This is a genomic window from Salibacter sp. (genome assembly GCF_031581065.1).
Taxonomy (GTDB): domain Bacteria; phylum Bacteroidota; class Bacteroidia; order Flavobacteriales_G; family Salibacteraceae; genus Salibacter.
The window spans coordinates 1-57,671 of the sequence record NZ_JAVLBN010000001.1; the positions used below are offsets into that span (position 1 = coordinate 1).

Sequence of the window (57,671 nt, forward strand, 5' to 3'; positions counted from 1 at the left end):
ACAATGGTGTGGGAATAGATAAAGCTCATCAAAAACAAATCTTTGATAAATTTTATCGCGTTCCGCAAGGCAACCTTCACGATGTCAAAGGGTTTGGCATAGGGTTAAACTATGTTAAAGTGATGGTAGAAAAACACTCCGGTAAATTATCTTTGAAAAGTGAACCCGGTAAAGGAAGTACGTTTACCATTAAAATTCCGTGTTTAAAATCATGAAGAAGTTAATATAACTCCCTTAATTACACGGATCCATCTGACCATTGAAAAAATAAACTAAACTGATGAAAAAAGCGCATTTATTATTAGTTGAAGACGATGAAAACCTGGGGTTTGTCACAAAAGACAATCTCGAGGAAAAAGGCTATACCGTAGAATGGGCAAAAGACGGGCAAGAAGGCTACGAACGCTTTTATGCCGATAAATACGACCTGTGCATCTTTGATGTGATGTTGCCCAAAAAGGATGGTTTCACACTGGCACGCGAGATAAAGGACACCAATCCTGAAATGCCTTTTTTCTTTCTCACAGCCAAAACGTTACAAGACGATAAAATCGAAGGACTTACCATAGGCGCTGATGATTACATCACAAAACCATTTGACATGGAGGAGCTGGTGCTGCGAATCGACAACATGCTCACTCGGCTTCACGGATCTGACCACGATACTGATAAAAAGATATTTCACCTGGGCAGCGTAGAGTTTGACACTCAGAACCACACGCTCACAAGAGATGAAGAAACCGAAACGCTCACGAAGAAAGAAAGTGAGTTGCTGCGCTTGCTGTGTATCAATCAGAACCGGGTTTTGGAACGCAATACGGCTCTCCGCATTATTTGGGGTGATGACGATTACTTCCTGGGTCGCAGTATGGATGTGTTCATAACCAAGTTGCGCAAACGCTTAAAAGGCGAAGAGTCAATCACTATCGAAAACGTTCACGGCATTGGGTTTAAGCTAGTTGTTCCCGAGAATTAAAAAACTGACAATAGTTGTTTTTTGGCTTTCGCTAAATCGAGATCTTTGCACAAAATAATACGATATGGCGAAAGATTTTGATCCGGCAACGGAACTTCAAAACATTCAGAATTTTGGTGAATTTGGTGGTGTTAACCCATCGATCACTGATAGTTCTACTTATACTTTCCTCGAAGCAGATCGCATGGAGGAAGTGTTTGAACACGAAATTGAAGGCTGCTACCTCTATTCGAGACACTGGAACCCCACAAACCGCTACCTCGCTGATGCGCTGGCAAAGATGGAAGGAACTGAAGCCGCCCAGGTGATGGGAAGCGGAATGGGCGCAATCACCTCTACCCTTTTGCAATTGTGTGATGCAGGTGACGAGATTATCGCCAGCAGAACGATTTACGGAGGAACTTACGCATTTCTCAAAAACTATCTTCCAAAATTCAATATCAGCGTAAAGTTTGTCGATGTAACCGATCTCAAAAAAGTTGAAGAAGCCTTGACAGACAAGACGAAGATCATCTACTGCGAGGCCTTAAGTAATCCATTGCTCGAAGTAGCAGATATTCCGGCTCTTTCTAAAATCTCAAAAAAAGCGGGGACAACTTTCATCGTAGATAACACTTTTACTCCGATGATCATATCTCCGGCCAAGCTGGGAGCTGATATTGTTGTTCACTCACTCACAAAATTCATCAACGGTACAAGTGATGCTGTAGCAGGAGCTGTTTGTGCATCAAAAGAGTTCATCGACAGCATTATGGACGTCAACAGCGGATCGGCAATGTTGCTGGGACCAACACTCGACAGCTTGCGTTCTGCCAGCATTCTGAAAAACATTCGCAGCTTGCACCTCCGCATGATGCAACACAGCCGCAACGCCATGTATCTCGCAAAAGGTTTCCAGGAACTGGGTCTGAAAGTGCGCTACCCCGGACTTGAAGATCATCCGCAACACGAGTTGCTCAAGCAACAGTATAATGAAGTTTACGGATTTGGTGGTATGCTCTTCATCGATGCCGGTTCAAAAGAAAAAGCCTACAGCTGATGGAATACATGCAAAACCAGAATGTTGGCTACCTCGCAGTAAGCCTCGGTTTTTACAAAACACTGTTCAGCGCTCCGGGAAGTTCCACTTCATCTGAATTATCTGAAGATGAACAAAAAGAAATGGGTTTGAGTGACGGTATTGTTAGGATGTCTGTCGGATTAGACATGGACATCGAAAGTACTTTCGATAAAATGACGATCGCACTGAAGGAAGCCAAGTTAATTTAAAAAATCATTAATGGTCAGAACCGAAAGCCGCCTTGTGGAAGCAGGGCGGTTTTTTAGTTTTCAAACTTAATATCAAACAACTCTATGAGATTTGAGTCGAGCTCCTTCAATTGATCAGTATTTATACTGCCAAGTTTGCCAATAATAAGGTTAAGATCAATAGAAGCTATTTTTCGGGTTCTTACTAATGACTCCTTTTTCAATCCATTTTCAGAAACAGGACTTAATACCAAATCTATATTTTCTCTCCAGTAAAGTCTTGTAGAAATAAAGCAAACAGTGACATCAAGTTTACTACAAGCTAGTATCAAAGCAGGTCTTTTTTTACTACCGCTTAAGTTTGTAAAAGGAAAGGGAACAAGAACTATATCTCCTTTTTCCATCAATACTTTTCTTTGAGATCATCTTCATCATAAAGATCTTCCTCATCATTCAAAAAGTAGAAACTATCAGATTCACTAACCATTTTTTCTATTCCCTTTTGAATAACCTCTTCATCATTCTTCTTGAGAATGAACTCAGCAAAATCAGAAACTTCCTTGATTCTACTTTCAGGTAGCTTCTTCAATGTTTTTAAAGTCTGCTTAATGAGTAACTCTTTAGTCATTACGATAAAATATCAGTGATTTATACTATCGCCACTTTTTCGAAAATACATCAATTTAACTCAAATTACAATTAATAAAATTAAACGATTCTCATTTGTTACTCAATTTTAAAAGACAAAAAAAGCTGTCCCAGTTATAAGACAGCTTCCAAAATATAATGATAATGTCTAAAGCTTACTTAAGCGCTTCAGCCATTGTTTTTCCAATTTCTGCCGGAGAATCAACAACGTGAATTCCACATTCTTTCAAGATGCGTTTTTTCGCTTGTGCAGATTCTTCTTCACCTGAAACAATTGCACCGGCATGCCCCATTGTTCTACCTTTAGGAGCTGTTTCACCAGCGATGAACCCAACCACAGGCTTTGTGCCGTTTTCTTTTACCCAGCGAGCGGCTTCAACTTCTAATTGACCACCAATCTCACCGATCATGATAATTCCTTTTGTTTCATCATCAGCCATTAGAAGCTTGATTGCTTCAAGCGTTGTAGTACCGATAATCGGGTCACCACCAATACCGATAGCTGTTGTTTGTCCCAAACCGGCTTTTGTCGTTTGATCAACAGCTTCGTAAGTAAGCGTACCTGATTTAGAAACGATTCCAACAGTACCTTTCTTAAAGATGAAACCAGGCATGATACCAACTTTTGCCTCTTCAGCTGTGATGATACCCGGACAGTTAGGTCCGATTAGTGTACAACCTTTATCGCTGATATATTCTTTTACTTTCACCATGTCGTTCACCGGAATACCTTCAGTAATCGTCACAATTACCTTGATACCTCCTTCAGCTGCTTCCATGATCGCATCAGCGGCAAATGCCGGTGGAACAAAAATGATTGAAACGTCTGCTCCGGTCTCCTTAACTGCATCAGATACAGTATTGAAAACTGGCTTATCGAGGTGCTTTTGACCACCCTTACCCGGTGTTACACCACCTACTACATTCGTTCCGTATTCGATCATTTGTTCAGCGTGAAAAGTACCTTCACTCCCAGTGAAACCCTGAACTATAACTTTTGAATCTTTATTGACTAAAACGCTCATTCTTTGATAGATTGTTTGAATTTTAAAAGCTAAAATGGACGGTCAAAAATAGGCTTTTCAATGGCTACTGCAAACAAATTTGAGCGTTTCCCTCGGTTAAATTTTCAGTTTTCGGTCAGAGCCGGTTAAAATCCCAATTTGCGTGCGATGTAGCGCAACACACCTTCTCCCCGCCTGTCGTCAGCTTCCTGAGAGTCGTCACGCAAGAGGTGAAGCTGGCTCTGACTGCGAGCTTTGAGCACTTCTTTCACCTGTTCTTCAAATGATTGTGGAACTTTCACGATCACTCCGCCAACGGCATTTGACAAAAACGGGTGAACGCTCAATGTGTACTCGTTTTCAACATGATAAGGAATCTCCTCACTATCGAGCAATCCGCACAAACCATACGATTCGTGGACGTAGTGAAAACGAGCAACTTCGAGCATCTTCATAATAATTGTGCCTTTAGGTGAATGGAAAATACTAAAATTGTTGGAATTTCGCATTCTTCGATAATTAAAACAATTTGTTCTGGGTGAAGTTTTTGAAAAAAATATTCAACGGCTTTCAGATCTTCTTAATAGCCATTTACACGGTAATCAGTGCAACGCTGGGAGTTGTGTTTTTGCTTTTCGGGAAAGAGAAAGCAGTAAAATGGGCCTCGTTTATTTGGTCTAACCTTATTTTTAAAACACTGGGCATAAAACTCGTGATTCGCGATCCGCACCCCAAATCTTTTTACTGGGAAACGACTCGTATTTATGTCTCCAATCACGAATCGAACCTCGATATTCCGGCACTTTTTCTAAGCACTCCAAGAGCACTCTTTTTCCTCGCCAAGCGCGAACTGAAAAATGTCCCGTTCATGGGCTGGTACATGCAGTTAGTGGGAATGATCTTCATCAATCGGGGCGATCGAAATCAGGCTCAGCAAAGTTTAAAACGAGCCGGGGACGAAATCAAAAAAGGAAAAAATATTTTGTCGTTTCCCGAAGGTACTCGCACGCGAACCGGAGAAATGGGCGTTTTCAAACGCGGCACTTTCAGACTCGCACTCCAAAATAAAATTCCGATTATTCCCATCGCGATAAAAGGAGCTCGTGAATGCATTCCGGCTAAGAAATTTGAAATCAACCCGGGAACGATCTACGTCAACATTGGGGAACCAGTTTACCCTAACGACTGGGAAGTAAGTGAGGTTGATAAATTTGCTTTTCACGTTCGCGAAGAAGTGAAAAAGTTACGTGCTGAGTTGTAAGGGTTGAGGTCGAGTCCCGAAGCAAGTTCGGGATCTAAGTTCATCTAAGTCTTGACTTGCGTCAAGGACTAAGATTCAATAAGAGTCAAGGCCGAGGTCGAAAATGTTCAAATGTTGATCAGGGTGTATTTAATTTTTAAGTTTTTAAGGGTCCCGTTCCTTGCGTCACGAGGATCTAAGAGCTTCTAAATTCTGACTATTGGTCAGAATAAGAATCTCTAAGATTGGGAGGTTTGGAGTTGGGAGGTTTTGTGAGTGATGAATGCTGAGTGATGAGTTTTGAGTGTTGAATTTGGCTTAATAGTTTAACGTTTAAAAGTGGGTCACGGAGGTCGCAAAGCAAACACAAAGCTCGCAATGTCTAAAATACATTGTGCCCTCGTGCCTTAGTGGCTATATAAAAACAGATTAAAGTTAAAACTAACAACCTTATTCACTCTTCACAAAAGTTTTGGTCCACTTTGTTCCTTTAGGATGAAAGATGAAAACACCACCCGGTAAATCTGAAACATCGACTCTTCCAGAGTTGAGCACAACAGCTTTAACGAGTTTCCCACTCATCGTGTAAATGTTAGCTCGCTTCACCTGATTCGAATACGTTCCATTTACTTTGATATAGTCCTGAACCGGATTAGGGAAAATCTCGAAATCCTCTGAAGTAAATTCTGCTAAGCCCGTAGCAGTTGACGGTTGCAATTCAAAAGAATCGTAATAAACTTCATCGGCATTGTTTGCTGTTCCGTTTCCATCAGCAGCGTTAGTAGAAGCGTAAAACGTTATTGTTCCCACATCCTGGCCGGGTGCTGTCCAATCGAACTCCCACTGTCCTGATGAAGAAGGTGAGCTGTGCTCGATATAGCTTTTACCTCCAATCGGTTGGAGCTTAGAGCCTGTACCGGAAGAAAAACTACCGGCCTGAGCGTTACTGCCATCTAAACCAATGAGCTGAAAGCCGTTTGTTGAAGTTGGATTATCAATGCTCAAAGTTAAAGTATACGTTTCTCCGGCTTCGTAACCGTTGCCGGGTAAACCATCAAGAGTAACACCTGAGTTATTAGCTAGTCCACTGTGACAATTACTGCAGTTTCCCGAACTTCCAGGAGCACCTGTATAATCTTGTGTTGGCCCAGATGAATTGGACATTATTGTAACAGCAGATAAAATGCTCACGAAATAAATACCAACGAATAGAAATAGTATTCTATAATTCATAGTGTTCTTCTTTGTATTAAAGTTCGGCTAATTTAGGGAATAAAGAAAATACGATGCTAATTTTTCTTCACACTTTTAATCAACATCAATCCGATAAATGTTAATAAACCATTGATAATGACAACCTCAAAACCAACTTCATAACCATCAAACCAGTTTTTAGCATTAGCTTTTATCACATAGCTCAAGATTGGTGCTGCGATCAATACAGGCCACACCCAGCGATCTTTAATGCGCCATTTTGAGAACAATCCAAAAGCGTAAAGCCCCAGGAGCGGACCGTAAGTAAAGCCTGCAGCGGTAAAAAGCTCGCTGATCACACTTTCGTTATTGATGGCTCTAAACGCGACAATAACAATAACAAGTACAACAGACACACCTATGTGAACCTGCTTGCGAATATTATTTCGCCTGGGTTTAGCGTATTTTTCAATATCCAATATATCTACACAAAATGAAGTCGTTAAAGCGGTCAGAGCCGAATCAGCACTGGAGTAAGCCGCGGCTATGAGTCCCAAAATAAAGAACAACGCAACCGCGTAACCGAGGTAGCCATCCATCGCGATCATCGGGAATAATTCATCAGCCTGTTGAGGAATCGTAATCCCTTTGTCTCCGGCATACATAAAGAGCAATGCTCCGAGTGATAAAAACAAAAGGTTTACAAAAACCAGTGTAACACTGAACCACAGCATGTTCTTTTTTGCTTCGCCAATGTTTTTACAACTCAGGTTTTTCTGCATCATATCCTGATCCAGACCAGTCATCACAATGGTAATGAAGGCTCCGGCTAAAAAGTTTTTGAAGAAATTACGGCTGTCGTTGAGTTCAAAGAAGAAAACCTGCGAGTAGTCACTCTCCACAATCCTGTTGGTCAGATCCCCAAACCCGTCACCAAAATAGCGTGCGATCATCACGATACTCACAATTACCGCCAGCAACATGAAAGTCGTTTGCAGTGTATCAGTCCAAATAATGGTTTTAATTCCGCCTTTACGCGTGTAGAGCCAAATGAGCAAAATCGTAATAATCACCGGAACTACAAACGGTACGTCAAACCCCATTTTCTCAAAAACAGCGTACTGCAGCACAATTGCCACCAGATAGAGACGGAATGAAGCGCCAATTACCCGGGACAACAAGAAGAACGAAGCTCCGGCTTTGTAAGCGTTCTGACCAAAACGATCACGCAAATACGTGTAAATGGAAGTGAGATTGAGCCGGTAATAGAGCGGCATCAATACCAGCGCCACAACCAAATAGCCCGGTAAATAACCGAGTACCATTTGCATGTAAGAAAACTGGCTATCCCCTACCCAGCCGGGAACAGAGATAAAAGTCACGCCCGACAAACTGGCTCCGATCATGCCAAAAGCCACCACGTACCAGGGCGAACTGCGCTTCCCGATGAAAAACGCATCATTGGAATCCTCTCCCGTGAAGTGAGAAATGAGCAACAGAACACCAAAATATCCTGCCAGTAATGCAATGACTACGTACGGTGACATGGCGGCAAAAGAAATGCATTTTAAGGAAACAGTTGTCATGTATAGAATCAGTTCTATTTTTGACGCATGGAATTACCTTCAAAATATTTGATGGAGGCGGTTGAACAATTCAACACGTTACCCGGCATCGGGAAGAAGACAGCTCTCAGGCTGGCTGTTCACATGCTGGGGAGAGAAAAGGAAGAAGTAGAGGCTTTCAGCAGGGCGTTTAGTAAATTGAAGGAAAATGTGACTTTTTGCAAGGAGTGTGGAAATATCAGCGACAGAGAAGTATGCGATATCTGCTCCAGCTCGCGCAGAAACCGATCTGTTATTTGTGTGGTTGAAGATCTCCGCGATGTGCTGGCAATTGAAAATACTCAGCAATACGATGGACTCTACCACGTACTGGGCGGACACATCTCCCCGATGGACGGAATTGGTCCGGGTGATCTGAACATCGAGAATTTACTCACGAGAGCACAAAACGGTGAAACCGAAGAAATCGTGCTGGCTTTGAGCACCACGATGGAAGGTGATTCAACCAATTTTTACCTGTACAAGAAACTGCAGCCTTTTAGCGTTAATGTATCCACAATTGCACGTGGTGTGGCCATAGGTGACGAGCTCGAGTACACTGATGAAGTGACACTGGGCCGCTCTATTGTAAACCGAATGCCATACGAATCCTCAATCTCCCGAAAAGAATAGCCTGTGAAGCTGAGCGTCATCATTGTCAACTACAACGTCAAGTATTTTTTGGAGCAGTGCCTCATTTCGGTACTTCAGGCTTCAAAAGATATCGAGACAGAGATTTTTGTCGTTGACAACAATTCGGTTGACGGATCAGTGGAAATGGTGAAAGAGCGATTTCCCGAAATAAAGCTTATCGCCAATAAAGATAACGTAGGGTTTTCAAAAGCTAATAACCAGGCTATCCGCGAGAGCAAAGGCGAATATGTTCTCCTGTTGAATCCCGATACGCTCGTTGAAGAAGACACGTTCACAAAGACGGTGCAGTTCATGGATGAACATCCTAACGCAGGCGGACTGGGCGTTAAAATGGTAGATGGAAAAGGTCTCTTTTTACCGGAATCAAAACGCGGATTACCAACTCCGCAAGTCGCTTTTTACAAAATGTTTGGATTGTCATCGCTCTTTCCAAAGTCAAAGAAATTTGGTCGGTATCATCTTGGATTTTTGGATAAAGATGAGATCCATAAAATTGATGTATTGGCCGGAGCCTTCATGTTGATGAGGAGAAAAACACTCGATGAAGTGGGGCTTTTAGACGAGACCTTTTTCATGTACGGTGAGGACATCGACCTCTCATGGCGCATCAAGTTGGGCGGATACGAAAATTACTACTACCCCAAAACACGCATTATCCATTACAAAGGTGAAAGCACAAAAAAAGGGAGCCTGAATTACGTTTTCGTGTTTTACAAGGCGATGATCATTTTCGCCAAAAAGCATTTCTCATCTTCGCTTGCCGGAGTTTACAGCTTTTTCATCAACATCGCGATTTACCTGCGTGCGGCACTTTCACTGTTGCGCAGATTCCTGACCAGCATTACCGTTCCGTTTATTGACGGCATTTTGATTTTCCTCAGTCTGCACATCATTACTCAGTTTTACGAAGATATAAAGGGTTTTCAATATCCTGATGATCTCGTGCTGCCAACCACCATCGCCTTTAGCATCATCATGATGGTGAGCAACTATTTTTCGGGGGGTTACGACAAACCCGTAAAACTCAAAAACAATGCAAAGGGAGTCGCCACGGGAGCTATCATCGTGCTCATCGCTTACTCCCTTTTGGGAGAATCGTACCGTTTTTCACGCGCCATCATTTTGATGGGGGGACTCGCTTCGCTGGGAATTGTTCTGTTGGTCAGATCGCTGTATCACCTCCTCCAAATTCCGGGTTACAGCCTCAGCCAAACAACTGCTAAGCGTATTGCAGTAGTGGGCAAGCCTGATGAAATAGAGCGCGTTACCAAAATGCTTCACAACATCAATCTCAACACTGCAGTAATCGCTGAGATCAACCCCAATTCACAGTCAGAACCGAACGACCATTTCGTGGGTAAACTCCACCAACTACCAGAGATTATAGAAGGATTCAAGCTCAACGAAGTCATCTTTTGCAGCAGAGATATTGAGCCTGAAGCCATCATTAACCAAATGAGCAGATTGAGCAGTTACGATTTGGAATACAAAATCGCTCCGCCCGAATCAGTTTTTATCATCGGGAGCAATTCCGTCAATTCAACCGGAGAACTCTACTCACTGGTCGATTTAAACAGTATCGACTCACCGTCAAGTAAACGGAATAAACGATTGCTCGATATTCTCATCTCGTTGATCGCTGTAGTCCTTTCACCTGTTTTGGCCATTTTCAACAAACCTTTGAGAAGAGTATTTCCACAGCTTTTCTCCGTCCTTTTTGGAAGCAAAACGTTCGTAGGATACAGCAACACTATTCGGCAAAAAATAATTTTACCTAAAATTAAAACACCGGTCATTTACCTGGATAACCAAATAAATAACCAAAATATAATTCTGAGTTATACCGATAAAGCCATTTTAAATTACTCCAACAATTACCATTGGCAAAAAGACCTTCGAATAATTTGGAATTTCCTTTTTGGCTCTAAAAAGAGCGTGTAGTCTCTCAACAATTACAACCTTTGTACATTAATTGTAATACTGAATATTTCAGTTATTTTTGCAATTCCTAAAAATTACAATTCTCGTATGGCACAGGTTGAAGTGACATTACCTAAAATGGGTGAAAGTGTAGCCGAAGCGACCATTACAACATGGTTGAAGAGCGAAGGCGACACAGTTGAAGCAGAAGAATCGATAGTTGAAATAGCAACCGATAAAGTGGACAGCGAGGTCCCTGCACCCGCTGATGGCGTTATCAAAGAAATCAAGGTCAACGAAGGTGACGTTGCACAAGTTGGCGATGTCATTGCAGTGATCGAGGCGGAAGGCGAAGGCGCTGAAGAAGCTTCCGGTTCTGACCAACAACAAGAATCGACACAGGAAGAAACAGCAGCTCCCGCTCCGGCAGCAGCATCTTCAAACAACGGCTCAACAACAGCTCCGGCTGCTCAGGGTCACGATTTCTCAAAATCTGATAGATTCTACTCTCCACTCGTTAAAAATATCGCGAAAGAAGAAGGAATTTCAGTTGAACAGCTCGACCAAATAGATGGCTCCGGCCAAAACGGTCGTGTGACAAAAGCTGATATCCTCGGATTTATAGAAAATGGCGGTGCTCAAAAAGCAGCTCCCCAACAGAAGAGCGCTCCGGCATCAGCTCCACAACCAAAAGCTGCTCCTCAACCAGAACAGGTTAAACCTGCTAAATCTTACGGAGACGATGTTGAAGTGATCGAGATGGAGCGCATGCGCAAGATCATCGCGAAAAACATGCGTGAGTCTAAACAGATCTCTGCTCACGTCACCTCTTTTGTAGAGGCCGATGTAACCAACATTGTGAACTGGAGAAATAAGGTGAAAAACGAATTCCAAAAACGCGAAGGAGAAAAAATCACCTTCACTCCTATCTTCATCGAAGCAATTGTAAAAGCCATTAAAGATTTCCCACTCATCAACGTATCAGTGGATGGCGACAAAATCATAAGAAAGAAACGCATCAACATCGGTATGGCGGCAGCCACACCATCAGGTAACCTCATTGTTCCTGTGATACACGATGCTGATCAATACAACCTTGTAGGGTTGAGTAAGAAAGTGAACGATCTCGCAAACAGAGCGAGAAACAATAAACTCAAACCTGAAGAAATTGACGGTGGAACGTACAGCATTTCAAATGTTGGTTCATTCGGAAACGTGATGGGAACGCCTATCATTCCGCAACCGCAAGTTGCGATCATGGCAGTTGGTTCCATCCAAAAGAAACCGGCCGTCATCGAAACTGAAGCAGGTGATACACTGGGCGTTCGTCACATGATGTATCTATCGCACAGTTACGACCACCGCGTAGTTGACGGTGCACTTGGCGGAATGTTCGTGAGAAGAGTTGCCGATTACCTCGAAGAATTTGATGTATCACGCGACATCTAAAATCACGTTATTAACAAAAGACCTCAAAACCCTTGTTCAAAATTCATTCGAGCAAGGGTTTTTTTATCAGTTAAAATCCTATCTTTGAACGCATAACAACACACCAAACCGTATAATTAACAGATTTATGAACCTCAGAGAAATCCTAATTACTACAACACTGATTGTTTCTTCAATTAGCCCTTCTCTCGGTCAGAGCCAAGACCAAATCAACGTAAAAGAGCTCGAGAGTAAAGGTGAAGAACAGATCGACAACGGCCAATGGATTGATGCTCGCGAAACTTATAAAGAACTCGTGAAAGCCTATCCAGAAAACAACGAGTACAATTTCTTACTCGGACTATCAATTTTTAAATCGGGAATTGAACGTGAAAAATCGGTTGACTATCTCAAAAAAGTCAACCACAAAATTATTGAAGAAAGCGGCTATTTTTATGGTCAGGCTCTTCTCTATGACGGACAATTCGACCAGGCAATTTCAACTTTCAAAGAATTTAAGCCGCTCATTGGTGACAATAAAGACGGTGTAAAACTGAGAGCTGAAGTCAACAACATGATTCGCCAGGCGCAAGATGGAAAAACCATCAGCAAAAATGTAAACGAACAATTGCGTGTCGATAACCTGGGTGAAGGAATCAACACAGAAAAAACGGAATACGCCCCTGTTGTTTACCAGGATCAAAAGTTTCTCGTTTTTTCTGCAACGAAATCGAGTTCTGACTTCGAAGGAGAGTTTGATGCAGAAAAAGAAGCAGATGACGACATTTACACATCAGGATATGAACTCCTCGATGATAACTGGAAACAGCGCACAAGACCTGAGGGACTCCACATTCCAAAAAGTGTGAATACTCCGCAAAGTGAATCAGGCATCAACTTTAGCGCTGATAAAAGAACTTTTTACTTCTACCGCAACACTGATCTGTACGCTTCAGAAAACGGTGGCTCACCAGTAGCACAAAAGGTTGAAGTTGGGGATCTGACCGATGCTGACATGACTGCGATTTACACGAACAAAGAAGCCAACACTCGTTTCATGGTCGCTAACCTTCCGGAATCAGGAAATGGCGGACTCGATATTTACATCTCGAAAAATGAAGGCGGTTCGTGGAGTAACTGGAAACCGATGGACGGTATCAACACTCCTTACGATGAAGATTCGCCATACCTCGCTGAGGACGGCACACTCTACTTCTCGTCAAAAGGCCATAACTCAATGGGAGGTCATGATCTATTCAAAGCAACTGAAGAAAGCGGTTCATGGAAAGTTGAAAACTTAGGTGTCCCAATCAACAGTACCGGAAATGATATTCACCTCGTTCCGGCTGACGATAAAGGTCAAATCTTCTACATCGCCTCTGACCGTAAAGGCGGTTACGGAAACATGGATATTTATCGCCTATGGACTTGCAAGCCAGTCGAAGAATCTACAATAAACGGAAAACTCCTCGCAGATGGCAAGCCACTTTCAGCTAACCTGACACTCGCGAATGTTGACGGTGAAAAAATCGAGACGATAGAAGTGGACAACAAAAGTGGTGATTACAGCATTAATGTTGAGCCGGGTAAAACTTACTCGCTCGTAACAACTGCTGAGAACTACCTCAACGATACAATCGCATTCTCAATTCCTGAGCAATGTACTGAGTACGATCTCTACCAAAAGATCGAGCTCTCACTACAAAAAGATCAGGATGGAAATGTTATCGCTCAGAACACAACTGTGACAAACGCGCTTTATGACATCGAAAAGTATCGTGACGATCAGAGCCCTGAAGAATTCTTTGCTTCTTTGCCTGACGGCCACAGATTACAGCCCGATGTCAAAACATCAAGCATCGAGCTTGACGAACCAATTTTACTCGCTGCAGCTCAGTTTAAAGACGTGAGATTCGGATTTGACAGTGACGAGATCAACGGTACAGCTAAAGCGATTGTTGAAAAAGTAGGTAATTACCTCAATGATCACAATGATGTTACTGTGAAACTCACAGGTCACACTGATACTAAAGGTCCGGCATGGTACAACAAAAGGCTATCGAAAAGACGTGCTAAGTCTGTATCGAGCGCGCTTGAAGAAATGGGCATCGGTGGTGACCGCATCACGATCGACTTCAAAGGTGAAGAACAACCAATCGTAGAAGATTACGATGAGGAAGGTAACTACATCGAAGAAGCCGCTGCTAAAAACAGACGTGTTGACATTGAAGTGATTATCCCAGAGATTAAAGAGGATAAAACAGAAAAGTCAAACGCCACAAAAAAGAAATAAACAAACGATATATCACATCAAAAGCCGGTATTGCAAAGTCAATCACCGGCTTTTCTTTTAAGAATTAAACACATTTATATGAATTTGTCCTTAGATCGTCCGCTCGCCTTTTTTGATTTGGAAACAACAGGTGTCAATGTCGGCTCTGACCGAATAGTAGAAATCGCAATACTCAAATTGTGGCCAAACGGTAAAAAAGAAGAAAAGCGACACCTCGTAAACCCTCAAATGCCCATTCCTGAAGAAACGAGCAATATTCACGGAATTTGGGATAAAGACGTGGAAAACGAACCCACTTTTGAGGACCTGGCTCCTGCCCTGTTCCTGTTTTTCAAGGATTGCGACCTGGGCGGATTCAACTCCAACAAATTTGATGTTCCGCTCCTTGTGGAGGAGTTTTACCGGGCCGGTTTGGATTTTGATTTGACTGACCGCAGGTTGATCGATGTACAAAACATCTTTCACAAAATGGAACAGCGTACGCTGGCTGCAGCTTACAAATTCTATTGCGACAAATCACTCGATGATGCCCACAGTGCCGATGCTGATACGATGGCAACCTACGAAGTGTTTTTGGCTCAGCTCGATCGCTACGACACGCTCAAAAACGATATGGAATTCCTGCACGAATTCTCAAAACGCGGCAACTTTGCCGATCTCATGGGTCGACTCGCCTACAACAAGAAAAAGGAAATTGTTTTCAATTTTGGGAAGCACCGCAACAAGCTCGTAAAAGATGTGTTTCGGTCAGAACCATCTTACTACAACTGGATGATGAAAGGCGATTTTCCACAGAGCACGAAAACCATTTTGAAGAAAATTAAACTCGAACTCGACAAAGAAAACAAATAGGGTAGCGATGAAAATCATTTGTATAGGTCGCAACTACCGCGATCACGCCAAAGAACTCAACAACCCGGTACCCAAAGAACCGGTCGTTTTTTGCAAACCCGATTCTGCTATCCTGCAATCGGGAAAGCCGTTTTTTATTCCGGAATTCACCAGTGACGTTCACCACGAAGTTGAACTCGTTGTACGCATCAACAAAGTGGGCAAACACATCGATAAAGAATTTGCTCACAAGTATTACGATGAAATCGGGATCGGGATAGACTTCACAGCCAGAGATATCCAAAAAGAATGCAAGGAAAAAGGATTACCGTGGGAAAAGGCCAAAGGATTTGACGGCTCTGCCCCACTCGGTAAATTCGTGAAAAAGGAAACTCTGGATCTGAACGACATTCACTTCCGACTCGAAAAAAACGGGGAAACTGTACAGCAAGGCACTTCAAAAGACATGATGTTCTCGATAGATAGCATCATCAGCCACGTTTCTAAATATTTCACACTCAAGATTGGCGACCTCATCTACACGGGCACACCAAAAGGCGTTGGAAAAGTAGAAATTGGCGACACACTAGAAGCATACCTGGGCGATGAAAAAATGCTGACTACGAGGGTGAAGTGAGGTTGAGATAAGTTGGGAGGTTTAAGGTCAAGGCCAAGGCCGTGAGAAGTTCTAATTATTTTGGGTTTATTGTGAAGATAAGTAGTTAATAAGTTTAACGTTTAAAGTGAGGGATAACGCAGCGATCGCAACGAGGATTTGATGTTAGCTCTGCTGGAAACGCAGTGGTCGCAGCGAGTTCGCTGACGCTCACTTTTTTGAACCATGAAGAAGATAAGATTCATTAAGTGTTGGTTTTACTTCTGCTGATATCACGAAGGTCGCGAAGTAGGCACAATGGTCACGAAGATTGAAGAATTACTTTGTGTAGACCTAACAGGTTTCCAAAACCTGTCAGGTCTTAGAGGATGAAGTTGAGTGCCGTAGGCACGAATCAACCTAACTCTGGGTTTTAGCCCAGAGCAAAGTGCATGAAAGTCACTAACGAGTGCTGTAAGCACGGCCCACAGAAAAGTAAATAAACATCAGGCTTTTTAGATGTGAACCGTACCTACGGTACTCAATAGTTGTTTTTTACACTTATGCTCAGGGTTAGCACCCGGAGATAAATGTGTATCGTGCCTAACGGCACTTATCTAATAATCAGTAATCTTAAATCACGCTAAAGAACTTTTCTAAAGTTCCAAACTTTAGAAAAGTTGAAGGAACCTTTAAGAGGTTCAGGGTCATTAAGTTTTGATGTTACTTCTGCTGGTATCACAAAGCTCGCAAAGCAGACACAAAGCTCTCGAAGTCTATAAAAAAACTTAGTGCCCTGGTGCCTTTGTGGCAATTCACCAACTCATAATCCATCACTCAACACTCATCACTCCTCATCCATAATTCATAACCCCTACCACACATCACCCCAATAAACCGATCATCGATTTTTGTTGCTCATAACGTGGTTTTTGAGAACTTTGCGCCCAAACAATTGTTCACCTTGCACCGGAAAAATTAAACCATGCAAAAATCGATTAACCTGGCGCTTCTGTTTTTGATGATGCCATTCTTCGCCTTTGCGCAGGAAAAATTCACCCTCTCAGGATACGTTAAAGAAGCCTCCAGCGGTAGTGAACTACTCGGGGCCACAGTCTATGTGACCCAGCTCAAAAACGGTGCCACTACTAACATGTACGGCTTCTACTCCCTCACACTGCCAAAAGGGAAATACAACATCGAGTATTCCTACCTCGGCTATCAAAAGAAAACCATTGAAATTGAACTCACTGAAGATACCAAGCGCGATGTAGAATTGGAAAGTAACAGTCAGCAGTTGCAGGAAGTAGTTGTTGAGGCAGAGCGACAAGATCAAAATGTGAAAGATGTACAGATGAGCGTTGAAAAGCTCACCATGGATAAAATCCAAAAGATTCCGCAGTTACTCGGTGAAGCTGATGTTATTAAAAGTATTCAGCTCAGGCCCGGAGTCTCTACCGTAGGCGAAGGTGCAACCGGATTTAACGTGCGAGGCGGTAATATCGATCAGAACCTCATCCTACTCGATGAAGCACCCATTTTCAACTCCTCTCACCTATTCGGGTTTTTCTCCACCTTTAATCCCGATGCGATTAAAGACGCAACACTTTACAAAGGTGGAATTCCGGCCCGTTACGGTGGCCGACTCTCAAGTGTTCTCGATGTGCGCCAGCGTGAAGGGAACATGCGCGAGTTCAAAGGAAAAGGCGGAATTGGGGCACTGTTTTCAAGACTTACATTAGAAGGCCCCATCGCGAAAGACAAAGTCAGCTTCCTCGTATCAGGAAGGCGTTCCTATGCCGACCTCTTCCTCAAACTGGATGATGAATTGGCCGATAACACAGCTTACTTCTACGACCTCAACGCCAAAGTCAACTGGAAAGTCAACGAAAACAACCGTATATTTTTATCGGGGTATTTTGGTAGAGACATCTTCAGTTTTGGTGATTTCTTCAGAGCCGGATGGGGAAACTCATCGTTTACTGCTCGTTGGAACCACCTCTTTTCTGAAAAGCTCTTTTCCAATTTCACAGCCTTCTACAGTAACTATTCTTACTCACTTGGAGCAGACCAGGGCGGACAGAGTTTCGACTGGCAATCGAACATTCAAAACACCAATTTCAAAGCAGATTTCACTTACTACCTCAACCCTAAAAACACGGTTAAGTTTGGTGTAAACGGGATGTACTACATCTTTGAACCGGGACAGGCCGAGGCTAGTGGCGAGTCCTTTACCAGTGAAATTGTGGTTCCGACCGAATATGCTCTTGAACCTGCAATCTATGCCAGCAACGAACAAAAGGTTGGCGAAATCGTGACACTCAAATACGGATTGCGTTACTCGCACTTTTTCAACCTCGGTAAGAGGGACGTAAACGTTTATCGCTACGGCAGACCAACAAATGACGCGGATATAATCGGATCTGAAAGTTACGATCAAAACGAAGTCATTGCCGATTACGGTGGATTTGAGCCGCGATTTGGAGCAAACATCCTCGTATCACCTGTGAGTTCGGTAAAAGCGAGCTACATGCGCACGAGACAATACTTGCATTTGGTTTCAAACACCACGGCAGCTACTCCGCTGGATGTGTGGAAACCGGCAGGAGAATACGTAAAACCTGCCAAAGCCGATCAGGTTGTAGTAGGTTATTTCAGGAATTTCAAAAACAACACATACGAAGTGAGTACTGAAGTTTACGGAAAATGGATGTACGACCTGCTCGATTACAAAAACGGGGCTGAGCTGATTCTGAATGAAACAGTTGAAAATGAGTTTTTATCCGGTAGAGGAAGATCATTCGGATTGGAATTTATGGTGGAAAAGAAAAAAGGGGACTTTACTGGGTGGGTCAGCTATACACTGTCACGCACTCAACAAAAAGTTGAAGGCTACCAGGTTGGCGATTACACTGAGGCCAAAAACGGCATCAATAACGGAGAATGGTACTCATCAAACTGGGACAAAACGCATGATGTAACAGTAGTTGCCAATTACGATATCTCCAAAAAATGGAGTGTTGCTGCCAACTTTACTTTCCAAACAGGCAGACCCATTACCTACCCGATGGGCAAATACTACTATGACGGCAAGCTCATTCCCAATTTCAAAAACAGAAATAATGAACGACTACCGGCTTACCACAGGTTAGATTTATCGGCTACTCTAAACCCAGAGTCAATATCTGATAAATTCAGTTACAGCTTAACCTTTGGAGTTTACAATACTTATGGCAGGAAAAACCCCTATTCCATTTACTTCCAGCAAAGCGAAAACAATCCATTACAAAGCGAGGCAGTGCGCTTAGCAATTATCGGTATTCCGGTGCCTGCGGTAACCTTTAACTTTGAATTTTAAGCCATGATGAAAAAACTGAGTATCATATTCGCGGTTCTGACAATTGGCTTTACAGCCTGTACAGATGTTGTGGATCTCGACATCGATGAAAAAGAAGATGCACTCGTGGTTGATGGTCGCGTTCTCACATCAGACAGCGTTCAAACAGTTCGCCTGAGTCGCACAACTGATTATTTCAATCCGCAATTCCCTGACTACGAAGCAGAGAAAAATGCTACAATCAGGTTTTACGAGAACGAAGCTTACATTGGGAATTTTGTTTTTGTTGACTCTACAAATCGCTTTCAAATTCTTCATCAGGCAGTAGTTGGAAACAGCTACCACATTGAAATTGAAACAGAAAGTGGTGAAAGTTTTCGGTCAGAACCGGAAACTATTCGTCAGGTGAGCGAAGTTGATTCCATCTACTACAAAAAAGAAAAATTGACTGATTTCTTCGACTCCACATACAGCGTTTACATCAATGCCCAGGAATTGCCCGGTAAGGGAGACAATTACCAATGGAAAACGTACTTAAACGGTAATTATCAAAACCAGCCTGATGACCTCACATTTTTTAATGACGACTTTGTTGATGATGAATACATAGAAGAGGCATTGATGTATGTCCTTGATCAGGAAGAATTTGATCAGAGAGCGAACGCTAATAACGAAATAGAAGTTTACATTGAGCAATTAGGCATAACAAATTCGTATTACGACTTCCTTTTTCAACTGAGTCAGCAGAGCGCAAGTGGCGGTCCCTTTGCAGCTCCACCGGCACAAATTGTGGGAAACATCATCAAAGAAAACAGCGATGAGGAAAGAGCTTTGGGTTACTTTTACGCTGCCGATGTGGATGTATCTGATACGATTGTAATCAGGAGGTAGCGAGTTATTCTGATCACAAAAGTTTTTTCATTTCAGGTAGGTAGAAACCGAAAATACAAGTGATACTTTATTGAAAATCTGTTCATTAAAAAACTTTTCTAAAGTTTTGAACTTTAGAAAAGTTAACGGAACCATGAAGCAATGAAGTACCATTAAGATGCAGGTCGAGTTTTAAGCCCCGCGAATAACATATTTCCAATTTCGTTCTTGAGCTAGTGAATCTTAGACTTTGGACCCAGCCAAAGCTTAGTTGAACTCAGACCTACTGACGCTTGCGTTCAGCACTATAAGCTCGTGACGAAAGGAACGGGGTCCTTATCAACTTAAACATCCAATAATTCCACAACATTATTTGAATGGATCTAGACCTCGGCCTTGACCTTGACCAGGGCCTGGACCTATCCGCTCAAGCGATCCTTAATTAAACAACAATCCTAAATTTTAATTCGTAGGCCTCGTCTCATCAGTCAGCGATATAATTGAGTTTGTCCTTTTGCCTTGATGCAAAAATCTAAGGATGATTTAAAATGCCCTTTCACAAAACCGAAATTTCTCGTAGTTTTCGGATGTGTTAAATCCTATTAATTATGAGAAATCTATTCACGCTTATCTTCATCACATTTTCCTGTGCTGCATTCGCTCAACCCCAAAACTTCACTGCCGATAGCATTGATTCTAAATATGGAATTGAATACTACAAACGCTACAACAGCTTTCTGGGAGGCGAAGAACAACGCATGTGTAGCGGCTCGCCCTGTAACGAACAAATTGAAGATCACTACAAAAACGGAGAGCTCCTCCACAAAGGATATTACACTGAAGGTCAGCTTGTGACTTTCAAAAACTACTATCCTGACGGAACAGTAGAGCGCGACTTCAAACGTGTTAGTCCGGTCAAGTGCAAGATCGCCAAGTATTATCCCAATGGCAACCCAAAATCTGAAGTAACTTATTTTAAAGGAAACCCAATCGAGTGGACAGATTACTACCCGAGCGGACAGGTAGAGTTCAATGAAGAATATGACCGCAACTACCAGTATTACGAAATCCAGGAATCTTTTTATAAAGACGGTCAGCACCAGTTTGTACTGGAACTGGAGAAAAAGCGCAAAATGCTTTACTCCAAAAAGGAATACTACAAAGACGGTACACTAAAAGCTGAAGGTGAAATGAAATTCAATACCGCTACAGGTGTTTACATGAAAATCAACTGGTGGATCTATTACAACGAGCAAGGTGATGCAACGGTAAAAAAAGAGTATGTGAATAACGGAGTTGTTACTGAGAAAGAGATGTAGGAATCTGAATTGCTTATCAGTAGCTGCCACAAAGGCACCAGGTCACAAAGTCTATTCTTAGTGCTCTTTGTGACTTTGTGGCTAATGAATAGTATTTAAGATTTCGATCTGCAATTGGCATTCCTCTAGCCATATCTCGACTACGCTCGATATCCGGGCTTTAAAATTTATACTTACTTCAAACCTATTTCTTTTTCTTCCATTTGTAAACAATCATCAACAAAACAGGGAGCAGAAAAAGATCAGCGATGACTGCAAAAAGGAGCGTGATACTCACGAGTAACCCAACATAGTAAGTACTCGCAAAAGTACTCAGGATCAAACTAATGAATCCGCTAATAAGAATAAGTGATGTTACTGTTATCGCCTTTCCGGTAGTGATAGATGCAGACTTGAGCGCGTACAGAATCGATTTTCCGTTCCGCAATTCCAGGTTTACTTTACTCATGTAGTGAATAGTATCATCCACAGCAATTCCAAAAGCAATTGTAAAAATGATGCTTGTCGTTACCTTGAGGTCGATATCGGCAAATCCCATGATTCCGGCTATGATGAGCAACGGCATAACATTCGGAATTAATGTCGCAATGATGACGGGAACGGATCTGAACAAAACACCCATAATAAGCGCGATTACCCCAAAAGCGATCAGCAATCCGTAAAGCATATTTGACGCCAACGTTTTGTTGCTCTTGTCAACCAACAACCCCATTCCTGTTAGCCTGAAATCCACTACAGACGTATCGATCTTTGCAGGTAACTCTTCGCGCATTTCAGCATTTTTTTGGAGAAGAACGTGACCACCCAAATCGCGTATTTTCCCGCTGAACCTGGCTTCTTTCAAGTCCTCAGTCACAAAATAGTTGAACTGCTCGCGGTCTTTAAACTTATCGATCAGCTGCTTCACCCGTGTGTATTCTTTTTCGGTCGGAACCTTATAAGCATCCGGATTACCACCATTCAAAGCCTGGTTGGCCATTTTCACATAAGTGAGTGGTGAAAACGAAAAACCGATATCATACTGATCTTTCAGGTAATTCTCAACCTTTTGAAATTCCTGAACAGCTTCGTAATCGAAAACTGTTTTAGATGAATCAGTAACAAAAAGCGCCATCTCAAACGGACGCACACCGCTGTAATGTTTTTCAAAAAATTCAAAATCCTGCCTGTGCGGATCATCCTCAGCCAAATCTTCGAGCAGATAATTATCAACGCGCATTTGCGAAATACCCACTCCGGCAAGCACTAACACAACAGCAGATAAACCCACAATCAGTTTTTGATGGCTCAACATCCAACCAAAAGCCATGTGCATGTACTTTCTCCAAAAATTCGACTTGAGCGTTGATGGGAGAGTCGGCTTTTTGCGTAAAATCAAGATTGACGGCAACAGCGTAAAGGCGAGTATAAAAGCAATAAACACCCCGATTGCCGTGTAAACACCAAAGTCTCTTATCGGCTGGATGTTAGCAGTAAGTAAAGTCAAAAAACCAACAGCCGTAGTCAGTGAAGTGAGGAAGGTCGCCAGCCCAACTTGCTTAAATGCCACTTTGAGCGCTTCGATTTTAGTTTTACCCAGCCTCAACTCTTCCAGGTATCGCGTGATGATATGAACCACATCACTCACTCCTACTACAAACAATATCGTTGGCAGCAATACCGCCATGATATCGAGCGGTTTATCGGTCAGAACCATAAGCGCTACCACCCAAATAACGGAAAGGAGTACGACTGATAGCGGTACCCACACGCCCCAAAAGGATCTGAACGAAATGATTAAAAAGATGATGAGTAAAACAATCCCGGCCGAGATGAACAAAGCTGTTTCCTCTTTCATCTTTTGGATATAATATTTTTGGCCGTGTATGCGCCCTGCGATGTGAACATCTTCAAAATCGTACTGTGCAACTGCATTATCAATGTCGGTAACGAGCGAGTCACTTTGATCTTTTGAGAGGTACGGCTCGGCCTGTAACGAGATACTCACCGATTTTGCATCCTCGCTAAAAAACGACCCGATGAGGTGTTCGCTGCGATAAATTCTCGTGGAGTCTGAGGAATATTTTACCGGTTCATCAGGGTGTAAATACGGTACGTTGATCGGACCAAAAGGCCCCATCACAACCTGACTAATACTCGTGGGAGATTGTACGCGCTCAACCAGGTTGGTCTTTTTTAAATCATCGGTCAATGAATCTACTTTAGATAAAAAGTCTGTGTTGAAAATACCATCTTGCTTTTCCAGCGCGATGAGTACAAACTCGTTATCGGGGTAAAACTTTTCGCGGTAATCTTTATAGAAGGCGAGATCGGGATCATCGATTGGGAAAAAACTCTCAAAGTCGTAATCGAAAGTCACCCTTGGCAACAGAAAGGCTGCAACGATTGACAACGTGGCAATTATGATGAGGGCTGCGCGAGCAGTATTTTTATACATGCAATTTTCCTGGTTGAGTTACTGGCAAAGTAACCATATTAATAAGAACTTGTTTTTGAAATCGGTCAGTTTTTGAAGTAGAAGTAAACATGATTAGTGATAGAATATGTTGTTGAATGACAATAGTACATTAAGAAAATGCTAAACTTAATCATAGATATTAAACGATAGGTTTTCTTCGTTCTACTGAATAACGTTTTTTTTGAATTTGCGAACCTTCATCAGCCTCAAATAACAAAATTCCTTGTGAAAAACGGTGGTGATCCCACAATCAAAGATGTGTGGGGAAACACGGCCATCGATCAGGGAAAAATGCAGGGTTCGAAATGGATTGATACGTTAAAAACCGATTAAATTTGCTTTTTTCGTATTACATTTGGACAAACTCCCGTTCTTTTGAGCGGGAGTTTTTTTAATTTGCAGAGATGAGATTTTTAACCATTATTTTTCTATTCTCAATTTCAATTGTCGGCTTCAGTCAGGAAGTTCACACATCAGGTGCTCTGAAAAATGCCATGAAAAAAGGCGATCTATCAGCACACCTCAGTTTAGACTCTCTCAAAACCAAAAAGAATCTCTATGCTTTGGGTCCGCTAGAAGGTCTAAAAGGTGAAATCATCATTCTCAATAGCGAACCGCTCATCGGGTTTGAAAAAGATCAAAAACCAGTTGTCGAGAGCTCATTCAACCACAAAGCGAGCATGCTCGTTTGGGCTCAGGTTGAAGAATGGAAAGAAATCAAAATTCCCGCTTCGGTCAGATCCAAAAAGGAATTGGAAAACTTCATCCAAAAGACAGTTCAAGAAAACGGCATCTCCTCTTCTACTGCCTTTCCGTTTTTGGTTGAAGGGGAATTCAGCTCGGTAGACTGGCACGTTGTCAACTGGGACAAAAACGACACAGAGCACAGCCACCACAAACACAAGACTTCTGGTCCGCACGGAACAAAAACCGATTTAAACGGAATTATCTTAGGTTTCTACAGCGATCATCACAAAGGAGTTTTCACACACCACACGACAAACATACACATGCATATAACGGATAACAGCCACTCGTTTGCAGCTCATGCAGATGATGTAACACCATCCGATGTTGTTTTAAAAATACCAAGCTATGGCGATTGATATTCATAATGAAAGAAAAAAAGCAATCGATCAACTGCGATCATTGAATGAAACTGTAAAGCCGGTATTCGGCATTATGACACCTCATCACATGGTTGAGCATCTTGGCGAAACTGTTATCATGTCGAATGGTAAAGTGGAGCTTCCATTGATGGTTGATGAAAATAAAGCCCTCGCTTCAAAGGAGAAGATTATTGACGGTGAGGCGCCAATCCCGAAAGGTGTCGTTACGCCCGGCTCTGACCAAAAACTAAAAGATTTGCGTTTTAAGTCTCTCGATGAAGCGATTGATAAGTTGGAAAAAGGATTGGAAGCATTTGACGATTACTTCATCAACAACCCCAACTCAAAACCGATGCATCCCATGATGGGCAACCTCGATCACTCAGAATGGATCGTGTTTCACAACAAGCACTTCAAACATCACTTTGAACAATTTGAGCTATTAAAAGCCGAATAAGTCTTATTTAGAATAACTAAAAATAGGTATTGTAGGAGTAAGTGGGAAAAACCACCTTTGCAACCGCAAAATGAGTGAGGGGAAGAAAAAAATAGCGCTTGTCGGTAATCCAAACTCCGGAAAAACATCACTTTTCAATGCCTTAACGGGAATGAATCAAAAAGTGGGGAATTTCCCCGGAGTTACGGTTGACAAGAAAGTTGGAGGGTTCAAAGACAGCTCGGGCAAAGGATACCGCGTAATTGACCTGCCGGGAATTTACAGCTTATCCCCAAAGTCACTCGATGAAGATGTTGCCTGTAAAGTTCTGTTTCAACCTGAAGCACAGGAACATCCCGATGGTGTGATCATCGTGATTGATGCATCAAACCTCAAGCGAAACTTATTTCTCGCGACACAGGTAATCGACCTGGGAATTCCGGCTATCGTAGCACTCAACATGAGTGACATTGCAGAAAAAAGTGGTGTTTCGATCGACAACAAAGCGCTAGAAGAAAAAATTGGTGTGCCTGTTATGGCAATAAACGCCAAATCGAAAGAAGGTGTTAGCGAACTAAAAGATAGAATTGATGAGTTGCAGCCGGGCAAAGTGACTTTCTTTAGTCCGTCTGATAAAATGAAGAAACTGGGCAATGATTTGCTCAAGGATATACTCAATGTCGATCACGATTACCGCGCTTTTAAGCTCTCGGTAAGTATCAATCGCTACAGTTGGCTGGAAGACAAGCAAAATGCTTTGAACAGGGCTTTTTCAGATCTCGATATCAACCCCAAGAAAGAGGAAATCCTCGAAATATCAGAACGTTACCGGAAGATAGGAAAAATACTTCCTTTCGTGATGGCTGAAGTAGCTCCCGGTGACGGACCAAAAGCTATAACAGCCAAACTCGATAAATACCTGACACATCCTGTTTACGGATTTATCATTTTCGTAGCGGTCTTTTTCCTATTATTCCAGGCAGTTTTCAGCTTTGCCGCCTACCCAATGGACATGATTGATTACGCATTTGGTTGGTTATCAGGAGCTGTTATGGATGCATTGCCGTCCAATATGCTCACTGATTTTCTAGCTAACGGGATTGTGGCCGGGATTGGCGGTATCGTCATTTTTGTGCCTCAAATTATGATTCTGTTCGGACTCGTGACATTACTGGAAGACACCGGTTACATGGCTCGCGTTAGCTTCATGAACGACCGCTTTTTACGTAGTGTTGGAATGAACGGGCGATCAGTAGTTCCGCTGGTGAGTGGATTTGCCTGTGCTATTCCGGCTATTATGGCTGCCCGCAACATCGACAACTGGAAAGAGCGCATGATCACGATTATGGTTACTCCGCTAATGAGTTGTTCAGCACGCTTACCGGTTTATGTGTTTTTAGTGGGCTTTATCGTACCTGAGGAGTACTACTTTGGCTTTATCAGTTTACAGGGATTGTTCATGCTGGGTCTCTACCTGCTGGGATTACTCCTGGGAATTGGTGTAGCATGGGTTTTCAATCTCGTGTTGCAGAATAAAGTTCAGAGCTCATTTATTCTCGAATTGCCTACATATCGTGCTCCGCGATGGGGAAATGTGTGGACGAGCATGATCAACAAAGGCTACACTTTTGTTACTGAAGCCGGAAAAGTGATTCTCATTATCTCGATTTTATTGTGGGGTCTTTCCTCTTTCGGACCCGGAGACGCTATGCAAAAGGTCGATGAGAAATACGATAAAATGGCTCAAACGGAACAGCATACTCCTCAGCACATTGAAACGATGCGCAACACTGAGAAACTCGAAAACTCCTATGCAGGAATCATGGGAAGAGCAATTGAGCCGGCCATTCAACCATTGGGCTTTGACTGGCGAATTGGTATTGCAGTTGTCACTTCATTTGCAGCACGTGAAGTTTTCGTGGGAACTATGTCAATTCTCTACAGTGTAGAAGGCGAAGCGGATAATATCCAGGCTCTGAAAGAAAAAATGAAAAACAGCATCAACCCCAGAACGGGCGAAGCATACATGAGTATTCCAACAGCTTCATCACTGTTGATTTTCTATGTGATTGCGATGCAGTGCATGAGCACACTGGCGATTACGAAACGGGAAACCAATAGTTGGAAATGGCCAATTTTACAGTTTTCATACTTAACTGTAATGGCTTACGTAGCGAGCTTGATCACTTATCAGGCGTTGGTATAACCTGCCGGAATTTTCACCTCAACCTTAGCGGCATCAGCTTTACGAAGACTGAATTTGTAACCAACTACAGAAATAGCAATTGGATCACCCATTGGCGCAACATTCTCAATTACAACCAATTCACCGGGCAAGCATCCCATTTCCATGAGCTGTTCTGTTACAGCGCTATCTTCAATTTCTGTGATAATCGCTTCCTGACCTTGTTTTAAATCTGAAAGTTTCATTGCATTCAAATATACGTAGGTGAGATCAATTTGGCTTTATTTAGACTGAATTTACCTAAAAAATACCTAAAAGTTGGTAGTCATGGTCAGAGCCGAAACCGGTCAGTCACATTGGGTAATAGCCGGGTTAACAAACTCAATTTCAGGACTCACATAAGGAATACCCAGGTTTAAGCCACGCAAAATGAGCAAAACACCCATCACTCCAATCAGAACCGGAATAGCTTTTCGAAATTTGGTTCTGACCGAAACTGAAAACAAACTGCCGGCCATGGTTGCCGATAGCATTAGCGGCAGTGTTCCCACTCCAAAAAACAACATGTAAATTGCACCTTGAGACCAACCACCGGTTGAAATTGCACCGGCAAGTGCGAGGTAAACCATTCCGCAGGGTAAAAGTCCGTTGAGTACGCCAATGGAATAAACAGACTCAGCAGAGTGTGTTTTAAAGAGTTTCTTGAAACGTCCCATGAGTCGACCAACGACTTTGTAAGCTGTCTTTTCCAGCGGGATTTTAGCATTTGTGATGCGCGGTATAATGACCGCCAATAAGAAAACGATTCCTAACCCTATGGACACTCCACGTTGAACACCTGCCGTGAAAAAGGTTTTTCCGAGCAACCCAAATAGCAAACCGAGGACCATGTAAGTTGAAATTCTGCCTGCGTTGTAAATAGCAGCTCCGGTGGCTACCTGTAGTTTTGATTGTCGTTTCACAGGTATCGCCATTGCGATTGGTCCGCACATTCCCATGCAATGAAGGCTACTGATTAGCCCGAGCGATATGGCGGTCCAATACGGAATCATGGCACAAATACGGTTTCTTCAACGTAAAAACTTGTTTGATTTTCAGTCCAGTCTGCCTGTATGATGTATTTCCCTTTTTGCAATTTCTCAAACGGAATGAATAGGCGTTGAGCTGTATCGAGTTTCATATCAAAAGTGAGGTCCAATGACTTACTCGAAGGTCTAAATAATTTCACCGATCCTGAATCGGGAGTACTTTCTATCCCCATAAATTCGAGAACGAGGTGTTCGCTATCAAACGTTGTTGCGATACGTTTATCAGCTCTCAGTGCATTTTCTCGCTTGTCAATTTCATCCTGGAATGTCAATTCTTTGGCGTAGTAGTCCTCAGCAACGAGATCGTACTCTCTGTTAAAGCTCATGAAAAGGACATAAGAAAAGCCTACCATGATCATTATCAAAACGATCGTAATTCCATGCCCCCATGTGAACTTTTTCATAACTGCTTATTTAACTGGACCAATAAATGATGTTGTGTTGACATCGAGCCTGCGGCCTCCCCCATATACGCCAACCTCAACTTTTGTTTTCATACCATCGAGCTGGCTTTCATCCAGTATGATAAAAAACGCTCCCTCGATGTATTCTCCCTTTTTGACAACCAGATCTTTACCTACCATTTTGATTTCCCCGTGATCTGATTCTATTTGAAAATTGATGGGTAATTCTTCGTTCGTTTTGTTGATCACTTTATACTGGTATAGGTTGCTCAGTCTGCCATCTTCGGTTTCCTGATAAATGGTACCCGGTGCGCGGAGGATCGTAGCTTCGGCATCGGTTCTGAAAGCGAAAAGCATTAATAAAACACCCACTAAAACACCGAGGACGCCTGTATAAGCGAACATTCTGCTAGTAAACGTAAATTCTTTTTTCTCGCGAATGTTTTCTTCAGACGCATATCGGATGAGTCCGCGGTCAAAGCCAACTTTATCCATTATCGCATCACAAGCGTCAATACACGCTGTACAGTTGATACATTCCAGCTGAGTACCGTTTCTAATGTCAATACCGGTTGGACAAACATCCACACAGGCGTGGCAATCGATACAATCACCTTTCCCCTGTTCTTCACGATCTTCTCTTCTTTTAAATCTGCCTCGTTTTTCACCACGAACAAAGTCGTAAGCCACAACAATTGATTTGCTGTCGAGGAGTACACCCTGCAATCTACCGTAAGGGCAAACAACTGTACAAACCTGCTCTCTGAATTTGGCGAAAACACCGTAAAAAACACCGGTAAAGATGACCATTGATGTGAGACCACCAACGTGTTCTTTAGGGCTATCACTTACCAAACTAAACCAGTCATGATCGCCAATTATATAAATCAAAAAGAGGTTGGAAATGATGAATGACAATCCGAAAAAGATCGCATGCTTGAGCGTTTTCTTCCTGATCTTTTCACCGTTCCACTTCATTTGATCGAGCTTGCGCTGTTTGCGGAAGTCGCCTTCAATCCAGTATTCAATCTTGCGGAAAACCATTTCCATGAAGATTGTTTGCGGGCACACCCAGCCACAAAAAAGCCGGCCGTAAATAACGGTGAAAAGGATGATAAACACGATCATGGTTATCATCCCGATCACGAATAGATAAAAATCCTGTGGCCAAAATATTTGTCCAAAGAAGACAAACTTTCGGTCAATGACATTTAGCATCAGGAGCGGTTCCCCACCTATTTTAATGAACGGTGCAGAAAAAAAGAATGCGAGCAATACATAGCTGACATAACTTCTCCATTTGTAAAATCTCCCTTTTGGTTTCTTGGGGTAAATCCAGTTTCTTTTTCCTTCTTCATCTACCGTGGCGATGCTGTCTCTAAACGCATCTCTATTCACTTCTTCAGCTAATCCCATAATCCTATTCTATAGCGCAGCTACATCATCCTTTTGGTCAGATCCAGACTCATCCTCAGTGTCTTCGTCACCTTTTTCAGTGTCGGTTTCAGTTTCACTGTCAGAGCCGGAATCATCAACCTCCGGTTCCCAAATCTCACCCTGAGGTTCCTTTTGGTTTGGAGGATTTGTTCCTTCAAACGTTTTCACGTAGCTGGCAACTTTTTGCATTTGAGGAGGTGTCAATTGATCTTCCCAGGCAATCATTCCTTTTGAAGTGACACCATACTTAATTGTTTTAAAAACATCTTTGATGCTTCCACCGTGCAGCCAGTACTTATCTGTGAGGTTTGGTCCTACACCGCCCTGACCCTGATTACCGTGACAGGCAACACAGTTTGCATCGTAAATAGATTTTCCTTCAGCGAGTGCAGATTTATCTTCAAGCATTGTTACATTAGACTCATCTACCTGGTTTTCAAGGCTGGCCAGGTAAGCTTCTTTCTGTTTTTCAGCTTTAGCCATTTCAGCTTTGAACTCGCGTTCTTGCATATTTCCATCGAGATACACATGGTAGTAACCGATATAAACCACTGCCGCTACAATTGTAATGTAAAATCCGGCAAGCCACCATGGTGGCAGATTATTGTCAAGCTCTACAATTCCATCGTAATTGTGGTCGGTCATAACTTCTTCTTCCTCTTCAACCGGAACGCTATCAGTGAGTTTTTGCATGAGTTTACTCCATGCACTCTCTTTCTCGGCAATTGCTTCAACACCCTCTTTTGCTGTAGTGAGGGTTCTGATCAAAGATCTCAACATAGCGAGGAGAATGAGAATACAGAGCAATAGAAAACCGTTGAGCGTTAACAAGAGATTTTCCAAACCGCTGTCGAGGTAAAAAGGGCTCTGATCATTATCCTGTGTAAATGCAGAAAATGATGAAAAGATAAAACCTATAGTTACAACACCTGTTGCTTTTTTACCTGTCAATGCAGATGTCCAAAGCTTTTTGCTTCCTGTCAAATTTCGAATGATGTTTCCTATTGTGAAAAGTAAGATAATTTGAAAAGCGATCATCCCGATAAGGATGTACAACTTCCATGTATCAGACAACCCTGCAGATTCAACTTTTTGCTCTGCTTCCTGGGCAATTGTTGCAAGGGGTAATAAAAAGCTACCTGCAAAAAGGGCTTTTTTCAATACCGTATTTATTTGTAGACCTTTCATTTTAAATGTTTTTCAGGAGTTATTGATTAGGTTCATCGTTGATCGGGATATTCGCACATTCCTCTGCTGTGCTTTTACGCATTGTAATCACATAAATTATGAATCCCACAAATACTGAGAAAAAGATCAAAAACGAGATCAATGGAAATATCTCAATATCTGTAATTGATGACATGTGTTGTTTGATGAATTTTAGCATAATTTTTTTGTTTTGGAAGAGGAGAGTGTATCAATACCGAAAAATGCTGGATTTTTCGGTATTAAAAGGTGAGTTATTTAAATTTAAATAGCTTATTTATAATTATTTAAGTTTTTTATTGTCTCTCGTTACATTTTTTAAAACGCCTATTGATACACCCTTCAAATCCTATTTCACAAACCAATATCTTATTCTTCGTTTTGTTGATCCTGAGCTTTAATATCAGTTCCCAGTCTCTGTAAGTAAGCGATCATTGCTATTATTTCTTTATCATGTGCAACCTCATAACCTTCTTCGGTAAGTCCGCTCGCTATTTCTTTAGCCTGCCTGTTGAGGTCGTTTACTGCTTGCTGAGAGTAACCTTCTTCATAAGGAACTCCAAGAGTTTGCATCGCTTCAATCTTATCAGGAGTATCGCTTACATCAAGGTCGTTCTCAAACAGCCACGGATATGGTGGCATTATTGAACCTGGTGATGTCAACTCCGGATCCAGCATGTGACGATAGTGCCATGAATCAGGATACTTGTCACCCAATCTGTGAAGATCAGGACCGGTACGTTTAGATCCCCAAAGGTGTGGGTGGTCGTAAACGTATTCTCCGGCTTTTGAATAGTCTCCGTAGCGAACCACTTCTGATCTAAAAGGACGAATCATTTGAGAGTGGCAGTTGTTGCAGCCTTCTCTGATATAGATGTCACGTCCCTCTATCTCAAGAGGTGTGTAAGGTTTTACGCTGGCAATTGTTGGGACATTACTTTTCACAAGGAAAGTAGGAACCATTTCAATTACACCGCCAATCACAACAGCTACAAGAGAAAGGATGAAGAACTGAACAGGACGTCTTTCAATCCATCTGTGCCAGTATTCACCTTTTGGCTTTTTATATTTCTTAGGTAATGCAGGAGCCTGAGCTGTTTCTGTTTTAATGAAAGAGCCTTTTTGAGCTGTTTTCCAAAGATTGATAACACCTAAAATAGCTCCTGTTAAGTACAACGTACCACCAATTGCTCTCAACCCGTACATCGGTGCTAGCTGCGTAACTGTTTCCAGGAAGTTGGGGTAAGCCAAAATTCCTTCATCAGTAAATTGCTTCCACATAGATGCCTGTGTCCAGCCGGCCCAGTACATTGGTAGTGCCCAAAATAGAATACCCAATGTTCCGATCCAGAAGTGAGCATTCGCCATTTTAGTACTCCACAGTTTGCCGCCCCACATTTTAGGGAACAACCAGTAAAGCATACCAAATGCCATGAAACCATTCCATCCGAGACCTCCGATGTGAACGTGAGCCGGAATCCAATCTGTATAGTGAGCAATCGCGTTCAATGAGCGAGTTGAAAGCATCGGACCTTCAAATGTACTCATACCATAAGCTGTAATTGCCACAACAAAGAACTTCAAAACAGGATCTTCTCTCACCCTATCCCAGGCACCGCGAAGTGTTAATAGTCCGTTGAGCATACCACCCCATGACGGGAAGATGAGCATAATACTAAATACGGTTCCCAGTGATTGAGCCCAATCAGGAAGTGCTGTGTATAACAAGTGGTGCGGACCTGCCCATATATAAATGAAGATGAGCGCCCAAAAGTGGATGATCGATAATCGATATGAGTAAACAGGACGGTTTGCTGCTTTTGGAACGAAGTAGTACATCAGCCCCAAAATTGGCGTGGTGAGGAAGAAGGCCACAGCATTGTGTCCGTACCACCACTGAACCAGCGCATCCTGAACACCTGCGAAAATACTGTAAGACTTAAACGCACTTACAGGAAGTTCGAGGTTGTTGACAATGTGAAGCATTGCAACTGTTAAAAATGTAGAGATGTAAAACCAAATAGCAACGTACAGGTGACGCTCTCTCCTGTTTAGGATTGTCATGAACATGTTCACCCCAAATGCTACCCAAACAACTGCTATTGCAATGTCGATTGGCCACTCGAGTTCAGCGTACTCTTTACTAGAGTTAAAGCCTAATGGGAGCGTGATAGCAGCAGCTAAAATGATCGCCTGCCATCCCCAAAAGTTAAAATTCGAAAGCTTTTTACTCCACATAGGAGTTTTGAGCAAACGAGGCATGGAGTAATAGACTCCCGTAAAAATGGAGTTCCCCACAAATGCAAAAATGATTGCATTCGTGTGGAGTGGTCTTATTCGACCAAATGTTATGTATGGAATTCCAGCATTGATCTCAGGAAACACAAACTCCAGAGCTGCTGTCAAACCAACTAACATTCCCACAATCCCAAAAACCAGAGTTGCGATAGCGAATTTTCTTACTATATCGTTATCGTACTCAAACGTTTCCAATTTGGCAGAATTCCCTTCCACCTTGCGCTTAACATCAGCAGCATCAGTACTGACTTCTTTTTTGTCCTCAGCTGCTTTATTTACATTGTCTTCGGCCATCGGATAATGATTTGATTATTTGTTTTTTGTTTTTTTCTCCTTTATATCATCAAATAAAATGCGCACACCCGGGGTGTAATCGTCTTCGTATTGACCCGTTTTTATACTCCAAAGAAATGCTGCTAAAAAGCCCAATGCGGCTAGCAAACTGATTCCTATTAAGAGATAAATTACACTCATATCTTCTATTTTAAGATTACTTAACAAAAGTGAAGATCTTGAAAGGTAAAAAAAATGAGTGCAATCACAGCAAAATATGACTTTCGTCAGTTTTAATTTATGCAAAAAATAAGGACCTACTGGTCAGAACCAATAAGCCTTCCCGCCCATCTTGTGGCAATTGTCGTGAAAGCTACTACTGTAATAGAACTGAGCGGCATTAGAACTGCGGCAAGTATAGGCGTCAACAAGCCCTGTACGGCAAAAAACATCCCGATGGTATTATAAGCAATCGAGATCCCAAAACTGATTTTTACGATTCGCAGGGCCTTTTTACTGAAGTGTAAATAGGTGTCTAAATAGCTGAAAGAAGAAGCATCTAAAATTCCGTCACAAGCCGGTGAAAATTGATACACATCCTCAGCTACAGCTATACCAACATCAGCTTTTTTGAGGGCTCCGGCATCGTTGAGTCCATCTCCTACCATCACAGCCTTTTTTCCTTGTTTTTGAAGAGTTGATACAAACTCCAGCTTTTCTTCAGGGGATTGGTTGAACTGCATGTGCTTTCGATCTTCAAAATACGGCTCTACTCTCTCCATTTCAGCCTCGTTATCACCTGATAACAGGAACATCTTAAATTGACCTTTCAATCTGGTGAGGAGAGTATTCAGTCCCGGTCTAAACTCTTTTTGAAGCGTGAATTTCCCCAGTACTGTTCCGTCAACCGCGAGATAGCTCTCTGTCGACAATGCTTTTTCCGGTTCTGACTGTTGAACCCAGCTCGACTTGCCGAGCAAAAAATGGTGACCATCTATTTTGGCTTCAATCCCTTTGCCTTCGTACTCCTCAAAATACTGGATTGGAACGGGATCTGACTGTAAAGAGTTTGTAATTGCTTTACTTACGGGATGATTCGATTGATTCGTGAGTGAATAAACCCATCTTTTAACCTCATCGTTGAGTGGCTTACCATCGTAAACGACTGTGGCATTTTTGCTGAGCGTGATGGTTCCGGTTTTGTCAAAGATGAGCGTATCAGAATAAGCCATTTTCTCAATCGCATCAGTGTTTTTGAGGAAGAGTCCGTTCTTACCCAAAATGCGCATGGCATTGCCGAATGTAAAGGGAACGGTCAGAGCCAAAGCACACGGACAGGCCACAATCAAAACTGAAGTAAAAACCTGTACAGCGCTTGCTGAGTCAAGGAATAGCCAAATGACAAAAGTGATTGTCGCTAAAATGAGCACACCAATCGTAAAGTAACGACTCATCCTGTTGACGATACTGTTGATAGGCGTTTCGGCCTTTTGAAAAGCCTCCTGGTTCCACAAATTAGTCAGGTAACTTTGCGAAACGGGCTTGATCGTCTCCACTTCAATAGAAGCTCCCATTTGCCTGCCTCCGGCAAACAGCTTATCACCCTTATGTTTGTGTACAGGTTGAGATTCTCCCGTCACAAAGCTGTAATCGATTCGTGCCTCATCGCTCGTTAAAACGGAATCGGCCGGAATCAGTTCTTTGTTTTTGATTTCCAAAATATCTCCAACCATCACATTTTTAAGCGGAATAATCTCTTTTACTCCATCTACAATTTTGGAAACAGCAATGGGAAAATAACTCTTGTAATCTCGCTCAAATGAAAGTGCCTGGTAAGTGTATTCCTGATACCATTTACCCACGAGCAACAGGAAAACAAACATGGCAAATGAATCCATGAAGCCCACTCCAGTACCTATCACAATCTCAGCTGTACTCCGTAAAAATAAGGCAATAATCCCAATACTAATAGGTAAATCAATATTGACGAACTTTCCCTTTAGCGCCCTGTATGCCGATTTGTAATAATCTGATGCACTATACAGGAAAACAGGCAATGCGAGCGCAAAATTCAAGTACCCGAAAAGTTTTTGATATTGATCATCAACGATGTCGTTTATCGATAAATACTCGGGAAAGCTGAGCAGCATGATATTTCCAAAAGCAAATCCGGCAACACCTAATTTATAGTAAAAAGCTTTGCCAATCGTCTTTTTCTTTTTTTGGTCAGATCCCAAATTGATAGCCGGCTCATAACCTATCGTAGCCAACAGTTCAACCAAACCTCTCAGCGATCCTTCCTCAGCATTGAACGTGACGTAAACTTCTTTCTTTAAAAAGTTAACCTGAGACCGAATAACTGAAGAATCGAGTCGGTTTAAGTGTTCGAGTAACCAAATACACGAACTACAATGAATCTTGGGAACGTAGAATGTGACTTTGGCTATCTCCTCCTCGTGAAAATCGAGTAAACTCCCGGCAACTTCTTCGTTGTCGAGGAATTTATACTTCTCCCCTAAATCTGAATTGATGCGAATACCCGGATTTTCATCCAAATCGTAATAAGCACACATCTCATTTTCATCGAGAAGTTCAAAAACCATCTTGCATCCCTCACAACAAAATGTTTTGTCGTGAGCGTGGATCACTCCGGTATCACACGGACCACCGCAATGGTAGCAAGTCGCTTTGGTATGAGGATTTGGATTGGACATTGCGCTGCAAATTTCTCACAACAATTCATCCCAGAAAATGACTCTCGTCATGTTGCGATGTAATGAAGTTTAGCAAATCTAACGAACAACAATACGCTTACGAACTGATTCTCCGTTTTGCATCTCAAACAAAACGATGTAAGTTCCCGATTGCAGGCTGCTCACTGATAAATTTTGTTCATCATTCACTGCTTTGGTCAAAACCGCCCGACCGGTAATATCAAAAATCCTCAACTCTAGAACTTTCTCTTCAGATTGCCAATTGAGCATCGTCTCTACAGGGTTTGGAAAAACTTCCAGTGCTGTAGAGTTTGAAGTCCGGCTCTGACCAACAGAGCCCTGAGCAGGATCGAAAACCTCAACATTGTCGAGATAGATGTTGTTACCGCGCTCATTGTAAGATTCAAATCTCACGATCACATTTTCTCCATCAGCAACTTGAGGTAATGAAATATTAACATGTTCCCAATCTGAAGTATCTTGAGGTGTCCAGTCGCTTTGCAATGTTTTATCTGTCGAATTCAAATCTTCTGCTCCTCTTTCAAAAACACGCTGAAAGGAATTTTCACAATCTGTCGATACGGCTACGATGAGCGAATCCTGAAAACCGGAGAATTTGAGCTGATAGCTGTAATCAAACGTGAGGTGAAGCTGGTTCTGACCATCAACTCTCAAAGCCGGGCTGTAAAGAAAATCGCGATCTCCGCTTCCCGTTAAATAGCTCGAAAGCTGCATAGTTGCTACCCGGTTCACTGTTCCGGTTGTACTCAATGCAGAGTCGAGTTCCCACGATTGATTGTCCTCTTCGTCATTTTTAACCCAACTTGAGTTGAGAAGTTCATCAATATTCTCAAACGTTTCCAAATAAGGCAACCCGCTATTCCCATTCTTTTTGAAACGAATAAAACGCGTATTATTCACGGTATTCATCTCCTGATTAGAGCCGCTGTAAACTACCTCAGCGTAAAACTCCAAATAACCCGATGATGGAATTTGAATGGGATCTAAAACGATTGAATCCTGTTGCTGTAAAGTTCCCGTCCCAATTGACTGTGTCATTTCAGCAGAACCGTAAAATCCATAAGTAACGCTCAAATCACTTTTATCAATTGTAATTGTGTTGTCAAAATGAATCACAGGTGAAAATGAATCTCCGCAAAGTGACAATTCATTTGATGGAGTAATCTCATTGATTGAAATATCAAAGCTGTTAGTTTGCGGATTTGAAGGTGTATAATTTTGAGCTAAATAATTGTAAGCCGCCTCTGCATCAATCATTCCTCTTCCGTAAGTATTGTCTTCTCCCGGATCACCGAGATCCACTGCCGAATAATAAAGTGCCTCTTTGATTTCCTCGGCCGTAGCATTTGGAAAAGCTTCAGTGAGCAGCAATGACACTCCCGAAACATGCGGGGCTGCCATCGAAGTTCCCTGGTAATTATCGTAGGTGTAGTCAGATCCGTTTCGCACAGCAGAGCGCACATTAACCCCGGGGGCTACAACTTCAGGTTTTATTTCCAAAGCACCCGATGACGGACAATATGAAGGTCCGCGTGATGAAAAACCTGCAATCAGATAAGAGGGATTATCAGCGTTCACCGCTCCAACAGCAAAATTATTGACCAACGATGGGTTTGAGCCCGCAGGCAAACCAACCGTACCACTACCCGGACCGCTGTTTCCCGCACTGTGAATACTCACAATCCCAGCATTCTCAAGTGCAATTAGGGTATTTTCTACAATACCACCACAAACTTCTGGCAGGAAAATAGAGTCAAATGTGCGCCCCCATGAATTGTTGATCACATCCGGAATATCATCAGTTGTTGTGGAATCGCCATCAGGATTCAAAGCCCATTCATAACCGCGCATGATGTTGGGAAAAGTGCGAATATCAGCAGCGTTACTCACAATTGGGTCAGTTGCGATGAACATCGATTCATAAGCGATTCCAATTGTGTCGTTTGTACTGCGATCTAGCCCGATACACGTTCCGTTCGTGTGCGTACCGTGACTGCTTCCTTTATCTCCCGGAATAACTTTATCATACGGAAACCAAACCTCATCAAGTGGTTTGTGGTTCCCCAGGTAATTCTCACTAATAGCAGGATGATCAGGCCAAACACCTGTATCGAAATTGAGCACTTTTTGTCCTTTTCCCGTATAGCCGAGGTTCCATAAAAAGCGAGCATTTACGGCTTCTATTCCCGGTTCAATTCCACCCACAGATCGCGATTGAACGCTTTCACTTTTTTCAAACTCTACCGGAGCTATCTTGATTTCATCAGCGAGCTGGATAGATTGTACTTCTCCTACAGCCATCAATTCACGAACCTTTTCAGTTGAAGCCTTTAGCTCGATGACATTGGTAATCCAAAAAGTATGCTCGATATTATCCCTGTCAATATTCCCTTCTTTTATAATTATGTCCTGCGATTTTTTGTGAATATCCTTCAGGTAAGCCATCACGTATTTTGCTCGCTCTTTGCGGGAAATACCTTTGGATCTGACCGATAAATTGAGCGAATCCCAATTTGCCCAATTGGGACCAACAACTAAAATTTGGTATTCACTATTCGTTCTTACAGCCAATTCCTCCTGCAACGCATTGCTCAACTTCCAATCCTGTGAAAATGAACTATTTGCTAAAACTAAAAACAACACTATTCCACAAAGCCTCATCCAAAACTTACTCATCCTTATCCTGTATTTAATAATTGACTAAATTGCGCACCCAAATGCGGCAATCAATTTACATAATCATCTTGAGCGCATTCATATTCAGTTGCTCAACATCATCCAAAAGTACTTCATCAAACTCAAAAAGTGAGCATGAAGAACAGGTTAATGAACAAAACAAGATTACGAATACCGTTGTTCAGTTGAAAATAATTGAGCTGAAACAAAACGCTCAGTACAAAGGTTATCACGATTGTAGTTGCCAAAATTGCGATGCTTTAGTCAAAGTTGAAAAACTTGTAAAACAAGGATTTGACTACCACGGTCAGATCCGTGAAAACGATACACTAAATGTTCACTTCATATTTTCTCACCAACCCGATACTGCAAAATACCCGTTATTAAAAGAACACCCCCTAACTTCGCTAGAGAAGAATATGAAAATCGAGGCCGAGATATTTGATAAGCGATCCCGTTTTTCAGTTGAGTTTTACAAAACGTTGAGGTAAAATGAAAAGAGTTTTTTATTTAATAGTGGTGGCTCTATTGAGCTTCCAGTGTAGTAATGATAATGGTCAGAACCGTGATTCAGCCAACACCGCTAGTCCCGAAGGAAGATTCGAATACGAATTGAACAGGCTCAAAGATCCTGCTACCGGAAAAATTCCTGAAGGAATCAAATTCAGGGAAATGGCTTTCTCACACACTTTACCTCAATCGAGCGGTTTGGAGAGAAGTGGCGCTCAAATATACGAGCCCATTGGGCCTTACAATGTAGGCGGCCGAACCCGAGCACTCGCTTTTGATCAGGAAAATCCAGACATCATTTTGGCAGGAGGTGTTTCAGGCGGAATGTGGCGTTCAACTGATGGTGGTCAGTCGTGGAACCGCACGACAAGCTCGATGGATATTTCTTCTGTATCTTGTGTTACGCAGGATACGCGATCTGGCCAAACAGATGTTTGGTATTACGGAACGGGAGAAACACGTGGTAACAGTGCAAGTAAGTCTTCATCAGCTCCTTACAACGGAAACGGGGTTTTCAAATCAACCGATAACGGACAAACATGGACTCAGCTCACAAGCACTTCAACTGAACCGCAAACATTTTCAACCTGGAGTGCTGTTTTTACAATTACTACAGACCCGTCACGCAACGACAGCGATATCGTACTCGCTTCAACTGAAAATGGCATTATGCGAAGTAATGATGGAGGTGATTCATGGAAAAATGTGCTGAGTGGCGGTTTTACTACCGATTGGTCCGAGGTAGTTGGCACAACCTCAGGTATTTTCTACGCTCACATTTCAGGATCTGACCAGGAAGCCGGTATCTACAGAAGTACTGATGGTATGAACTGGTTGAAAATTTCACCATCTAATTTCCCAAATAACCAACAACGAGGAAGATTAGCGATAGCTCCTTCAAATGAGAATATCGTTTATTTCTTTTGTCGCACTCCCGGTGCCGGACAAAATATTGATCCAAGCGAGCCCAATTCAGAGAGCAACTCCTTTTGGCGTTATCGCTTCCTTAGTGGAGACGGAACAGGAAGCAATGGAGATTGGCTCAACCGATCATCAAACTTACCGCAATCAACAGAAGGTCATCACCAACTCAACACATTCAGTAACTACTGCATGTCACTCGCAGTAAAACCTGATGATCACGATGTGGTTTTTATTGGTGGTACAAATTTGTTCAGAACCACTGACGGTTTTGCTTCTTCATCTAACACGGCTCAATTAGGCGGTTACGATGCACAGGGGTACAATAATTACCGCTACATAAGAGATGGCCAACACCCCGATCAACACAACGTTAAATTCATGCCCGGCAATCCTGATGTGATGTTGGCTTCATCTGACGGTGGCGTTCACAAAACTGAAGATTGCCTCGCTTTCAAAGTGATTTGGGAAGATTTGAATAATGGCTATGTCACCTCTCAGTTTTATGCTGTAGGGACTGTTCATGATACTGAAATTCCGCTAGCTGCTGGAGGAACTCAGGATAATGGAACATGGTTTACAAATACTGCTACAACTGATGAGAATTGGGAAAAAGTAAGAGGTGCTGACGGAGCTTACACGGCTTTGACCAATGGAGGTGCAACCGCTTTTATTTCTACTCAGTACGCAAATATCCAGCGTACAGATATGAACCCAATAACAGGAAATGTGCTCAACAGAGAAAACATTATGCCCAATTTTCAGTGGGCTTCCTATTCTTTTGTTCATCCTTTTGCGCTCGATCCAAAAGACAGGAACAAGATGTACTTACCAATTTTTAACGAGCTGTATAAAAATGTAAATCTGGCCTCGCCTTTTGTCAAAAACAACTGGAGCCAGGTTGCTGATTTATCTGTCAATGCCAATATCAAAGCTATTGGAGTTGCCCATAATGAGGATGTGGTTTATGTGGGTACTGATGCAAAACAGATTTACAGAATTGACAATGCAAACTCAAACTCTACCACCACCTCAGTGACGAATAATATTTCTTCAGGGAATTACACTTCAAATATTGCTGTTGATCCACGCGATGCTGATAAAGCAATTGTCGTTTACTCGAACTACAACGTTGTAAGTCTTTGGTACACGGAGAATGGCGGCCAATCATGGACTGATATTGAAGGAAATTTAAAAGGTACTGCTCAACCGGGAATCCCGGATAACCTTCAGCACTTAAGTGATGGACCATCATGCCGCTGGGCTGAAATTGTACCAACTCAAGATGGGGATTCTTCGATTTACCTCGTTGGAACGAGTATTGGTCTTTTTGCTGCTACAGAGCTCGATGGCGACAGTACTAACTGGGTTCAGCAAGGAACTCAAACAATTGGAAATGTTGTAGTTGATATGATTGACGTTAGATTGAGTGATGGCTACACTGTTGTGGGAACTCACGGAAACGGAATTTACTCCACAACATTGGATATGGGCGGAAATGTTGGTTTAGCTGATCAATCTGCTTACGAGAAAGAAATCGACTACACTCTTTATCCCAATCCGGCAAAGACGAACGTCAATATTACTTTTGAACTCCAACAAAATGAGCGAGTTAAAATTGAAGTTTACAACATGAATGGTCAACGAGTTTTGACCCAGAAAAAACTCTTCAACAGCGGAAAAAACAACCAGCAACTGAATGTCAATAGTTTGACTTCAGGAAACTATCTTATACAATTGACTGGTGAATCCTTCAACATTGGAAAAATAATGACTGTACAGTAATGTTTTACTTTTTATCAAAAGTCCTGGCATTCCTCATCTCCCCTTACTTTTGGGGATTTGGGCTTTTGATTGCTGCTTTCTTTTGGAAAGCGAAAAGAAAAAAACTACTCTTAGCCAGCATTATCGTTTTTTACATCTTCTCAAACAGAGCACTACACAACTTTGTATTGAGTAGTTGGGAAGTTCAAACGGTCAGAACCGAAAACCTCAGGCATCACGACATCGGGATTGTTTTGGGCGGATTTGCTTACTATGACGAGCAGTTTGACAGAATCGAATTCAACAATTCTGCCGACAGAATTCTCATGCCCCTCAAGCTTTACAACCAGGGTAAACTCGATAAAATATTGCTGAGCGGAGGATCAGGAGAATTAATCGGCAGGGGACACCCTTACTCCGATTTGATCAAACAATTCCTCATCGATTCGGGAATTCCTGAAGATGATATTATTTCAGAAAGTGAATCGCGCAATACGCGTGAAAATGCTGAAATGACCAAAAAGGTTTTGGAACAACTGGATCTGACCGATAAGAAGCTTCTTCTCATAACTTCAGCTGCACACATGAAAAGAGCAAAGGCCTGCTTTGATCAAACAGGCCTTGTTGTAAATGAGTTTTCTGTTGATCGCGAATCGTCAGATCCGCGATACGATTTTGCTTTTTGGGTTGTTCCAAATGTTGAGATTCTCTCAAAGTGGAACAAACTCAATCACGAGGTAATCGGTTACCTGGCTTATTGGGCAGCAGGTTATGTTTAAAGTCCCGCGAGCTGCTCTTCAAGCACTTTGATTTTTGATTCGGCATCGTGCTGTTTTTGGCGTTCCATTTCCACAACCTTCTCAGGTGCATTTTGAACGAAGCGCTCATTGCTCAGCTTTTTCTCAACCTTTTTCAAAAATCCTTTCATGTAGTCGATCTCCTCTTTGATCTTTTCTTTTTGCTCCTCTACATCAACAGCTCCTTCAAGCGGAATAAAGTATTCGTTGCTTCCTTCAACAAAAGAATAAGCTCCTTCAATTTTGTCATCTGTTTTCTCGATTGACTCCAGGTTGTTGAGTTTAGCGACAATAGGGTCAAAATGTGAGCTCGACTCTTCATGCGTTTTCACAAAAAGCTTGAGCGATTCTTTTTGCGGAATGTTGTTTTGCTTTCTGAAAGTGCGAATACCGGCAATCACTTTTTCTACCCGTTTGAAATCGGTGAGAATTTCCTCATTTGCCTTGTACTCGATATTGGGCCATTGGCTTACGATCAATGCAGAATCAGCATCGCGTTCTTCAATGCGGTGCCACAATTCTTCAGTAAGGAAAGGCATGAATGGATGTAGAACTTTGATCAAATTCTCAAAGTGCTCAATCGCCTGAGCAATTGTTTTTTCATCTACAGGATCTCCGTAACCCGGCTTAATCATTTCGAGGAACCAGCTACAGTAATCGTCCCAAATGAGTTTGTAGATTCCCATCAACGCATCGCTGATACGGTAATTTGAAAAGTCTCTCTCTATTTGAGCAAAAACTGAAGTAAAACGATTGGTGAACCATTCGTTGGCTAGAGCTGCAGTCTCAGGCTGATCTATTTTTTCATCGACCTTCCACGATTTGAGTAACCTCAAGGCATTCCAAATCTTATTGGCGAAGTTTCGTCCCTGTTCGCAAAGTTGTTCATCAAACGGCAAGTCGTTCCCTGCCGGTGAAGTGAAAAGCATTCCCACGCGAACACCATCAGCTCCGTAACGCTCCATCAACCCGATTGGATCAGGTGAGTTACCGAGCGATTTTGACATTTTACGACCTTCTTTATCGCGAACAATTCCGGTTAAATAAACATTATCAAAAGGCTTTTGGTCGCGGTAGTAATAACCAGCCATGATCATACGCGCCACCCAAAAGAACAAAATTTCAGGAGCCGTAACGAGATCATTGGTTTTGTAATAGTAATTAACCTCCTCGTTGTCAGGATTTCTAATTCCGTCAAAAACGCTCATCGGCCACAACCAGCTCGAGAACCATGTGTCGAGCACATCGTTATCCTGGCGCAAGTCTTTGGCTGTCAGGTTCTGATTACCGGATTTTTCTTTCGCTTTTTCAAGCGCTTCATCTTCGGTCATTGCCACGACAAAATCGTCATGGTCAGATCCGTAATACCAGGCCGGAATTTGGTGCCCCCAGTACAATTGGCGCGAGATACACCAATCGCGAACATTTTCCATCCAATGGCGATAAGTATTTTTAAATTTCGATGGAATCAACTTCACCTCATCATCCATCACTGCTTTGAGTGCAGGTCCGGCAAGCTTTTTCATGGCAACAAACCACTGCAAAGAAACTTTGGGCTCGATGATCGCTCCCGTTCTTTCGCTGGTTCCGACCGAAGTTTGATAATCTTCAGATTTTACCAAATAGTCTTTTTCGTCAAGCTCAATGACTATTTGTTTACGCGCCTCAAAACGGTCTATTCCCTCGTAATGAAGGCCTTCTTTATTGAGCGTTCCATTGTCATTAAGGATATCGATTACATCGAGCTTATGACGTTCTCCAATTTCCTTGTCATTGATATCGTGAGCCGGAGTAATTTTCAAACATCCGGTTCCGAACTCCATATCCACGTAATCGTCTTCAATAATCGGAACCGAGCGATTTGCAATCGGAACGATAACGCGTTTGCCTTTGAGGTGAGAATAGCGTTCATCATTTGGATTGATACAAACTGCAGAGTCACCGAGGATTGTCTCAGGACGAGTTGTAGCGATTGTCACAAACTCATCTTCACCTTCTACCTGGTAACGAACATGATAGAGTTTTGACTGAATATCTTTATGGATTACTTCTTCATCTGAAACTGTTGTGAGTGCTTCAGGATCCCAATTCACCATTCGGTAGCCTCGGTAGATGTATCCATCATTGTAAAGATCAACAAATGACTTAATAACCGATTCATAACGGATATCATCCATCGTAAAAACGGTACGATCCCAATCACAGGAAGCTCCCAGTCGTTTCAATTGATCGAGAATGATTCCACCGTGTTTATCGGTCCATTCCCAGGCGTGTTCCATAAATTCTTCACGCGTGAGATCATGCTTGTCAACTCCTTCAGCTTTTAGTTTTTGAACAACTTTAGCTTCAGTTGCGATAGATGCGTGATCAGTACCGGGAACCCAGCACGCATTTTTTCCCTGCATGCGAGCTCTACGCACCAACACATCCTGAATAGTGTTGTTGAGCATGTGCCCCATGTGGAGGACACCTGTCACGTTTGGTGGAGGAATAACAATTGTAAAAGGTTCGCGATCATCTGGTTCTGAATGAAAATAGTTGTTTTTCATCCAGTAGTCGTACCACTTACCTTCAGCTTCAGCTGGGCTGTATTTTGATGGGATTTCAGTCATTTTGCACCGTTTAAAGGGCGCAAATTTATTGAATTAGTATAAAGGTAGAACGAGCGAGTGGAATAAAATCAATTAATCAAACCCAAAGGGTAAATCAGGCTCTCCCCAATCGTAGAAAAAGACAAATAAGAGAATTAAAAGTATGATTACAATCGCAAGTCTTACAATGTTTTTATTCATTACAACACAAATTGGACATTCTCTTTATTACTGCGAAGGGGCACAACCTGGCGCTTTTCAACGCCTCCCTTAGTGCGCTTTATGATGATGTTATTAATCTCGCGGTCAACTTCAACCTGAACGAGTGTGCTTCCGTCTCTATCTGAAATTTCAGTAGCAACATATTCGAGCTCATCACCATTAACCTGATAAAAATCGTAAGTTATAGTTTTTCCTTTAATATCTTCAATTGTGAGTTCAATTTGTTTCGTGGAAGAAGGGCTTCCATCTCCACTTTCTTCACCGGGGAAGCATCCTGTTACAAATAATAGCGTCAATGCAATAGAAACAAAGTGCAGGTAGGAATAAATTAATTTCATTTTTACCGGGTTTAAGGATTACAAATTTATTTGTTGTTTAAAACAATCATTAGATTTGGCGAAGAAATTACAAATCTCATTCCGTTGTTAACTATTAGTTAAGCATTAATTGCGTTTTGTAAAAGTTTTTATGTTTGTATTCACCTATTTATAAAATGAAAATAGCCATGAAGAAATTACTTTTATCATTAAGCCTTGTATTGTTTGCAGGAGCTACATTGTTCGCACAGGAAGTAGGCGGACCAGAAATCGAATTCGAAAAAAATGTTCACGACTTTGGTAAGATGAAGCAGTACGGTGACGCCTCTACTGAGTTTAAGTTTACCAACACTGGTTCTGAACCACTTATCATTTCAAATGCAAGAGGTTCTTGTGGATGTACAGTGCCATCCTGGCCAAGAGAACCTATCGCTCCAGGTGAAAGTGCTGTGATAAATGTGAAGTACGATTCTAAAAGAATTGGACCGATCAACAAGAGCGTAACGATAACTTCAAATGCTGTAAACCAGCCTACAAAAGTTATCAGAATTAAAGGTCACATCGACCCTGCTCCAAAAGAAGAAACAATGCCTGTAAACAAAAGTGACGGAGCACCTGTTTCAAAATAGATTCCAACAATTATTCCCAATAATGCAAAGGCTTTCTCAAATTGAGAAAGCCTTTTTTCATTCTCTTAATTCTGATTGCTAATATTGGTGAATATTTAAACAGCTTCTTTACTTTTGAACCAGTTATTTACGAGTTGAGGTACTATCCCATCAATCTCAACTATTCAAATGAAGGAGTATAATCACTCCGCATATCTATTTAATATGGAAATAAAAACATTTTCAGATTTCAACCTCAACAAAGACTTACTCTCAGCGGTTGACGCTTTTGGTTTTGACAAGCCCACTCCTATTCAAGCTCAGGTAATTCCTGAAATACTTAAAGGTCAGGATATAATTGGGTGCGCACAAACCGGAACCGGTAAAACAGCGGCATTTTTAATTCCGCTAGTCAATAAATTACTCGAAAAAGAAAGCAATAAAGTACGCTGTGTGATTTTATCACCAACACGAGAACTCGCTCAGCAAATCGAACAAAACCTCATCGGTTTTATTTACGGAACTCACGTTTCCTGCCAGGCTGTTTACGGTGGTAACGAAGGTGCTGAGTTCTCTCAGCAAAAAGCTTCCATTCAAAATGGTGTCGATATTATTGTCGCTACACCGGGTAGATTGAAATCTCACATTAGCCTCGGCTATGCCGATTTCAGCGAACTCGACTTCTTTATTTTGGATGAAGCAGACCGCATGCTCGATATGGGTTTTATAGAAGACATCAAACTGCTCAACAGCAAGCTGCCCGAGAAAAAACAAACGTTACTGTTCTCTGCCACGATGGCTCCTAACATTAGAAAACTGGCAGAAAAGATTCTCAACAACCCAACACAAATCAACCTCTCTGTTGACAAGCCGGCTGAAAACATCAACCAGTTAGCTTACCTCGTTTACGATGAGAATAAAGTAGCTCTGCTCGAACATATTGTGAAAACACAGGATGTGAAAACAATGGTAGTTTTTGCCTCCCGCAAAAGCGATGTAGATCGTATTGCCAATAGCTTAAAAAAATACAACTTCCCCATCGCTGCTATTCACTCAGGCAAAGACCAAAGTGAGCGAAATGAGATTTTGAGAAAATTCAAAGCCGGTCACTACAAGGTGCTCGTTGCTACAGATATTCTTTCTCGTGGAATCGATATCGATGATTTGAGTCACGTGGTCAATCACGATATTCCGGATGACCCTGCCGATTACGTTCACCGTGTTGGTAGAACAGCCAGAGCAGGAAAATCAGGAGCTGCTATTTCATTCATCAACCCAAAAGATCAATTCAAGTTTTACAATATTGAAAAGCTGGTTGAAAAAGACCTGGAAAAACTGCAAACTCCTGAGGAAATAGGAAATAGCCCCGGCTACGATCCCAAACGAAAATCGGGCAATAGCCGTAATAAGTTTAGGGGAAAGTCGAAACACAAACATCACAACAAAGGCAAAAAGCATCACGGTCAGAACCAAAACAAACAAAAGCACAACAACCCGCGACCAAAAAATAAAGGTCACAATTAATGAATCCTGAAGTTGTCAAATTAAATAGCGGATTACGCGTTGTTTACGAACACCACAACAGCATTGCTTCGCATGCCGGCTTTTTCATCGACTGCGGAACGCGCGATGAAAAGCAGGACGAATTTGGAATGGCTCACTTCATCGAGCACTGCCTGTTCAAGGGAACCAACAACAGAAAAGCGTTTCATGTCCTCAGCAGGATTGATAATGTAGGTGGCGAGCTCAATGCATTCACTTCAAAAGAAGACACGGTCATTCACGCTTCGTTTTTGGCTGAACACACACAGCGATCAGTTGAGTTATTGAGTGATATCACTTTTAATTCCACCTTTCCAGATCGCGAAATAACGAAAGAAAAACTCATTGTCATTGATGAGATTTACGCTTACCAGGACAGCCCGGGTGAGCAGATTTATGATGATTTTGAAGATCAGGTTTTTACCGGTCATCCGCTGGGGCACAATATTTTGGGAACACTAAGCAATATCAAGCGATTCAATCGCGCCTCACTAACCGACTTTTACTCGCGGAATTACACTCCGTCAAACATCATTTTTTCTTACTGTGGATCTCAACCACTCGACAAAATAATTCGGCTACTGGAAAAATACACGCCTGCCGGATCTGACCGAAACACAAAAAAATCCACATCAAATTTAAAGTATGAACCCAGGCAAGTCGTAAGTAAACGCGATGTTAACCAGGCACACCTCATGATAGGAAATCTCGCTTATGACTCGCATCACGAAAACAGGCGTGCGCTCGTTTTGCTCAACAATATTTTGGGCGGACCTGCAATGAACAGCAGGCTCAACCTCAACATCAGTGAGAAATACGGGTTTGCTTATCACCTCGAATCGGGGTTTGTTTCTTACGCTGATACCGGACTATTTAGTGTTTATCTGGGTACAGAACCCAAATACCTCGACAAGTCGATTAAACTGATTCACAGAGAGCTGGACAAGTTGGTCAACAAAAAACTGGGGCCTATTCAACTCAACCAGGCCAGGCAGCAATTAAAAGGACAGCTCTCACTCGCAAGGGAAAGCGGGCTCAACACGATGTTGGCAATGGGCAAGAGTTTGATGAATTACGATGAAGTTGATACCCTGGAAGATGTTTTTGAACAAATTGAATCCATCACAGCCGAGCAATTACAGGATGTAGCAGCCGATATTTTCAATCCAGATCAAATGAGCTCTCTTATCTTTGAGCCAAATAACTGATTTATGGATTTCATTGAACACGACATCCTTGATTACGCGATTAATCACAGCGATTCAGAACCTGAAATTTTGCAGCAATTAAATCGCGAAACGCATATAAAAGTCCTCAATCCGCGCATGTTAGCAGGAGACTACCAGGGCCGGCTTTTGAGCATGATCAGCTTCATGATCAGACCCAAAAACATTCTGGAAATAGGGACTTACACAGGCTACTCAGCACTTTGCTGGCTTGAAGGACTTAAAGATGATGGTGAAATTCACACGATTGACAAAAACGAGGAGTTGCAACCCATTCTCAAAAAATACCTGAAACTGGACGAGCCCAACAATCCTATTCACTTTCACCTGGGAAACGCTCTCGAAATCATTGATCAACTCGATAAAGACTGGGATTTGGTTTTCCTCGATGCCGATAAATCGAACTATCTCAATTACTACGAAAAAGTAATTCCCAAAATGAAACCGGGTAGTTTCATCGTAGCCGATAACGTATTGTGGAGCGGAAAAGTACTCGATGAAAAGGCAAACGATGAGGACACAATAGCCCTCAAAAAGTTCAATCAACACATTAAAGAAGACGATCGCGTGAGCGAGATCATGCTCCCAATTAGAGATGGCATTACCATAATTAGAAAACTTTAGGTTTGGTTTTAAAGCCAGAATACTGCGCTCTCACCGTTAAAACAAGCTTTCAGTGAATTAGAAGAGAACCGTATTACAGTCGGCCTGGTATTTGTGTTAACTTCAGAACCTAAATCTATGACGTATGAGAAGTATTTTACTGGCTTTCGTTTCGGTGCTATTTATTTCAAATTTGCAGGCTCAAAACAGCATTCAAAAGCAGAGCATGGTGTGTCTGCTAGACATGACCCACCTCAACAATAATAATGACTCTCGTCTTTTTGCCTGTAAGCAGGTTTTAATTGCCACAGGAGCTTCATTTGTCGTGCGAAAATCAATTGGCGATGCCAGTCAGTACGGAGCAATACTTTTCTCATCAGATATTTTAAACGGAACGTTCAATTCTGCACAGCGTGACTCAATCATAAATTACGTCTCAAACGGAGGCGTTGTCATCACCTCCAATGTCAAAGACCCGGATTTCTACAACTTGTTTGGAATCAGCGACTATACTACTGAACGAAGAAATTATACACTCAACTGGCGAACGGGGTACGACTCCACATTATTCACATACTTCAATCACGAATTCGAAAATGAAATAAGCCTGGGAGATCCTGACAGAGGAGATGCACTTTACACTCGCCATTACGAATTGAACGGAGCAACTCCACTGGGCTACTTCAACAACAATCAGCAAAAGCCGGCTGTCATCACTCATGAATTTGGTCAGGGTCGTGTTTATGCTTTTGGACTTTCCCTTCGCGATGTAACGTTGCGCAACATGCTCAATTACGATTACGGAGCACACAGAGTATATTCAAATGGATTTGAGCCGTCAGGAGACATGTTCCCACTCTTCATACGTTCCATTTTAGCGAAAGAAATCGAAAACTTTGTGTGGAAACACACATCTCCGGTCAACAGCTACAACACCGTAATGATCACACACGATATCGACAGCCGAACAGGGATGGACACCATGAAGTACTTTGCTCAGGAAGAATTATCTCGCGGAATTGTCGCAACCTACAATGTTACAACTCGCTACTTTGCCGATAGTGTCCTCAGCGCTTTTTACCTCGATAAAGAAAACAAGGTTCAGGAGTTACTTTCTTACAACCAAAAAATATGCAGCCACTCAGTTGGTCACTTTCGCGATTTTGATGATTTCAAAATGGGTCCATCCGGACTAACACCCTTCAATTATACACCATTCAACAATGGAGATAGCACGAGAAACGGCTATGTAATGCCTGAGGTTGAAGTATCAAAGAACATGCTGGAGCAAAACCACGGTGTTCAAATAAAAACATTCAGAGCCGGACACCTCCTCTATCCTGATGCTTTACCCGCAGCCCTCGAATCACAAGGCTACCTGTATGAAAGCACCCTCAGTACAAATGACATCCTGTACAGTTTCCCATTTCCTCTAAAAGAAGACAGAAGCTTTAGTGGCCGCACAACATCAGTCCTGGAAATCTCCATGACCTTAAGCGATGTTTACGGTGGCATTTCAAAAGAAAATTACCACTACGCAGTTGACGACTGGCTGCGATCAACCCTTGAGTACGAATACAACTACTCACCGGTAACGTTACTCATCCACCCAAACAGAAGATGGAAAGTTGACGCGATGAAAATCTACCTCGATTACCTGAGCGAGAAAAACATGATTCTCGACATGGAAACTTACGGCAACTTTTGGAAAAAGAGAGAACAACTTCAATTTTGGTCAGAGCCACAGGGGAACGGCACAACAGTTATCACGATACCCGATGATCAGTTTCCGCTCGATCCATTCTTGAGCTTTGGTGTGCACGGTACTGAAAACAACGGAAAAGTAATCGTGAAACGAGAGAGCGGACAAGAACTCAACTTCACCTCAGAAAATGTGCATCCGCGAAACCACATCCTCGTTTACCAACCAACTTTTGCCGTTGGAAATAAAACTGTTAAACAAGAATCTAATACGATACAGCTCTACCCAAACCCCTCCTCACCTGGTGGGCAAATCACGATCGACAAAGCATTTGATTCAGGGGTTGAGTTATCGATGTACAACCTCAGTGGCCAGCTCGTTTACAGCAAAACTTTTGCAGCCGGCTCAATGGTCAGAACCAGTTTGCCCGCAGACCTAAACCCCGGAGTTTACGTAATTCGCATTTCCGGCTCTGACCGTAACTACACGAAGAAAGTGCTCATAACGCAGTAGTATAATTTCAAAAAACCTAATTTCGCACAAAATCTTTCATGCATGAAGATAAGCGGTTTTAGCTTTGGGCGAAACGTATCAAAATTATATTACCCGATTAAGGAATCCATTCTCTCTATCTTGCCGATTTGTGACGAGTTTATTTTCGTTTTAGGCAAAGGTGACGAGGACGATAATACCAAAGAGATTCTCGAGACAATCGACTCACCAAAACTGAAAATCATTGAGACTGAGTGGGATACAGAAGCTTTTCCAAACGGAATGGAAAATGCCCACCAAACTGATATCGCGATGGAGCACTGCACCGGTGACTGGTTGTTCTACGTGCAGGCAGATGAAGTGGTACACGAAAAATATTTACCCGTCATAAAAGCGAGATGTGAAGAGCTTCTTGACAATGAAAAAGTTGAAGGACTTTTGTTCAAATACCGTCACTTTTTTGGCGATTACGAGCACTACATCAATCATCACGGCTGGTACCAAAATGAGATTAGAATTGTACGCAATAAACCTGACATCCATTCATTTGAATCGGCACAATCATTTCGTAGGATTCCGAATTTTGACGGAAAGAGTTACCGCCAACAAAAAGGCTCTTACCTGTTGAATGTAGCTAAGGTTGAAGCTTACATTTACCACTACGGCTGGGTGCGCCCGCCAAAGTACATGCAGAGCAAAAAGAAAGCACTCGACAGCATCCACAAAGGAGACAGCAAAGCCGAAGCACTTTACAAAGACCGCGAGCAGGAGTTTGATTACGGTCCGCTTAAAGGTTTGCCAAAATTCAAAGAAACGCATCCTGCTGTGATGAAGGATAAAATGAAAGATTTCAATTGGGCCGATAGCCTCAACTACACGACCAATAAACTCCCAAACAGGCCTAAGTTCAAGCACGAGAAGACGAAGTATCGTGTTTTGTCGTTCTTAGAGCGAAATATCAATGGCGGAAAACATTTTTTCCCCTTTAAAAACTGGAAATTACTCAACGTTTAAATTCTCTGAATGAAGAGCTTACTCAAAATAGTTAAGTACATAGTACCGTACAAAACATTCGCTTTTTTGAGTGTTTTTTCGAATATATTGCACGTAATTTTTCACCTGCTTTCAATCCTGGCACTCATCCCGTTTTTATCAATCATTATGGGTAGAGCTGATCGCGTTACAGAACGCCCTGAATTTGAGTTGAGCTCTGACTATGTAAAGGAGATGTTCAGCTATCAAATCACACCTTACATCGATAAATTTGGAGTTGAAGGAGCGCTCTTTTACATCTGTATTTTGATCGCTATTTTGTTCTTTCTCAAAAACCTCTTCCGTTATTTCGCGAAATTTTTCCTCGCTTCAATTCGCAGTGGCGTTGTGCGAGACATCCGCGCCCAGGTTTTCAAAAAGATTTTGGCTCTTCCGCTCTCATTCTACTCTGAAGAGAAAAAAGGAGATATTATTAGTCGGATCACGGGAGACGTGCAGGAGATAGAATGGTCGATCATGAACTCGCTGGAAATGGTTTTCCGCGATCCCATCAGCATTGTGATGTCGCTCATCTTTATGTTGACACTGAACGCTGAATTGACACTTTTCGCTTTCATCCTCTTACCCATCAGTGGAATTATCATTGGAAAAATAGGAAAAAGCCTCAAACGCACCTCTTCAAAGCTCCAAATCAGAATGGGCGAATTACTATCGAGCGTTGAAGAGACACTCGGAGGATTGCGCATACTCAAAGCCTTTAACGCAGAAGAATCTGCCGATAAAAAATTCACCGGTATCAACACAATTTACCGCAACACCATGTTGCGCATGTTCCGCAAACGCGACCTCGCCTCACCGGCAAGTGAGTTTTTAGGAGCATTAGTGATGGTTATTTTGGTTTGGTACGGTGGACAAATGGTCGTTGACGAATCAGTTGATTTCAGTGCTGAAGAATTCATCGGTTACATCGCGATGTTCTCACAGTTGCTGAATCCGGCAAAATCTCTTTCAACAGCTTATTACAACATTCAAAAAGGAGCTGCCTCAACGGAGCGAATCGAAAAAATATTACAGGCTGAAAACAAAATCAAAGACAAGTCAAATGCCCTCTCTATCGCGAATTTTGAAAACGCTATCGAATACAGAGGCTTGAGTTTTGCTTACGAAGAAACAAAGGTTCTGAAAAACATCAACATCAAAGTTTCCAAGGGTAAAACAATTGCACTCGTTGGGCAATCCGGTGGTGGTAAATCCACACTGGTCGATTTACTCCCTCGTTTTTACGATCCTGTTGAAGGGGGAGTTTTTATCGATGATAAAGACATCAGGGAATACAAGATCAAAGATCTGCGTAACCTCATGGGTATTGTTTCTCAGCGTTCAATTCTGTTCAATGACAGCGTGTTCAACAACATTGCTCTGGGAGTTGAAAACCCCGACCGCGAAGCTGTGATTGAAGCGGCTAAAATTGCGAATGCACACGAATTCATCGAGAACCTTCCGAACGGGTACGACACCAACATTGGCGATGGTGGCGGAAAGTTATCAGGCGGTCAACAACAACGCATCAGCATAGCCAGAGCTGTATTGAAAAACCCACCCATTATGATATTGGACGAGGCAACCTCTGCGTTGGATACAGAATCTGAAAAACTCGTTCAGGACGCTCTCTACAAGTTGATGGAAAACCGTACGTCTATCGTTATCGCTCACCGATTGTCGACTATTCAGCACGCTGATGAAATCATCGTCATGCAGGAAGGTGAAGTCGTAGAACGCGGAAATCACGATAACCTCATCGCTCAGGGAGGTGTTTACAAAAAGCTAACAGACTTGCAGGCTTTTGAGTAAGAATAGGTGTTTTTTTACGGTCAGAACCGAACTACTTTAAGGTAAAACCTGAGTCTACATAATGTGTATTTCCGGCTCTGACCGAAAAGACCTCACAAATCAATCGTGTAAAGATGAGAAGAGGTCTTTACAAACGGTGGAAACTTACTATCTTTGCCGGCCTCGAATAGCTATGGAAAAAATTACAATTACATTACCGGATGGTTCAAAGCGCGAAGTGGAAAAAGGAACTTCAGCGCTGGATGTTGCCAAAAGTATTAGTGAAGGACTGGCTCGCAACGTGTTAGCCGCAGAGGTTAACGGTGAAGTTCGCGATGCTACACGTCCTATTGATGACAATGCAACACTCAAGTTGCTCACCTGGAATGATGATAACGGCAAATCAACCATGTGGCACTCATCAGCTCACTTGCTGGCCGAGGCGCTCGAAGAACTCTATCCTGGTATTAAGCTTGGCATTGGTCCGCCAATTGAAAACGGTTTTTACTACGATGTTGACTTTGGCGATCATGAATTTTCGAGTGACGATTTCAAGAAAATCGAGCAGAAAATGCTCGAACTGGCCAAAGAGAAGAATGAGTACCAACGCCAGGAAATATCCAAGCAGGACGCACTCGATTATTACAATAATAAAGGCGATGAGTACAAGCTGGAACTCATCAACGATCTCAATGATGGCGAAATAACATTCTACACGCAGGGGAATTTCACTGATTTGTGTAGAGGTCCGCACATTCCAAATACCGGCTTCATAAAAGCTGCCAAGCTTTTGAGTACTGCCGGTGCATACTGGAGAGGTAATGAAAACAACAAAATGCTCACGCGCATTTACGGTATCACATTTCCCAAGAAAAAGGAATTGACAGAATACCTCGAGCAACTCGAAGAAGCGAAAAAACGCGACCACAGAAAGATCGGGAAAGAACTCGGGTTGTTTACTTTTTCAGAAAAAGTTGGTCAGGGACTTCCATTGTGGCTACCCAAAGGTGCTGCACTTCGGGAACGCCTTGAGCAGTTTTTGAAAAGAGCGCAAAAAATTGCGGGTTACGAACCTGTTATCACGCCACACATCGGGCATAAAGATCTTTATGTAACGAGTGGTCACTACGCAAAATACGGTGAAGATTCATTTAAGCCAATCGACACACCTAACGAAGGCGAAGAGTTTTTGCTCAAGCCAATGAACTGCCCGCATCACTGTGAGGTTTACAAGTCAGAGCCGAAATCGTACCGCGACTTGCCGGTTCGTTACGCTGAGTTTGGTACTGTTTACCGCTACGAGCAAAGTGGAGAGCTTCACGGTCTCACTCGTGTTCGCGGATTTACTCAAGATGATGCGCACATCTTTTGCACGCCAGACCAGGTAAAAGACGAGTTCAAGAAAGTTATCGATCTCGTTCTCTACATTTTTAAAACACTCGACTTTAAAGACTTCACGGCTCAGGTATCAGTGAGAGATCCTAAAGATCACAGCAAGTACATAGGAGCTGAGGAGAACTGGGAAAAAGCAGAACAATCGATCATTGAAGCAGCTAAGGAAAAAGAGCTCAACTACGTGATCGAGGAAGACGAAGCTGCGTTTTACGGACCAAAGCTCGACTTCATGGTTCGCGATGCAATCGGCAGAAAATGGCAACTCGGAACAATCCAGGTGGACTACAACCTACCTGAGCGTTTTGAGTTGGAATTCACCGGATCTGACAATCAAAAACACCGCCCGGTAATGATTCACCGCGCGCCTTTTGGTTCGATGGAGCGTTTTGTTGCTGTATTGACTGAGCACTGTGCCGGAAACTTCCCGATGTGGCTCACACCAGAGCAGGTTGCGATTCTGCCGGTAAGTGAAAAATACAACGAAGCAGCTGAGGAACTTTCAAAAAAGTTAAATAATTCCGATATTCGCGCCATCGTAGATGATCGTAATGAAAAGATAGGCAGAAAGATACGGGACAACGAATTGAAGAAAATCCCGTATATGCTCATCTACGGAGAAAAAGAAATTGAAAGCCAGTCGCTGGCAGTGCGCAAGCACGGAGAAGGTGACCTTGGCACTATGCCGGTAGATA

45 protein-coding genes and 1 pseudogene (1 of these 46 running past the window's edge) are annotated in these 57,671 nt (G+C 42.4%); 27 read left to right on the forward strand and 19 right to left on the reverse strand.

Translation table 11 applies throughout. The features are described from left to right. The 3 genes and pseudogenes from RI557_RS00005 to RI557_RS00015 all read left to right on the forward strand — a co-directional run. On the forward strand, window positions 1-215 hold a 215-nt coding region (locus RI557_RS00005), incomplete at its 5' end, for a HAMP domain-containing sensor histidine kinase (RefSeq protein WP_310681267.1). 65 nt (window positions 216-280) lie between these two features. After that, on the forward strand, window positions 281-976 hold the full coding sequence (locus tag RI557_RS00010; RefSeq protein WP_310681269.1) for a response regulator transcription factor: 696 nt from the start codon (window positions 281-283) through the stop codon (window positions 974-976). A 64-nt stretch (window positions 977-1,040) separates the two neighbouring features. Beyond that, window positions 1,041-2,245 (forward strand): annotated as a pseudogene (locus RI557_RS00015) (aminotransferase class I/II-fold pyridoxal phosphate-dependent enzyme). A 53-nt stretch (window positions 2,246-2,298) separates the two neighbouring features. On the opposite strand, the gene RI557_RS00020 reads toward RI557_RS00015, so the two are convergent. The 4 genes from RI557_RS00020 to RI557_RS00035 form a co-directional block, all read right to left on the reverse strand. Continuing rightward, window positions 2,299-2,628, reverse strand: a complete 330-nt coding sequence (locus RI557_RS00020) for a type II toxin-antitoxin system PemK/MazF family toxin (protein WP_310681271.1) — start codon at window positions 2,626-2,628, stop codon at window positions 2,299-2,301. Next, a complete protein-coding gene (locus RI557_RS00025; protein ID WP_310668830.1) occupies window positions 2,628-2,852 on the reverse strand; it encodes a DUF2281 domain-containing protein in 225 nt (74 codons plus the stop codon). The genes RI557_RS00020 and RI557_RS00025 overlap by 1 nt, the downstream gene beginning before the upstream one ends. 175 nt (window positions 2,853-3,027) lie before the next feature. Next, window positions 3,028-3,897, reverse strand: a complete 870-nt coding sequence (gene sucD / locus RI557_RS00030; RefSeq protein WP_310681273.1) for a succinate--CoA ligase subunit alpha — start codon at window positions 3,895-3,897, stop codon at window positions 3,028-3,030. 125 nt (window positions 3,898-4,022) lie between these two features. Beyond that, on the reverse strand, window positions 4,023-4,385 hold the full coding sequence (locus tag RI557_RS00035) for a hypothetical protein (protein WP_310681276.1): 363 nt from the start codon (window positions 4,383-4,385) through the stop codon (window positions 4,023-4,025). Window positions 4,386-4,414: 29 nt separating this feature from the next. On the opposite strand from RI557_RS00035, the gene RI557_RS00040 reads away from it, so the two are divergent. Next, entirely contained in the window at window positions 4,415-5,137 is a 723-nt protein-coding gene (locus tag RI557_RS00040) for a lysophospholipid acyltransferase family protein (protein WP_310681278.1), read from the forward strand. Window positions 5,138-5,566: 429 nt separating this feature from the next. Here RI557_RS00040 and RI557_RS00045 read toward each other — a convergent pair whose 3' ends face one another. Together RI557_RS00045 and RI557_RS00050 are read right to left on the reverse strand one after the other, a co-directional pair. Next, complete coding sequence (locus RI557_RS00045) at window positions 5,567-6,349, reverse strand: choice-of-anchor V domain-containing protein (RefSeq protein ID WP_310668834.1); 783 nt, start codon at window positions 6,347-6,349, stop codon at window positions 5,567-5,569. Window positions 6,350-6,405: 56 nt separating this feature from the next. Beyond that, window positions 6,406-7,857, reverse strand: a complete 1,452-nt coding sequence (locus RI557_RS00050) for a sodium:solute symporter (protein ID WP_310681280.1) — start codon at window positions 7,855-7,857, stop codon at window positions 6,406-6,408. 66 nt (window positions 7,858-7,923) lie between these two features. Between RI557_RS00050 and recR the strand changes: the two genes are divergently transcribed. The 9 genes from recR to RI557_RS00095 all read left to right on the forward strand — a co-directional run bounded on the left by recR (window position 7,924) and on the right by RI557_RS00095 (window position 21,161). Then, the gene (recR, locus tag RI557_RS00055; RefSeq protein WP_310668836.1) at window positions 7,924-8,547 is read left to right on the forward strand and encodes a recombination mediator RecR; all 624 of its coding nucleotides are present in this window, start codon (window positions 7,924-7,926) and stop codon (window positions 8,545-8,547) included. A 3-nt stretch (window positions 8,548-8,550) separates the two neighbouring features. Next, window positions 8,551-10,509 carry a glycosyltransferase gene (locus tag RI557_RS00060; protein ID WP_310681282.1) on the forward strand — a complete coding sequence of 653 codons (1,959 nt, stop codon included), beginning with the start codon at window positions 8,551-8,553 and terminating at the stop codon, window positions 10,507-10,509. Window positions 10,510-10,596: 87 nt separating this feature from the next. After that, window positions 10,597-11,937, forward strand: coding sequence for a dihydrolipoamide acetyltransferase family protein (locus tag RI557_RS00065; RefSeq protein WP_310668838.1), 1,341 nt, complete (start codon window positions 10,597-10,599; stop codon window positions 11,935-11,937). 127 nt (window positions 11,938-12,064) lie between these two features. Then, the gene (locus tag RI557_RS00070) at window positions 12,065-14,209 is read left to right on the forward strand and encodes an OmpA family protein (RefSeq protein ID WP_310681284.1); all 2,145 of its coding nucleotides are present in this window, start codon (window positions 12,065-12,067) and stop codon (window positions 14,207-14,209) included. Between the two features lie 78 nt (window positions 14,210-14,287). After that, window positions 14,288-15,061 carry a 3'-5' exonuclease gene (locus RI557_RS00075; protein ID WP_310681286.1) on the forward strand — a complete coding sequence of 258 codons (774 nt, stop codon included), beginning with the start codon at window positions 14,288-14,290 and terminating at the stop codon, window positions 15,059-15,061. Between the two features lie 7 nt (window positions 15,062-15,068). Further along, complete coding sequence (locus RI557_RS00080; RefSeq protein ID WP_310681288.1) at window positions 15,069-15,677, forward strand: fumarylacetoacetate hydrolase family protein; 609 nt, start codon at window positions 15,069-15,071, stop codon at window positions 15,675-15,677. 943 nt (window positions 15,678-16,620) lie between these two features. After that, the gene (locus RI557_RS00085; protein WP_310681290.1) at window positions 16,621-18,993 is read left to right on the forward strand and encodes a TonB-dependent receptor; all 2,373 of its coding nucleotides are present in this window, start codon (window positions 16,621-16,623) and stop codon (window positions 18,991-18,993) included. Window positions 18,994-18,996: 3 nt separating this feature from the next. Next, window positions 18,997-19,863 (forward strand): DUF4249 domain-containing protein, encoded by an 867-nt coding sequence (locus tag RI557_RS00090; RefSeq protein WP_310681292.1) that lies wholly within the window; start codon window positions 18,997-18,999, stop codon window positions 19,861-19,863. Between the two features lie 587 nt (window positions 19,864-20,450). Continuing rightward, window positions 20,451-21,161 carry a hypothetical protein gene (locus tag RI557_RS00095; protein ID WP_310681294.1) on the forward strand — a complete coding sequence of 237 codons (711 nt, stop codon included), beginning with the start codon at window positions 20,451-20,453 and terminating at the stop codon, window positions 21,159-21,161. 184 nt (window positions 21,162-21,345) lie between these two features. Here RI557_RS00095 and RI557_RS00100 read toward each other — a convergent pair whose 3' ends face one another. Next, window positions 21,346-23,598 (reverse strand): MMPL family transporter, encoded by a 2,253-nt coding sequence (locus RI557_RS00100; RefSeq protein ID WP_310667866.1) that lies wholly within the window; start codon window positions 23,596-23,598, stop codon window positions 21,346-21,348. A gap of 425 nt (window positions 23,599-24,023) precedes the next feature. On the opposite strand from RI557_RS00100, the gene RI557_RS00105 reads away from it, so the two are divergent. From RI557_RS00105 to feoB, 3 genes are all read left to right on the forward strand, one after another. After that, a complete protein-coding gene (locus RI557_RS00105; RefSeq protein WP_310667867.1) occupies window positions 24,024-24,725 on the forward strand; it encodes an acetolactate decarboxylase in 702 nt (233 codons plus the stop codon). Further along, window positions 24,715-25,185: a DUF1569 domain-containing protein gene (locus RI557_RS00110; protein WP_310681296.1), complete on the forward strand. Its 471-nt coding sequence runs from the start codon at window positions 24,715-24,717 to the stop codon at window positions 25,183-25,185. The genes RI557_RS00105 and RI557_RS00110 overlap by 11 nt, the downstream gene beginning before the upstream one ends. A 70-nt stretch (window positions 25,186-25,255) precedes the next feature. Continuing rightward, complete coding sequence (gene feoB, locus RI557_RS00115; protein WP_310681298.1) at window positions 25,256-27,370, forward strand: ferrous iron transport protein B; 2,115 nt, start codon at window positions 25,256-25,258, stop codon at window positions 27,368-27,370. Here feoB and RI557_RS00120 read toward each other — a convergent pair. From RI557_RS00120 to RI557_RS00165, 10 genes are all read right to left on the reverse strand, one after another. Continuing rightward, on the reverse strand, window positions 27,355-27,594 hold the full coding sequence (locus RI557_RS00120) for a ferrous iron transport protein A (protein ID WP_310667870.1): 240 nt from the start codon (window positions 27,592-27,594) through the stop codon (window positions 27,355-27,357). The two genes, feoB and RI557_RS00120, sit on opposite strands and share 16 nt — an antisense overlap. 102 nt (window positions 27,595-27,696) lie before the next feature. Next, on the reverse strand, window positions 27,697-28,401 hold the full coding sequence (locus tag RI557_RS00125; RefSeq protein WP_310667871.1) for a sulfite exporter TauE/SafE family protein: 705 nt from the start codon (window positions 28,399-28,401) through the stop codon (window positions 27,697-27,699). Then, window positions 28,398-28,841 carry a FixH family protein gene (locus tag RI557_RS00130; RefSeq protein WP_310667872.1) on the reverse strand — a complete coding sequence of 148 codons (444 nt, stop codon included), beginning with the start codon at window positions 28,839-28,841 and terminating at the stop codon, window positions 28,398-28,400. Before RI557_RS00130 ends, RI557_RS00125 begins: the two co-directional genes overlap by 4 nt. Window positions 28,842-28,847: 6 nt before the next feature. After that, window positions 28,848-30,257: a cytochrome c oxidase accessory protein CcoG gene (ccoG, locus tag RI557_RS00135; RefSeq protein ID WP_310667873.1), complete on the reverse strand. Its 1,410-nt coding sequence runs from the start codon at window positions 30,255-30,257 to the stop codon at window positions 28,848-28,850. Window positions 30,258-30,266: 9 nt separating this feature from the next. Next, a complete protein-coding gene (locus RI557_RS00140) occupies window positions 30,267-31,466 on the reverse strand; it encodes a cbb3-type cytochrome c oxidase N-terminal domain-containing protein (RefSeq protein WP_310681300.1) in 1,200 nt (399 codons plus the stop codon). Window positions 31,467-31,485: 19 nt separating this feature from the next. Next, window positions 31,486-31,665 carry a CcoQ/FixQ family Cbb3-type cytochrome c oxidase assembly chaperone gene (locus RI557_RS00145; protein ID WP_310667875.1) on the reverse strand — a complete coding sequence of 60 codons (180 nt, stop codon included), beginning with the start codon at window positions 31,663-31,665 and terminating at the stop codon, window positions 31,486-31,488. 188 nt (window positions 31,666-31,853) lie between these two features. Further along, window positions 31,854-34,076: a cytochrome-c oxidase, cbb3-type subunit I gene (gene ccoN / locus RI557_RS00150; RefSeq protein ID WP_310667876.1), complete on the reverse strand. Its 2,223-nt coding sequence runs from the start codon at window positions 34,074-34,076 to the stop codon at window positions 31,854-31,856. A gap of 15 nt (window positions 34,077-34,091) precedes the next feature. Next, window positions 34,092-34,256, reverse strand: a complete 165-nt coding sequence (gene ccoS, locus RI557_RS00155) for a cbb3-type cytochrome oxidase assembly protein CcoS (RefSeq protein WP_310667877.1) — start codon at window positions 34,254-34,256, stop codon at window positions 34,092-34,094. 116 nt (window positions 34,257-34,372) lie between these two features. Next, on the reverse strand, window positions 34,373-36,769 hold the full coding sequence (locus RI557_RS00160) for a heavy metal translocating P-type ATPase metal-binding domain-containing protein (RefSeq protein WP_310681302.1): 2,397 nt from the start codon (window positions 36,767-36,769) through the stop codon (window positions 34,373-34,375). Between the two features lie 78 nt (window positions 36,770-36,847). Next, a complete protein-coding gene (locus tag RI557_RS00165) occupies window positions 36,848-39,466 on the reverse strand; it encodes a S8 family serine peptidase (RefSeq protein ID WP_310681304.1) in 2,619 nt (872 codons plus the stop codon). A gap of 41 nt (window positions 39,467-39,507) precedes the next feature. Between RI557_RS00165 and RI557_RS00170 the strand changes: the two genes are divergently transcribed. From RI557_RS00170 to RI557_RS00180, 3 genes are read left to right on the forward strand one after another with little or no spacing between them, the layout of a single operon-like run. Beyond that, a complete protein-coding gene (locus RI557_RS00170) occupies window positions 39,508-39,957 on the forward strand; it encodes a hypothetical protein (RefSeq protein ID WP_310667880.1) in 450 nt (149 codons plus the stop codon). Window position 39,958: 1 nt separating this feature from the next. Next, window positions 39,959-42,682, forward strand: coding sequence for a T9SS type A sorting domain-containing protein (locus RI557_RS00175; RefSeq protein ID WP_310667881.1), 2,724 nt, complete (start codon window positions 39,959-39,961; stop codon window positions 42,680-42,682). Beyond that, entirely contained in the window at window positions 42,682-43,440 is a 759-nt protein-coding gene (locus RI557_RS00180; RefSeq protein WP_310681306.1) for a YdcF family protein, read from the forward strand. The genes RI557_RS00175 and RI557_RS00180 overlap by 1 nt, the downstream gene beginning before the upstream one ends. Here RI557_RS00180 and RI557_RS00185 read toward each other — a convergent pair. Together RI557_RS00185 and RI557_RS00190 are read right to left on the reverse strand one after the other, a co-directional pair. Beyond that, the gene (locus RI557_RS00185) at window positions 43,437-46,070 is read right to left on the reverse strand and encodes a valine--tRNA ligase (protein ID WP_310667883.1); all 2,634 of its coding nucleotides are present in this window, start codon (window positions 46,068-46,070) and stop codon (window positions 43,437-43,439) included. The two genes, RI557_RS00180 and RI557_RS00185, sit on opposite strands and share 4 nt — an antisense overlap. Before the next feature lie 179 nt (window positions 46,071-46,249). Then, window positions 46,250-46,609, reverse strand: a complete 360-nt coding sequence (locus tag RI557_RS00190; protein WP_310667884.1) for a hypothetical protein — start codon at window positions 46,607-46,609, stop codon at window positions 46,250-46,252. Window positions 46,610-46,776: 167 nt separating this feature from the next. On the opposite strand from RI557_RS00190, the gene RI557_RS00195 reads away from it, so the two are divergent. From RI557_RS00195 to thrS, 8 genes are all read left to right on the forward strand, one after another. Further along, window positions 46,777-47,217, forward strand: coding sequence for a DUF1573 domain-containing protein (locus RI557_RS00195; RefSeq protein WP_310667885.1), 441 nt, complete (start codon window positions 46,777-46,779; stop codon window positions 47,215-47,217). Window positions 47,218-47,421: 204 nt separating this feature from the next. Next, entirely contained in the window at window positions 47,422-48,720 is a 1,299-nt protein-coding gene (locus RI557_RS00200; RefSeq protein ID WP_310667886.1) for a DEAD/DEAH box helicase, read from the forward strand. Continuing rightward, the gene (locus tag RI557_RS00205) at window positions 48,720-49,946 is read left to right on the forward strand and encodes a pitrilysin family protein (RefSeq protein ID WP_310667887.1); all 1,227 of its coding nucleotides are present in this window, start codon (window positions 48,720-48,722) and stop codon (window positions 49,944-49,946) included. The genes RI557_RS00200 and RI557_RS00205 overlap by 1 nt, the downstream gene beginning before the upstream one ends. Before the next feature lie 3 nt (window positions 49,947-49,949). Next, complete coding sequence (locus tag RI557_RS00210; protein ID WP_310681315.1) at window positions 49,950-50,588, forward strand: class I SAM-dependent methyltransferase; 639 nt, start codon at window positions 49,950-49,952, stop codon at window positions 50,586-50,588. A 124-nt stretch (window positions 50,589-50,712) separates the two neighbouring features. Next, entirely contained in the window at window positions 50,713-52,782 is a 2,070-nt protein-coding gene (locus RI557_RS00215; protein ID WP_310681316.1) for a T9SS type A sorting domain-containing protein, read from the forward strand. A gap of 42 nt (window positions 52,783-52,824) precedes the next feature. Then, the gene (locus RI557_RS00220) at window positions 52,825-53,775 is read left to right on the forward strand and encodes a hypothetical protein (RefSeq protein WP_310667890.1); all 951 of its coding nucleotides are present in this window, start codon (window positions 52,825-52,827) and stop codon (window positions 53,773-53,775) included. A gap of 9 nt (window positions 53,776-53,784) precedes the next feature. Further along, the gene (locus tag RI557_RS00225; RefSeq protein ID WP_310681318.1) at window positions 53,785-55,605 is read left to right on the forward strand and encodes an ABC transporter ATP-binding protein; all 1,821 of its coding nucleotides are present in this window, start codon (window positions 53,785-53,787) and stop codon (window positions 55,603-55,605) included. A 172-nt stretch (window positions 55,606-55,777) separates the two neighbouring features. Continuing rightward, window positions 55,778-57,671: the 5' portion of a threonine--tRNA ligase gene (gene thrS, locus RI557_RS00230; RefSeq protein WP_310667296.1), read on the forward strand. 59 nt of this gene lie beyond the right edge of the window; 1,894 of the gene's 1,953 nt are visible here — the first part of the coding sequence; its start codon is at window positions 55,778-55,780; its stop codon lies beyond the right edge, outside the window.

Bases quoted from the DNA above. Each gene is read 5' to 3' on its own strand.
- RI557_RS00140 (WP_310681300.1), bottom strand. From the start codon at position 31,466: ATGAAAGGTCTACAAATAAATACGGTATTGAAAAAAGCCCTTTTTGCA.
- RI557_RS00025 (WP_310668830.1), bottom strand. From the start codon at position 2,852: ATGACTAAAGAGTTACTCATTAAGCAGACTTTAAAAACATTGAAGAAG.
- RI557_RS00215 (WP_310681316.1), top strand. From the start codon at position 50,713: ATGAGAAGTATTTTACTGGCTTTCGTTTCGGTGCTATTTATTTCAAAT.
- RI557_RS00045 (WP_310668834.1), bottom strand. From the start codon at position 6,349: ATGAATTATAGAATACTATTTCTATTCGTTGGTATTTATTTCGTGAGC.
- RI557_RS00020 (WP_310681271.1), bottom strand. From the start codon at position 2,628: ATGGAAAAAGGAGATATAGTTCTTGTTCCCTTTCCTTTTACAAACTTA.
- RI557_RS00065 (WP_310668838.1), top strand. From the start codon at position 10,597: ATGGCACAGGTTGAAGTGACATTACCTAAAATGGGTGAAAGTGTAGCC.
- RI557_RS00180 (WP_310681306.1), top strand. From the start codon at position 42,682: ATGTTTTACTTTTTATCAAAAGTCCTGGCATTCCTCATCTCCCCTTAC.
- RI557_RS00125 (WP_310667871.1), bottom strand. From the start codon at position 28,401: ATGATTCCGTATTGGACCGCCATATCGCTCGGGCTAATCAGTAGCCTT.
- RI557_RS00120 (WP_310667870.1), bottom strand. From the start codon at position 27,594: ATGAAACTTTCAGATTTAAAACAAGGTCAGGAAGCGATTATCACAGAA.
- RI557_RS00195 (WP_310667885.1), top strand. From the start codon at position 46,777: ATGAAGAAATTACTTTTATCATTAAGCCTTGTATTGTTTGCAGGAGCT.
- RI557_RS00160 (WP_310681302.1), bottom strand. From the start codon at position 36,769: ATGTCCAATCCAAATCCTCATACCAAAGCGACTTGCTACCATTGCGGT.
- ccoS (WP_310667877.1), bottom strand. From the start codon at position 34,256: ATGAGTGTAATTTATCTCTTAATAGGAATCAGTTTGCTAGCCGCATTG.
- feoB (WP_310681298.1), top strand. From the start codon at position 25,256: ATGAGTGAGGGGAAGAAAAAAATAGCGCTTGTCGGTAATCCAAACTCC.
- RI557_RS00075 (WP_310681286.1), top strand. From the start codon at position 14,288: ATGAATTTGTCCTTAGATCGTCCGCTCGCCTTTTTTGATTTGGAAACA.
- RI557_RS00090 (WP_310681292.1), top strand. From the start codon at position 18,997: ATGATGAAAAAACTGAGTATCATATTCGCGGTTCTGACAATTGGCTTT.
- RI557_RS00130 (WP_310667872.1), bottom strand. From the start codon at position 28,841: ATGAAAAAGTTCACATGGGGGCATGGAATTACGATCGTTTTGATAATG.
- RI557_RS00085 (WP_310681290.1), top strand. From the start codon at position 16,621: ATGCAAAAATCGATTAACCTGGCGCTTCTGTTTTTGATGATGCCATTC.
- RI557_RS00200 (WP_310667886.1), top strand. From the start codon at position 47,422: ATGGAAATAAAAACATTTTCAGATTTCAACCTCAACAAAGACTTACTC.
- RI557_RS00105 (WP_310667867.1), top strand. From the start codon at position 24,024: ATGAGATTTTTAACCATTATTTTTCTATTCTCAATTTCAATTGTCGGC.
- recR (WP_310668836.1), top strand. From the start codon at position 7,924: ATGGAATTACCTTCAAAATATTTGATGGAGGCGGTTGAACAATTCAAC.
- RI557_RS00190 (WP_310667884.1), bottom strand. From the start codon at position 46,609: ATGAAATTAATTTATTCCTACCTGCACTTTGTTTCTATTGCATTGACG.
- RI557_RS00080 (WP_310681288.1), top strand. From the start codon at position 15,069: ATGAAAATCATTTGTATAGGTCGCAACTACCGCGATCACGCCAAAGAA.
- RI557_RS00035 (WP_310681276.1), bottom strand. From the start codon at position 4,385: ATGCGAAATTCCAACAATTTTAGTATTTTCCATTCACCTAAAGGCACA.
- RI557_RS00225 (WP_310681318.1), top strand. From the start codon at position 53,785: ATGAAGAGCTTACTCAAAATAGTTAAGTACATAGTACCGTACAAAACA.
- RI557_RS00095 (WP_310681294.1), top strand. From the start codon at position 20,451: ATGAGAAATCTATTCACGCTTATCTTCATCACATTTTCCTGTGCTGCA.
- RI557_RS00145 (WP_310667875.1), bottom strand. From the start codon at position 31,665: ATGCTAAAATTCATCAAACAACACATGTCATCAATTACAGATATTGAG.
- RI557_RS00210 (WP_310681315.1), top strand. From the start codon at position 49,950: ATGGATTTCATTGAACACGACATCCTTGATTACGCGATTAATCACAGC.
- ccoN (WP_310667876.1), bottom strand. From the start codon at position 34,076: ATGGCCGAAGACAATGTAAATAAAGCAGCTGAGGACAAAAAAGAAGTC.
- RI557_RS00050 (WP_310681280.1), bottom strand. From the start codon at position 7,857: ATGTCACCGTACGTAGTCATTGCATTACTGGCAGGATATTTTGGTGTT.
- RI557_RS00185 (WP_310667883.1), bottom strand. From the start codon at position 46,070: ATGACTGAAATCCCATCAAAATACAGCCCAGCTGAAGCTGAAGGTAAG.
- RI557_RS00110 (WP_310681296.1), top strand. From the start codon at position 24,715: ATGGCGATTGATATTCATAATGAAAGAAAAAAAGCAATCGATCAACTG.
- RI557_RS00070 (WP_310681284.1), top strand. From the start codon at position 12,065: ATGAACCTCAGAGAAATCCTAATTACTACAACACTGATTGTTTCTTCA.
- sucD (WP_310681273.1), bottom strand. From the start codon at position 3,897: ATGAGCGTTTTAGTCAATAAAGATTCAAAAGTTATAGTTCAGGGTTTC.
- RI557_RS00170 (WP_310667880.1), top strand. From the start codon at position 39,508: ATGCGGCAATCAATTTACATAATCATCTTGAGCGCATTCATATTCAGT.
- RI557_RS00175 (WP_310667881.1), top strand. From the start codon at position 39,959: ATGAAAAGAGTTTTTTATTTAATAGTGGTGGCTCTATTGAGCTTCCAG.
- RI557_RS00205 (WP_310667887.1), top strand. From the start codon at position 48,720: ATGAATCCTGAAGTTGTCAAATTAAATAGCGGATTACGCGTTGTTTAC.
- RI557_RS00010 (WP_310681269.1), top strand. From the start codon at position 281: ATGAAAAAAGCGCATTTATTATTAGTTGAAGACGATGAAAACCTGGGG.
- ccoG (WP_310667873.1), bottom strand. From the start codon at position 30,257: ATGGGATTAGCTGAAGAAGTGAATAGAGATGCGTTTAGAGACAGCATC.
- RI557_RS00100 (WP_310667866.1), bottom strand. From the start codon at position 23,598: ATGTATAAAAATACTGCTCGCGCAGCCCTCATCATAATTGCCACGTTG.
- RI557_RS00165 (WP_310681304.1), bottom strand. From the start codon at position 39,466: ATGAGTAAGTTTTGGATGAGGCTTTGTGGAATAGTGTTGTTTTTAGTT.
- RI557_RS00220 (WP_310667890.1), top strand. From the start codon at position 52,825: ATGAAGATAAGCGGTTTTAGCTTTGGGCGAAACGTATCAAAATTATAT.